This is a genomic window from Cupriavidus alkaliphilus (genome assembly GCF_900094595.1).
Classification (GTDB): Bacteria; Pseudomonadota; Gammaproteobacteria; order Burkholderiales; family Burkholderiaceae; genus Cupriavidus; species Cupriavidus alkaliphilus.
On sequence record NZ_FMAD01000003.1, the window covers coordinates 114372 to 169719 of the forward strand.

The following is a 55348-nucleotide window of genomic DNA, read 5'->3' on the forward strand; positions in this document are numbered from 1 at the left end:
GCCATGCGCGCAAGGCAGCGTCCGGACGGCGCCGGCGGCATCACCGTGGCGTGATGCCCGCCATCCGCGGCGGCCCAACCCTTGCCAAAGACCGCCTGGCGGGCCGGGCCGGCGCACGGAAACCCGCGCCGTTCCTCTATAATGCGTCGTTTTAACCGGCCCCGACTGACACTGTGAATCCGCGCCTCGACCTGCTCCAGCCCTACCCGTTCGAGAAACTGCGGGTGCTCTTTGCGCAAGTAAAGGCTGCCGACAAGCCGGCCATCAGCTTCGGCATCGGTGAACCCAAGCATCCGACGCCTGCGTTCATCAAGCAAGCGCTGGCAGAGTCGCTTGCGGGGCTGGCGAATTATCCCACAACGGCCGGTTCCGATGCACTACGGCAGTGCATTGCCGGCTGGCTAGAGCGCCGCTACGGCCTGCCCAAGGTCAATGCCGCCACCGAAGTGCTGCCCGTAACCGGCTCGCGCGAGGCGCTGTTCGCCTTTGCCCAGACCGTGGTCGACGGCACCCGGCCGGGCGCGCTGGTGCTGTGCCCCAACCCGTTCTACCAGATCTACGAAGGCGCGGCGCTGCTGGCCGGCGCCACCCCGGTATTCGCCAACAGCGATCCGGCCCGCAATTTCGCCCCGGCGTTCGACCGCATTGCCGACGAGGTCTGGCAGCATGTGCAGCTGCTCTTTGTCTGCACGCCCGGCAACCCGACCGGCGCGGTGCTGTCGCTGGAGGACTGGAAGCAGCTGTTCGCACTGTCCGACCGCTACGGCTTCGTGATTGCCTCCGACGAGTGCTATTCCGAGATCTATTTCGACGAGGGCCGCGCGCCGCTGGGTGCGCTCGAAGCCGCGCGCAAGCTCGGCCGCGCGGATGGCGCCAACCGTTTCGAGCGCCTGGTGGTGTTCTCGAGCCTGTCCAAGCGCTCCAACGTGCCGGGCCTGCGCTCGGGCTTCGTCGCCGGCGACGCCGCGCTGCTGAAGCAGTTCCTGCTGTACCGCACCTACCACGGCGGCGCCATGAACCCGGCGGTGCAGAGCGCCAGCATCGCCGCGTGGAACGATGAAGCGCACGTGCGCGAAAACCGCGCCGCCTACGTGCGCAAGTTCAGCGAAGTCACGCCGATGCTGGCGGAAGTCCTCGACGTGGCGCTGCCTGATGCCGGCTTCTACCTGTGGGCCGACGTCTCGCGCACCGGCCTGTCCGATACCGAATTCGCCGCGCGACTGCTGGCCGAGCAGAACGTGACGGTGCTGCCGGGCAGCTACCTGGCGCGCGAGGCCGACGGCATCAACCCCGGCGCCAACCGCGTGCGCATGGCGCTGGTGGCAACGCCGGAGGAATGCGTGGAGGGGGCGCGGCGAATCGTGGCATTCTGCAAATCGCTGGCCTGAGGCCTGATTGTCCAATTGTGTTCTCCCTCTCCCCTCAAGGGGAGAGGGTCGGGGTGAGGGGTGGTTTAGCGAGGGACCACGCCCGTAGAACCGCCCACCCTCACCCCTGCCCCTCTCCCGCAAGCGGGAGAGGGGACCAAACAAGAGGTCGAGGCTGAGACTCGACGACCGAACATCAACATCAACCCTGAGAATCCAACCATGACGCAAGCTCTGCAAGCCCTGATCGACCAGGCCTGGGAAGACCGCACCAGCCTGTCGCCGAAGTCCGCCCCCAACGACATCCGCGAGGCCGTCGCCAACGTCATCGGCCAGCTCGATGCCGGCACCCTGCGCGTGGCCGAGAAGCAAGGCAAGGACTGGATCGTCAACCAGTGGGTCAAGAAGGCCGTGCTGCTGTCGTTCCGCCTGGAAGACAACGCGCCGATGAGCGCCGGCGGCTTTGCCCAGTTCTACGACAAGGTGCCGACCAAGTTCGCCAACTGGAGCGGCGACGACTTCGCAAAGGCCGGCTTCCGCGTGGTGCCGCCCGCCGTGGCGCGTCGCGGTTCGTTCATTGCGAAGAACGCCGTGCTGATGCCGTCGTACGTCAACATCGGCGCCTATGTCGATGAAGGCACCATGGTCGACACCTGGGCCACGGTCGGTTCGTGCGCGCAGATCGGCAAGAACGTGCACCTGTCGGGCGGCGTGGGCATCGGCGGCGTGCTGGAGCCGCTGCAGGCCAACCCGGTGATCATCGAAGACAACTGCTTTATCGGCGCGCGCTCGGAAGTGGTCGAAGGCGTGATCGTCGAGGAAAACTCGGTGATCTCGATGGGCGTGTACCTGGGCCAGTCGACCAAGATCTACGACCGCGAGACCGGCGAGATCCACTATGGCCGCGTGCCGGCCGGCTCGGTGGTGGTGGCGGGCAACCTGCCGTCCAAGGACGGCAAGTACAGCCTGTACTGCGCCGTGATCGTGAAGAAGGTCGACGCGCAGACCCGCGCCAAGACCAGCTTGAACGACCTGCTGCGCGGCGACTGATCGCCGCTCGCGGCCCGCATGGGCCGCGACGCCCCGGGGCCCGGCTCCGGGGCTGATTTACCGTCGTCACCCGCCTGGCCAGGCTGAACATGCCCTCCCTCCGCAAGCGACTCATGGCCCTGGATCCCACCACCGTCAGTACCGTGCTTTCCCTGCTGCCCACCATTCTCGAGCAGGCCAACAAGACCCTCGAGAAGCTGAAGAAGAACAAGCGCAAGGACGGCACGCCCGATGCCGCGGTGGCCGACGCGCGCGATCCCGCGACGCGCATCGCCGAACTCGAAGCCGCAGTCGTACAGCAGGCTGAGGCCGTCAAGCTGCTGGCCGAGCAGCACGCCATCACCATCGACGCGCTGCGCAAGGAAGCGGCCCGGCTGGACCGGCGCCTGCGCCTGATGACGGCGGTGGCGATGGGCGGCGTGGCGCTGGGCCTGGGCGCCCTGGTGATCGCGCTGAACCTGCTGTTGCGCTGAACCCGCGGGATTCCCGACCGGATTCCGCATCGACTTACCCCGAGACCTGCCATGACCGTCCTGCTCTACGGCATTCCCAACTGCGATACCGTCAAGAAGGCCCGCACCTGGCTGGATGCCAACGACGTGGCCTACACCTTCCACGACTTCAAGAAGCAGGGCGTGGACGAGGCCATGCTGCGCGGCTGGCTGCGTCACGTGCCGCTGGCCACGCTGCTCAACCGCAAGGGCACCACCTGGCGCGCGCTGTCCGACGCCGACAAGGCCCGCGCCGACGAAGAAGCCGGCGCGATCGCGCTGATGCAGCAAAGCCCGTCGCTGATCAAGCGCCCGGTGCTGGCCCACGATGGCAAGGTGATGGTCGGCTTCTCCGCCGACCAGTACGCCAGCCAGTTCTGATTTCCCATTCCGCCGTCCGATGAACCCCACCCTCGCCCTTACCGAAGACCTGATCCGCCGCCGCTCCGTCACGCCCGCCGACGAAGGCTGCCAGGCCATCCTGGAAACCCGCCTGAAGGCGCTCGGCTTCGACTGCGAAGCGCTGGTCAGCGGGCCCGACGATTTCCGCGTGACCAACCTGTGGGCGGTCAAGCGCGGCACGCAGGGCAAGGACGGCAAGCTGCTGGTGTTCGCCGGCCATACCGACGTGGTGCCGACCGGCCCGCTGGAGCAGTGGCATTCGGACCCGTTCGCGCCGACCCACCGCGACGGCAAGCTGTACGGCCGCGGCGCCGCCGACATGAAGACCTCGATCGCCGGCTTCGTGGTGGCGGTGGAAGAGTTCGTCAAGGCCCATCCCGCGCACGCCGGCTCGATCGGCTTCCTGATCACCAGCGACGAGGAAGGCCCGGCGCACGACGGCACCGTCAAGGTGGTCGAGGCCCTGTCCGCGCGCGGCGAGCGCCTGGACTACTGCGTGATCGGCGAGCCGACCTCGGTCAACGCGCTCGGCGACATGGTCAAGAACGGCCGCCGCGGCTCGCTCTCGGGCAAGCTCACGGTCAAGGGCATCCAGTGCCATATCGCGTATCCGCACCTGGGCCGCAACCCGATCCATGACGCCGCGCCGGCGCTGGCCGAACTGGCCGCCGAAGTGTGGGACCAGGGCAACGAGTACTTCCCGCCCACCAGCTGGCAGATGTCGAACATCCACGGCGGCACCGGCGCCACCAACGTGATCCCGGGCCACGTCACCATCGACTTCAATTTCCGCTTCTCGACGGCCAGCACGCCCGAGGGCCTGAAGGCGCGCGTGCACGCCATCCTGGACCGCCACAGCCTTGACTACACACTCGACTGGACCCTGGGCGGCGAGCCCTTCCTGACGCCGCGCGGCGAGCTGTCCGAGGCGCTGTCGTCGGCGATCAAGGCCGAGACCGGCTTCGACACCGAGCTGTCGACCACCGGTGGCACCTCCGACGGCCGCTTTATCGCCAGGATCTGCCCGCAGGTGATCGAGTTCGGCCCGCCCAACGCCAGCATCCACAAGATCGACGAGCACGTCGAAGTGCGCTTTATCGAGCCGCTGAAGAACGTGTACCGCGGCGTGCTGGAACGCCTGATCGCCTGAACTTTTCGCAAAGACATACCATCCATGGCAACGCCCTCTCCCCTGCGCACCGTGCGCGACCTGCTGCGCCTGGCCGTGTCGCGCTTTACCGCCGCGCGCCTGTCCTTCGGCCACGGCAGCGCCAACGCCTATGACGAGGCGGCCTACCTGGTGCTGCATACGCTCAACCTGCCGCTCGACACGCTCGATCCCTTCCTCGATGCGCGGCTGCTGCCCGAGGAAGTCGAGGCCGTGCTCAAGGTGATCGACCGCCGCGTCAACGAGCGCGTGCCGGCGGCCTACATCACGCACGAAGCCTTTATGCATGGCCTGCGCTTCTACGTCGATTCGCGCGTGATCGTGCCGCGCAGCTTTATCGGCGAACTGCTGCAGGAAGGGCTGGAGCCATGGGTCGGCGAGAGCGACAGCATCGGCCCGGTGCTGGAGCTGTGCACCGGCTCCGGCTGCCTGCCCATCGTGGCCGCGCACGTCTGGCCGAACGCCCGCATCGACGCGGTCGACATCTCGCCCGACGCGCTCGCGGTGGCGCACCGCAATGTGGCCGACTACAAGATGGAAGACCGCATCCGGCTGTACCAGGGCGACCTGTACGCGCCGCTGCCGCACGGCGCCACCTACGACGTGATCCTGACCAACCCGCCCTACGTCAACGAAAGCTCGATGCAGGCGCTGCCGCCCGAATACCTGGCCGAGCCGCGCATCGCGCTGGCCGGCGGCGACGACGGCATGGACGTGGTGCGGCGGATCATCGCCGGGGCCAAGGCGCGGCTGAACCCCGGAGGCGTGCTGGTGGTGGAAATCGGCAACGAGCACGCCAATGTGGAGGCTGCCTTCCCGGAACTGGAAATCGTGTGGCTGCCGGTCAGCGCGGGCGATGAGCAGGTGTTTTTGCTGACGTACGACGCGTTGCCGGGCTGACCAAGGCAGTGAACCGCTGGATTGCCTCCCTCCCGCAAGCGGGAGAGGGAGCAAACCAGCGGCACAGCATCGACGCCCGCGCAATCTGGGCGAACACCGGCCAACCGTTGATCCGGCAACGCGCGCAGGCTCTACACTCGCTGCAGAGAAAGCGCCACTGACGCCGTGACCCCCAGCAATATCCCTCCTCCCGGATCGCCGCCCGGCGCCGGCGCCCTGCCCGCCCGCAACGCGGCGACGTATGCCGTGCGCGGCATCGCCATCCTGACCTTCGCGTTCGCGCTCAGCCAGTTTTTCCGCTCTTGCCTGGCGGTGATGGCGCCGGAGCTGCAGCACGATTTCGGCTTGTCGCCGGCGGGTTTCGGCGCGCTGTCCTCTTCGTTCTTCCTGGCCTTTGCCGTGGCGCAGATCCCGGTGGGCATCGCCTTCGACCGCTATGGCGTGGGCCGCCCGACCACGCTGCTGCTGGCGGTGGGCGCGCTGTCGTCGATCCTGTTCGTGCTGGCGCCCAACGGCGCCGCGGCCACGCTGGCGCAGGTGGGCCTGGGGCTGGCGTGCGCGCCGGTGTTCATGGGGCTGCTGCATTTCGCCTCGGAGCAACTGTCCGAGCGCGACTACACCCGCGTGGTCAGCCGCTCCAACGCCACCGGCATGATCGGCTCGCTGTGCGCGACCGCGCCGCTGGGCTGGGCCATCTCGCTGGTGGGCTGGCGGCCGTCAATGGCGGTGTCGGCGCTGGGCATGGTGGCGGCCTGCTATGGCGTGTGGCGCTGCGTGCGCGACCAGGGCCATGCCGAGGCCCGCAGCGCGTCGTGGCCGGCGATGCTGTCGCAAAGCCTGCAGTTGCTGAAACTGGCGCCGCTGTGGACGCTGATCCCGGTGTGCGTGGCGATGGCCGCCGGCACCGCCTTCCGCAATGCGTGGAGCGGTCCCTACCTGGCCGACGTGTTCAGCCTGGGCTCGGCGCCGCGCGGCGTGGCGCTGACGCTGCTGAGCCTGGCCGGCTTCCTGACCGCCTTCCTGCTGCCAGTGCTGGTGCGGCGCAGCACGCTCAAGGCCACCATCGCCGGCTGGTCGTGCTTTGCCATGGCCGGGGGTGTGCTGCTGTCGCTGTGGCCGGACCGCGGCATCGGCTATGGCGTGGCCATGATGGCGCTGCTGTCGACCATCGGCATGCTGCATCCGCTGGTGATGGCGCAGGGCCGCGGGCTGATCCCGCCGTCGCAGCGCGGGCGCGGGCTGGGGCTGCTCAATACCTTCGTGTTCCTGGGCTCGGCGCTGGCCTCCTGGGCCTTCGGGCTGATCGCCAATGCCGGCCATGTGCGCGGCTGGCCGCCGCCATCCACCTATGCGGCCATCTTCCTGTCGGCGGCGGTGCTGATCGCCGCGGCGCTGGTGCCCTACTGGTTCAGCCCGGCGCATCCGACCAGCCATTAGTCGGAACCGGCTGCTGGCCGCGGATTCCCCGGTACCGCTTCGCCTGCAAAAAGCCAGACTTATCGATTTAAGAATTCCGCTGGCAGCCTGACGCCATTACCGTTGGGACATCCACTTCCCCGCCGAAACCGGCGCAGGGACCCCGGCTGCGTGCGCGGCCGGCACAACGAGGAGACACCCGATGGCATCCACCCCCCGTCCCGCCCGGGGCCGCCGCGCATGGCTGGCCGCCATGCTGGCCACCGCAGCCGCGGCCGCCCTGCCCGCCAGCGCCGCCGCCGAGACCTGGCCGGCGCGTCCGATCCAGCTGCTGATCCCCTACCCGCCCGGCGGCAGCGCCGACCTGCTGGCGCGTCCCGTCGCCGCGAAGCTGCAGGAACGGCTGGGCCAGCCGGTGGTGCTGGAATACCGCCCGGGCGCCGGCGGCACCATCGCCAGCCAGGCACTGGCGCGCGCCAAACCCGACGGCTACACGCTGATCATGGTGCTGGCCGCCCATGCCATCAACACCAGCCTGTATCCCCGCCTGCCCTACGACACGCGCAAGGATTTCGCGCCGGTATCGCTGGTGGCCAACCTGCCGATGATCCTGGCGGGCAGCCCATCGCTGCAGGCCACCAATGTGAAAGAGCTGATCGCCGAGGCCAAGGCCGCGCCCGGCAAGCTGACCTTTGCCTCGGCGGGCAACGGCAATACCGGCCACCTGGCGGGCGAACTGTTCGACTCCGTGGCGGGCATCAAGATGACCCATGTGCCGTACAAGGGCAGCGCGCAGGTCGTCACGGCGATGCTGTCCGGCGAAGTCCAGCTCACCTTCGACAGCATCTCGACCACGCTGCCGCATGTGAAGAGCGGCAAGCTGCGCGCGCTCGCCGTCACCGGCAGCCAGCGCGCCGCCGTCGCCCCCGAAGTCCCGACGCTGGCCGAGGCCGGCGTGCCCGGCATCAGCATTACCGGCTGGTACGCGATGCTGGCGCCGGCCGGCACGCCGCAGCCCGTGATCGACCGGCTCAGCACCGAGATTGCCACCGTGCTGCGCCAGCCGGAGCTGAAGGCCACGCTGGCGGCCAACGGCTATGAGCCGGTAGGCTCGACGCCCGCCGCGCTGCGCACCCATATCGACGCCGAGATCGACCGCTGGAGCAAGGTGGTGAAGGACTCCGGCGCGCAGATCCAGTAACGCTTGCCGCATCCACCAACACTGCCCGACATGACCCAGCCGACTCCGCTCCAACGTCCTTTCACCACCATGTCCGTGCTCGTGCGCGAGCATGCCGCGCAGCGCCCGGCGCAACCCGCCCTGATGCATGGCGAGCGCGTGCTCGACTACGCCGGGCTCGACGCCGCCATGGACCGCATTGCCGCGGCGCTGGCGCGCGACGGCGTGCGGCCCGGCGAAGCCATCGCCATCTGCGCCGCGTCGTCGATCGAATACGCCGCGGTGTACCTGGGCGCGGTGCGCGCCGGCGTGGTGGTCGCGCCGCTGGCGCCGTCGTCCACGCCCGACAGCCTGGCCGGCATGATTGCCGACGCGGGCGCGCGCATCGTGTTCACCGACGCCAGCGTCGCCGACGTGCTGGCGCCGGTGCGTGCCAGGCTGGCCGGCACCCCCGTGATCGCGCTGGACGGCAGCGACGCGGGCGCGCCGTACGCGGACTGGCTGGCGCCCGCCGGCACGCCGGTGACGGAACCCGAGATCCGCCCGGAGCTGCCGCTCAACATCATCTATTCCTCCGGCACCACCGGCGCGCCCAAGGGCATCGTGCAGTCGCACGGCATGCGCTGGGCCCACGTGTCGCGCGGTGCCGCCACCGGCTATGGCACGCACGCGGTCACGCTGCTGTCGACGCCGCTGTATTCCAACACCACGCTGGCCAGCTTCTTCCCCACCATCGGGCTGGGCGGCACGGCCATCCTGATGGCGAAGTTCGATGCGGGCCAGTACCTGGCGCTGGCGCAGCGGCATCGCGTCACGCACACCATGCTGGTGCCGGTGCAATACCAGCGCCTGCTGGCGCATCCGGCGTTCGACCAGCACGATCTGTCCGCCTTCCGGCACAAGTTCTGCACCAGCGCGCCGTGCAGCCCGGCGCTGAAGGCCGAGATCCTGCGGCGCTGGCCCGGCGCGCTGACCGAGCTCTACGGCATGACCGAAGGTGGCGGCGGCTGCCTGCTGTTCGCCGACCAGTTCCCGCACAAGCTGCACACCGTCGGGCGCCCCGCCACCGGCGCCGACGTGCGCATCATCGACGAGGCCGGCCGCGAGCTGCCGCCCGGCAGCACCGGCGAAGTGGTGGGCCGCTCGGCGGCGATGATGAACGGCTACCACAACCAACCCGAAAAGACCGCCGAGACCGAATGGCATGACGCGCAGGGCCAGCGCTTTATCCGCACCGGCGACATCGGCCGCTTCGACGAGGACGGCTTCCTGGTGCTGCTGGACCGCAAGAAGGACATGATCATCTCGGGCGGCTTCAACATCTACCCGAGCGACCTCGAGGCGGTGGTGCGCGAGCATCCGGCAGTGTCCGAAGTCTCGGTGGTCGGCGTGCCGTCGGAGCGCTGGGGCGAGACCCCGGTGGCCTTTGTCGCCCTGCGCGCAGACGGCGGCGCCAGCGCGCAGCAGGTGCTGGCGTGGGCCAATGAGCGGCTGGGCAAGACCCAGCGGCTGGCCGCGATCCACGAGGTGGAGCGCCTGCCGCGCAGCGCCATCGGCAAGGTGCTCAAGCGCGAACTGCGCGACCGTATCGGCACTGCCTGACGCGCCCTGGCAAGCACCCACGCAAAAAGTCGCGCCGGGTGCTTGCGCAATCGTAAAGGGCTCTCTATAATTCGCGCCTTCGCTAGGCTCGTAGCTCAGCTGGTTAGAGCACCACCTTGACATGGTGGGGGTCGTTGGTTCGAGTCCAATCGAGCCTACCAACGCACAAGGGAACACGGACGGTACGCAATCGCGCACCGTCCGTTTTTCTTTTGCGGGTCCGCTTCAGGCGCCGATGCCGAACTCCGCCAGCACCGCCTCGGTATGCTGGCCAAGCCCCGGCGCATTCCCTGCCGGCCCGTCTCGTCCAGCCATGCCGGGCAGGTTGGCCCATGGCACCTCGCCTATCCCTGCCAGCGGCAGCCGGCCGAACACGCCCGCCTGCGCGCACTGCGCACTCTGCAGCAGATCGCGCGCATGGCCGACGCGCGCGAACAGCACATCGTGCTCGGTCAGCAGCGCCTCCCAGTGCGCCAGCGGCTGCGCGGCCAGCGCCTGCGCCACGCGCCGGCCCAGTTCCGCCGCGCGCGGCAGCCTGCCGGCACTGGTATGCAGCGAGGCATCGGCAAGCCAGTCGTCGCACCCCAGCAGCGCGGCCAGCCGCAGGAACATCGCGTCGTTGAGCATGCTCAGGTACAGCGCGCCATCGGCCGCCTCGAACAGCCCGGTCGGCGCGTTGGCCGCCGCCAGCTCGGCGTCGGGGAACATGGCATCGTCGACCATCAGGTAGGACTGCAGCGCGGCGCTGGTCTCGAGCAGCGACAGCCGCACATGGCGGCCGCGGCCGCTGCGCGCGGCCTTGTACAACGCCGCCGACGCCTGCTGCGACGCGTACAGCCCGGTGGCCAGGTCGACCATGAAGAAGGCGATGCGGCGCGGCTGGCCAGCGGCGTCGCGATTCAGGTGCATCAGCCCGCTGTAGGCCTGCATGGTGGTATCCACCGCGGGCCGGTTCGCCATCGGCCCCGCATGGCCGTAGCCCGAGATCGAGATATAGACCAGCGCCGGGTTGTGCGCGGCCAGGGCCTCGTAGCCGACGCCCATGCGCTCGGCCACGCCGGGACGAAAGTTCTGGATCACCACATCGGCGCGCTGCGCCAGCCGGCCGATGGCGGCCCGGCCGTCGGCGCTGCGCGCGTCCAGCACCACGCTTTCCTTGCCCGCGTTGCACGCGACCGCGATCGCGGTCTGGCCGGCGCGGATGCGCCCCATCTGCCGCGACCAGTCGCCGCCCGGCGGCTCCACCTTGATCACGCGCGCGCCCTGCTGGCGCAGTATCAGCCCACAGTACGGGCCGGCGATGCCCTGGCTCAGGTCGAGCACGGTCAGGCCATCGAACATGGCATCGTCCGCGCTCGCCGCGGTTGCATCGTGCATAAGTTCGCTCCGTTCAGATATCCAGCATGACCTTGCCGATGGCGCGGCGCGACATGGTGGTGTCGACCGCGTCCAGCCAGTCGCGCAGCGCAAAGTGCTGCAGCACCGGTGGCGGCAGCCGGCCGCTGGCCGCTGCCTGCATGATCTCGCCGACCATGGCCTGCACGCGCGGCGCAAAGCGCCGGCGCTCGTCGGTCAGGCCCCAGCCGATGTAGTAGCCATAGTTGAAGCCGACCAGCGTCAGGTTCTTCACCAGCAGCAGGTTGGCCGGCACCGCCGGGATGCGGCCGCTGGCATAGCCGATCGACAGCAGCCGCGCGCCGGGCGCCGCGCAGCGCAGCGAGGCATCGAACAGGTCGCCGCCGACCGGGTCGAACACCACGTCGGCGCCGCCGGCCGGGCACAGCGCCTTGACCGCCGCCGCCAGCGTGGCCGGGTCCGGCTCCAGCGCGTGCGCGGCGCCGTTGCGCAGCGCCGCCTCGCGCTTGGCCAGAGTGCTGGCGGTGGCGATCACGCGCGCGCCCATCAGCCTGCCCACCTGTACCGCTGCGGTGCCGAGCGCGCCGCTGGCGCCGTGGACCAGCATGGTGTCGCCCGGCTGCAGCGCCGCGCGCCACGCCAGCGCGGCCCACACCGTGCCGCAGGTGATGGGCAGCGCGGCGGCGTGCGCCAGCGGCAGCCCGTCGGGGACGGGATAAACGGTGTCGGCGGTGGCCACCGCTTCCTCGGCGATGCCGCCCCAGTCCAGCGCCGCGGCCACGCGCTGGCCCGGGCGCAGCTGCGTGACGTCGGGCGCCACTTCGATGATCTCGCCCGCGACCTCGGTGCCCGGCGTGAACGGCAGCGGCGGCTTGCGCTGGTACTTGCCGGACACGAACAGGCTCAGCGCGAAGCCCACCCCGGCGTGCCGCACGCGGATGCGCACCTGGCCGGCCGCCAGCGGCCGGCGCGCGATGCGTTGCAGCGCCAGCTCGCTCCAGTGGCACCAGCGCGAACAGACCAATCCCTGGTAATCGTCGGCTTGCATCGGCGTCTGCGTCATTCGAGCGTGATGCCGACATCGCGGATGATGCGGCTCCATTTGTCGCGGTCGTTCTTCATCACCGTGGCGAACGCCTCCGGCGTGCTGCCCACCGGCACCAGGTTCAGGTCCTGCATCTTCCTGGCGACTTCCGGCAGGCGCACGATGCGCGCGACCTCGCGCGACAGGGCGTCGACCCGCGCCCTGGGCACGCCGGCCGGGAACAGCAGGCCCATCCACGCATCCGGCTCGAAGCCCTGGTAGCCGGCCTCGCGGAAGGTCGGCACCTTGGGCAGCAAGGCCGAGCGCTCGGCGCCGGCAAGCGCCACCGGCACCAGCTTGCCGCCCTGCAGCAGCGGCATCGCCGTGCCCACGGCGATAAAGCCCAGCTTCACATGCCCCGCCGCGAGGTCGGTCGCCAGCGGCGCACCGCCCTTGTAGGCCACGTGCTCCATCTGCAGGCCGGCCTCGCGCCTGAGCAGCTCGCCCAGGATATGCCCGGTGGTGCCGGCGCCGTAAGAGCCATATGGGTACTTGCCTGGATTGGCCTTGAGCAGCGCCACCACCTCCGGCAGCGTCCGCGCGGGAAAGTCCGGCGACACCGCCAGGATGGTGGACGAGATCGCCACCTCGCTGACCGGCGTGAAATCCGCGATCGGGTCATAGCCGATGCCGCGGTACAGCGACGGGTTCTGCACGTGCGCGGTGAAGGTCAGCAGCGCGGTGTAGCCATCCTTGGCCGCCCTGGCGACATACTTGGTGCCGGTCGTGGTGCCCGCGCCGGGCTTGTTGTCGACGATCACGGGCTGGCCCCAGCTCTTGGTCAGCTCCTGGCCGATCAGCCGCGCCACGGCGTCGTTGACGTTGCCCGCCACCGACGGCACCACGATGGTCAGCGGCCGCGACGGATAGGGTTCGGCAGGGGCGGGATCGGCGGCCGCGGCCGCGGCCGGCATCACGGCGGGAACGGTGGCCAGCAATATGGCGGCCATGGCTGTGCGCAGCCACGCTGAACGGTATGGCATCGATGGGTCTCCTGTCTGGCTCCCTTCTGTAGTGCCCGCCGCAGTGTCCACTGCAGTGCGATGCGCGAGGGATGCCACGCAGTCTAGGCCAGCGTCCGGGCCGGCGCGATTCCCGCGCGGCGCGAGCCAAGTCCTGCCAGGCATGGCGCTACAATGGCCCGCACCCCCAGCGCCATCCCGCCCATGCGATTCGAGGATCTAGAAGCCTTCCTGGTCGTGATCGACCAGGGCAACCTGCACCGCGCCGCCGAGACCCTGGGCATGACCCAGTCCGGGCTGTCCAAGACCCTGGCGCGGCTGGAAGGCGAAGCCGGCATGCCCTTGTTCGAGCGCACCCCGCGCGGGCTGGTGCCGACCGGCGCGGGCCGCACCCTGGCCGCCCATGCGCGCCGGATCTCGCTGGCCGCCGGCGACATGCGCAGCGAACTGGCCGAGCAGCGCGCGGCGCGCGCAGGCACGGTGCGCCTGGGCGCGATCCCCTACCTGCTGCCGTCGCTGCTGTCGCCGCTGCTGGCGCGCTTCTTCCTGAGCCGGCCGCTGGCCACGTTCTCGATCGAGACCCACCTGAGCGCGCGCCTGATGGCGATGCTGCAGAACGGCGAGGCCGACCTGATCCTCGCTGCGCGCCCCGCCAGCGTGCCGGCGGAGGTTGCCTGGCTGCCGCTCGGGCCGCTCAGCATGCAGATCGTGTGCCGCAGCGCCCATCCGCGCCGCGACGGCTTTCGCACCCTGGCCGACCTTGCCGGCGAACGCTGGGTGGTGCCGGCCAGTTCGCTGTACCTGCGCCAATGGCTGGAACAACGGTTTACCGCGGTCGGGCTGCCGCCGCCGCGCGTGGCGGTGGAAAGCACGGCGTCGCCGGTCGCCTTCGGCGAGTTGCTGCGGCACTCGGACCTGCTCGGGATCATGCCGCCGCGCATGCTGCGCCAGGCCGAGGGCCAAGGACTGGCCGCGATCGACGCCCCGGGCACGTCGTGGCAGCACGAACTGGCGGTGCTGTGGCGCGCCGACGGCTACCTGTCGCCGATCTGCCAGGACTTCCGCGATGCCGTGGTGACGTGGTGCGAAGAGATGGCGTTGTAAGCCGCCGAGCGGATCAGGGCACCCACCAGTAACGCGTGACGTGGAAGAACACCGGCGCGGCGAACACCACCGAGTCGAGCCGGTCGAGCATGCCGCCGTGGCCCTGGATCATGTGGCCCCAGTCCTTGATGCCGCGGTCGCGCTTGATCGCCGACATCACCAGGCCGCCGAGGAAGCCCATCAGCGCGATCACCAGCGCGATCGCGCCGGCCTGCCACGGCGAGAACGGCGTGATCCACCACAGCGCCGCGCCCAGCGCGGTGGCGCTGGCGACGCCGCCGAGAAAGCCCTCGACGGTCTTGGACGGCGACAGCAGCGGCGCGATCTTGCGCTTGCCGCACAGCTTGCCCCACACGTACTGCAGCACGTCGCTGCCCTGCACCACGATCACCAGGAAGGCGATCAGCAGCAGGTTGCGCCCGTCGAAGCCCGGGATCGGCAGCGTCAGCAGCGCCGGCACGTGCGAAATGCAGAACACGCACACCATCACCGCCCACTGCACCCCGGCGCAGCGCTCCAGGAAGCGCGTGGTCTCGGACGACAGCGCCGCCAGGATCGGCAGCACCAGGAAGGCATAGACCGGAATCAGGATCGAGAACATGCCGTACCAGCCGATATAGACCAGCACGTACTGCAGCGGCAGGAACACGAAGAACGCGGCGACGATGGCGCGATGGTCACCGCGCCGCGTGGTGGTGATGGTGACGAACTCGCGCAGCGCAAAGAACGACAGCAGGTAGAACAGCACGATCACCGCGGTGCGCCCCAGCGCAAACGCCACGCCCATGATGCCGATCATCCACCACCAGGCCCAGACGCGCTGCGCCAGGTTGTCGATCACCGCGTGCTGGCCGCCGCCCGCGACGCGCCAGCGCAGCAGCGCGGTCACGGTGGAAGCGAGCAGCAGCACGCCGAACAGGCCGCCGAACAGCAGCCAGGTCTCGCGGCTCCAATGCAGGGTGGGCATGGCGTTCATTCCAGTTCCGGGGCAAGCGCGAGCAGGCCCGCGCGGCAGCGCGCAAGGAACGCATCCTTGCTGTCGTCGGCGGCCAGCCGCAACGGCTGGCCGAAGGTCACGGTGCACAGCAGCGGCACCGGCACCACTTCGCCCTTGGGCATCACGCGGTTCAGGTTGTCGATCCACACCGGCACGAACTCGAGCGCCGGGCAGGCCCGCGCCAGGTGGTAGATGCCGCTCTTGAACGGCAGCAGGCGCGCGTCGGTGGTATTGCGTGTGCCTTCGGGAAACAGGATCAGCGAATCGCCCGCCGCCAGCGCGGCGTGCATCAGCGCCACCGGGTCGCTGCCGGGCTCGCTGCGGGTACGGTCGATCAGCAGCGCGCGGAACACGTCGCGGCCGATAAAGCGGCGCAGCGGCGACTTCTGCCAGTAATCGGCGCCCGCCACCGGCCGCGTCACCGTGCGCAGGGCGGGCGGCAGGCAACCCCAGATCAGCACGAAATCGCCGTGGCTGCTGTGGTTGGCAAAGTAGACGCGCTGCACCGCGGCCGGGATGCAGCCCTGCCAGTTGGCGCGCATGCCCGTCAGCAGCCGGGCGAAGACGATGATGGCGCGCGCGGTGGCGCGGGCAAGCCACATGGTTGGTTACCTCAGGATCAGCGATAGCAAGGCCAGCAGCAGCTGGCACACGGTCAGCACGGCGCTGGCGCGCACCAGGCGCAGCGCGCCGCGGGCACGTTCGGTCAAGGGGCGCGCGGCACGCCCGGCGGGCATCCAGCCCAGTTCGAGCAGCGCGGCATCGAGTCTGGCCAGGCCGGGCTGGTCCGACGCGCCGGCGGCGAGCGCACCGAACAGGCGATGGTCGATCGCGACGCGCAGCAGCAGCCAGAGCTGGGGCAGCGCTAGCAGCAACGCCAGCGCCGCCGGCCAGCGCGAGATCGCGTTGCCCGCGCCCAGCCACGCCGCCAGCATGCCGAACGCCACTCCGGCCGCGCCGATCCACGCGGCCCCCGCGAGCGCGCCCGTCACCGCGTGCGCAATCCAGGCGTCGGTACCTTGTACGAACTCAGCGGCCCGGTCAGCGGCCATCGCCAGGCTCCTCGGCAGCGGCACGATCCAGGCAACGCTGCAGCGCTTCGACATGCTCGGAGCCGAGCACCACCGCCGGCCGATGCTGGCGCAGTGCCGCCAGCGCGGCGCCGGCATCGCGCAGCCCCTGCCGCCGCGCCAGCCACGCCGCCGCCGCCAGCGCGCTGCGCGAATAGCCCAGCGCACAGCTGACCAGCACGCCGCGTCCCTGCCGCTGCCAGGCGTCGAGCTGCGCCACCGCCTGCGCCAGCTGCTGCGGCGTCGGCACGGTCAGGTCCAGCACGGGTATGCAGCGATAGGCGAGTCCGGGCGCCGCGGCCGCGCGCGGCAGCTCGGCGCTGAGGTCAAGCACGGCATCCGCACCGAGCGCGCGCAGCTCGGAGCGCGTCGGAAAGCGGCCCACCCAGACACCCGGCGCGATCGCGCTGGCCTGCGGCGCGCGCCGCGTCCACCAGCGTGAGTTGAGGAAGGCGCCCAGCAGGTAAGGCGCGAGCACCCAGCGCGCGGCCGGCGCCATCTTGCCGTCGGCATCCTTCTGGAACCACGCCGGCGCCGCCAGCGCGTAGATGCGCGCCACGCAGGCCAGCGCCAGCGCGGCCCACAACAGCAGGAACGCCAGCGTCACCGATGCCCCCACCGCCAGCACCGCGCACAGCAGCGCCACCAGCGCGCCCACGCCGTAGCGGCGCGACAGCTGCCGCGAGCGCGCATCGGGCGCTCCGGCCGCGGCTGAGGGCAGCTGCATCGGCAACAGGTAAACGCACAGCCAGCCCACCAGCGCGCCGGTGGGCACGTCGATCAGGTGATGCTGCCAGGTGGTCAGCACCGAGATCCCGATCAGCGCAAACCAGCCGTGCAGCAGCCAGCGCCAGCCGCCGCGCAGGTGCGCCGCGAAGGCGACCCACAGGATTACCAGCAGGCTGATATGCAGCGACGGCGCCTGGTTGAACGGCAGGTCGAAGCCGCCCAGCAGCGTGAACAGCTGGCCCGGCAGGCCGTCGGCAGCGGGCCGCGCAAAGCTGAAGCGCAGCGGGAAAGCGATAAAGCACGCCACCGACACCAGTTGCGCCAGCACCAGCCGCTTCACGTGCGTCAGCAGCGTCGCGCGGCTGCGCCACAGGAAGAACGAGATGCCATACAGCAGGTCGATCGACCAGTACGGCACGATGGTCCAGGGCAGGAACGGAATGCCCCGCTCCCATTCGAAGTGAAACGACGGCACGTCGGCGCGCTGGCTCGCCAGCCAGTTGGCGAAGCCATAGCTGGAAAAGAAGAACGCGCCGGCCAGCGCCAGCAGCAGGCACGCCAGGCCCCACGGCCGCCGCGCATGCACCGCGGCGCCGGCCTGCGTCGGCACCGTGCTCATGCGCCGCGCCTGCGCGCCAGGCTGACGGTGAAGATGCCCCACGGGTCGATGCGCTGGGTTACCTTGTCGAAGCCGGCGGCCCGCACCAGTTCATCCATCTCGGCCTGCGAGCGGCGCCGCATCACCCAGGCGGCGCCGGCGCGATGGCTGGTCAGCGCGCGCGCGATGAATTCCAGCTGCGGATGCCAGGGCTGGCCGGTGTAGACCAGGTAGCCGCCCGGCGGCAGCGCGCGCGCCAGGCCGTCGAGCGAGCGCCGCACCATGGCGTTGTCCGGGAACAGCTCGTACAGGCCGGACACCACCGCCAGCGTCGGCGCCGGCGCCAGCGCGGCCAGGCTGTCGCCGTCGAAGGCATCGCCCTGTTCGAAGCGGGCCACGCCCTGCAGGCCCTTGGCGGCAATCAGCGCGCGGCCCTGCTCCACGTTCAGCGCGCTGTAGTCGCGCAGCAGGATCGACTCGACCGCGCCCGCGCCGCCCTCCAGCGCGCCCAGCGCTTCCAGCACGTAGCGGCCATGGCCGGCGGCGATATCGACCATGCGCACCGGCATGCCGGCCGCGCGCAGGCGCCGCACCGCCTCGGCGATCAGCGCCTCGGCGTGGACCTTGCGCTGGCGGATGCCGCGCCAGCCGATCGCGTCCAGGTATTGCCGGTCGGCCAGCCGGCCCGGCGCGCCGCGGCCGGACGGCGTGTTGCGGTAAACGTAGTCGAGCGTCGAGCCCGAGTCGAAGCCGGTCTGATGGCCCAGCCGCACCCCGTCCGACAGCATCCCGCCCAGCTTCAGGTTGGCCCGCGCCGCGCGCCAGTACCAGGCGGCCAGCGCGCCCGGCGCCGATGCCAGCCGGTCCGCCTCCTCCCGGAACGGGCCGATCTGGTCGGCATCGAGCAGCGAGCGCGGCGCCGACGGCGTGTCGAATTCGCGCAGGATAAAGCGGCGCGCGGCATCCACCGCCAGCTTGCGGTCGCGCTCGCCGAGGGTGTCGTGGTAGAAGCCGTCCAGCACGATGCGCTCCTTGGTGCGCGAGCCCAGGCGCTCATAGAAGCGGTCCTGCGGCCCGCGGTGCACGACCCAGTCGGCGCCGGAGATCAGCAACTGCGTCGGCACCGTGATCGCGGCCGCATCGGCGACGATGCGCTCGGCGGTCTGGTACAGGTCGAGCAGGATATTGACCGCGATCGGGCGCGTGATCAGCGGATCGCTGTCATAGCTGGCGATGCGCTCGGGATCGTGCGTCAGGAACCTTGCCTTGACGTAGCTGTTGACGAAGAACTTGCCGCGCAGGCGCTGCATCAGCTTCAGGCCCGGCCGCGCGAACGGCACGTACAGCTTGACCTTGAACGCCGGCGACGCCAGCACCAGCGCGCGGATCGGCGGCGCGTAGTCGTGCACCCAGGTCGCGGCCAGCACCGCGCCCACGCTCTGCGCGACCACCGCGGTGCGTTCCAGCGGGATGCCATGGACTTCGGCGATATGCGCGGTAAAGGTCTGGATGTCGCGCACCGAATCGGCCAGGCTGGGGCTGTAGCCGCGTTCGCCGGGCGAATTGCCATGGCCGCGCGCATCCCAGGCAAAGATGTCATGGCCGGGCAGGTTGAGCTCGTCGGCGAGGTGGGCGACCCGGCCGGAATGCTCGTGGCCGCGGTGGAACAGCACCACGGCGCCGCGCGCCGGGCCCTCCACTGCCGGCCAGTGGCGGTAGAACAGCGCCTGGCCGTCGTGGGTCTCGAATTGCCGCTGCAGCGGCTGGCGGGAAGACGGTCGGTCCATCGCGCTACTCCGCCAGGCGGGAGTGTGCCTCGGCAATGCCGCGGCGCACCCGGTTGGCCATCGTGAACAACGACAACAGCGACAGCAGCAGCCACAGCCAGCTGGCGGCCGTGCCGAAGCCCAGCCCCAGTCCGGCCCACAGCGCGATCGCGCCGACCGCGAAGGCCCGGTCGCTCTTGCCGAGCGGGCCATCATAGCGCCGACTGGCGCCGGCCAGCGGCCCGATCAGTCCGGCCGCCTCGACCAGCAGCGCCAGCAGCGCGAAGGTGCCCACCTGCCCCAGGCTGAAGCCGGGCAGCGCGGCCAGCGGCAGGATCAGCGCCAGGTCCGAGACCATGTCGCCGAGCTCGTTCAGGTAGGCGCCCAGCACGCTCTGCTGGCCATGCTCGCGCGCCAGCATGCCGTCGATGGCATTGAGCGCCATGCGCCCGAACAACCACAGCGGGAACAGCAGGAACAGCGCCGGGGTCTCGGCCACCAGCATGCCCAGCGTGGCCAGCACGCCCACCGCCAGCGATCCCGCGGCAGCGGCCAGCGTGACCTGATTGGCGGTCACGCCTCGATGCGCCAGGTCTTGCACCATGGGGCGCAGCCAGGCCTGGAACCTGGGTTTCAGTTCATAGAGCGTCATCGCGCCGGCCTCCCTGCCGAGCAGATGCCGGAGGCGCACCGCGCGGCGGCCGCTTCCGTCTTGTTCTTGGTGTTGGTCTGGCTCCTGGCCCGGCCGCGGCACACCCTGGCCAGGGCATCGCGGCAGTGCCTGGCTCGGCACTCTACCGCCAAGCCCGGACAATACCAGATGACGCCTGCGGCCTGAACCCCACTCGCTAGGCGGACGCGATCGTGCTGCGCACGGCGTCGGTCACCTGCGCCACCACGCCGTCGCGCCAGTCGTCGGCATCGCCGTAGAAGGCGCGCCACATCGCCTGGCGCACCAGCGCGCGCTGGTTTTCGTCGGCCTCGGGATGCCGGTGCAGCCAGTGGTCGCCGCGCAGGGCGTCGAGCACCTCGCCCACCGGCAGCGTGCCGAACTCTAGCGCGATGCCGGCGTAGTCCACCGCCGGCAGGGTCTGCGGCACGGCATGCCAGGCCAGACCGGTCAGGTTGGCCGAGGTCGACGAGCCATCGTAGATCGAGGTCACGCGCTCGCCCCAGATCGCGCGCGTGCGCCGGATCGATTCCGGCGTGTCCGGGCCCATGTGGATGGGCTCGCCGTAGCCCCACGGGCCCAGGCCGGTATGGATGTCGATCCAGCGCAGCGCCGCGCGGCCGGCGCCGAAGCGCGCGAGGACGCGGCACAGCGTGTAGTTGCTCCAGGTAGCCTTGTCGCCGCCGTAGAACATGCCGCCCGGATCCTGGTACTGGCCGCTGCTGACCGCGGCCTGGTACCACGCCATGCCGCGCTCGGCCACTGCCTTCATCAGCTGTGCCTGGTCGGCCTCCGACGGCGGCCATTGCGCCGGCAGCAGCAGCGGCGCGATTTCGGCATAGGCGGCGTTATGCGGCAGCGGCTGCGAAAAATCCATGAAGTTGCGGTTCAGGTCGACGTTGTCCTCGTTGACCCGGCGCAGGTGCGAGAAGCCATAGGGATTGACCGCGTGCACCAGCAGCAGGCAGGCATCGGCGGCGGCGCAATCGGCAAGCAGCGCGGCGTCGTGCAGCAGCGCCGCCTGCGCCCCGGAGCCGGCAAAGCCCTCGGCACCGTGCGTGCCCGAAGTCACCATGATGCAGCGCCCGGCCTCGGGCGCGCCGGCCAGCGCCACGTCGATCGCCAGGTCTTCGCCGGCGCTGCCGCGCCTGGTGGGATGCGGAAATTGCGCCAGGGCGGCGCCCGCGGCGCGGGCGGCGTCCAGGAAGGTCTGGCGCGCTTCGGCGTAGCTGCGAGAAAAATGGCTCATGGCGTCACCCGCGGATGCGATGCAGGCATTAGACGCCAATTCGGCGGGACTCGCCAGTCGCGGCTAGAACAGCGAACCGGACTGGGATCTGCCCGCCGCGGGGGGCGGCTCGGCCTCGGGCCCCCAGATGCCGGCCGACGTGAACGCCTGCGGATGCATGGCGATCCCGGCCGCCGCCAGCTGCCCGGCGGTCAGCACCAGGTGCCGCGCCAGCCAGTCATGCAGGCTGCGCAGGAAGCGGATGTTGTCGACGCTGGTCGACGCCGCGATCAGCCGTTCGAGCTTCACGTGGGCGGTATAGACGTCGAGCAGGTTGGTCGCGCGCAGGCGCGGCGGCGTCGACCGGCTGCGCTCGATCGCCAGGATGCGGCGCACCTGCGCCAGGGCGAGGTCGCCGCTGCGCTGGTATTGCGCGTAGACGTCCTCCAGCGCCGGGAAGCGCACGGTGGGCTGCACGCGCGGCACCGCGGCCACCTTCTCCATGCGCAGCACCAGGTAGCGGATCGCCGCGGCGCGTTCGGCCGCACGGGCCTGCGCGGGGTCGCGCCGGCGCGGGCCGGCGGGCAGCTCCGGCAAGGCCGTGCGCGGCACCACGTCGCGCTCGGTGTAGTCGGGCACCTGCCGCAGCAGGGCCGGCTGCGCCAGCGCGGCGCGCGCGCAGTCCTCGCCGAACGGGTATTCGTGCCCGGCGGCGTCGCGCAGGATATAAGCCTGGCCTTCGGGAAAGCCGTGATGGCGGCGGCTGGCGCCGCGCGCGTGGCAGCGTGTGGCCGGATCGACGAAATCCTTGCGTACGGGGATCCAGCCGCCGTCGTGTGCCTGGGTCATGCGTTGCGGTGATGCGTGGAGATGGCTCGACCCGCCATTGTCGCCGATCTGCGCAACGTGGCCGGACCGCCACGCTGCGCCGGCCTACTTCAGCATGAACGACATCGCCGACAGGCAGTTCAGCATGCGCACCGCGGCCTGCACCGAATCGGCCTGGAACGACAGCGTCACGCCGTCGCGCCGCTCCAGCGTGGGCCACTGGCAGAACAGGTCGGCATGCGCCGGCGTCTGGGTCTGCAGGGTGCAGGCCACCGGCGCCGCGATGCGCAGGCATTGCGCCTGCGCGCGCTCGCGCACCGCGGCCGCTGCCGCCGCGGCGATGGCTGCGCGCGCGGCCGCCGGCGACAGCGAGGCGCCGCTGCCGAAGCCGCCCGCGGTCTTGGTCTCGACATAGCGCACCCACGGCATCAGCGCGTGGGTTTCCTGCACGAACACGTCGTCGCCGCTGGCCATCAGCACCGGCGCACCGAATTCGCCGGCGAGCGCGGCGTACAGCCCGGCTTCGCCGAGCTCCTTGCCATTGAGCCAGACCCGCGCAAAGGCGCCGCTGTTGATGGTGTGCGCGAGCACGCCGCGGCTCTGCGCGCGGCCGTGGTAGCCGATCAGCAGCACGCCGTCGACGCCGGCCTCGACGCCCGCCATCATGCCCAGGTAGCGCGGCTTGCCCAGCACCACCCGCGCGCGCGGATCGAGCTGGTCGGGCAGCAGGTTGCGGAAACCGCCGTGCGAATCGTTGACCAGCACTTCGGCCGCGCCGCCGGCAAAGGCGCCTTCGATGGCCGCGTTGGCCTCGCCCGTCATCCAGGCGCGGGCGCGTTCGTATTCGCCGTTGCCGGCGCGGGTCTGCTCGGCGTGGAAGACGCCGGCCACGCCTTCGATATCGGTGGAAACAAGGATCTTCATCAGCAGCTCTGGCGCAGTTCGGGCATCACGTCGGGCAGCGCGGCGCGGCCGTGGCCGTCGCGGCCCTGCACCGGCACGGCATGCCACAGGGCATGCAGGATGGCCTGCTCGACGCTGTCGGCCGCGGCCCGGAACAGCGGGTCAAGCAGGGTTTCATGCAGCAGCGCAACGGCCGGCATCGGCCGCGCCGCGTCGTCTGGCACGGTGTACGCCGTCGAGAACGCCAGCGCGATATCGCCGGAGCCATGCCCGAACACCGAACCGGTGCGCGCCAGCCCGGCGCCGGCGCGCAGCGACAGCCGGCGCAGCTGGCGCGCGTCCAGCGGCGCATCGGTGGCAACGACCATGATGATCGATCCCTTCTCCGATTCCGGCGCGCCAGCGGGCAGCGCCAGCCGGCGTGCCAGTTCGGGGCCGACCGGCCGGCCGCTCACGGTCAGCGATTCCGGCGTGCCGAAATTGGCCAGCACCAGCGCGCCGACGCGATGGCCGCCGGCCACGCGCGAAGCCGAGCCGATGCCGCCCTTGACGCCGAACGCCGACATGCCGCGGCCGGCGCCCACGGCACCCTGTGCGAATCCGGCTCCCGCGTCGGCCAGCGCTGCATCGTAGTGCGAGCCGGCCACCGCCATGCGCTGGATATCGTTCAGGTAGCCGTCATTGCATTCGAACACCAGCGGATTGACGGTCGGCAGCGCGCGGCCGATTTCCGGGTTGGCCGCCACCGCCGCGCGGATCTGCGCCTGCGCCACGGCACCGACGGCAAAGGTATTGGTCAGCGCCACCGGCGTTTCCAGCACGCCCAGCTCGTCCACCTGCACCAGCCCGACGCTCTTGCCGAAGCCGTTGAGTACGGTGGCCGCGGCGGGCACCTTGTCGCGGTACGGATCGCCGCCATGCGGGCGGATCACGGTCACGCCGGTCTGCACCCCGGCCTCGGCCAGCGTGCAGTGGCCGACGGTGACGCCGGCGACGTCGGCAATGCTGTCCAGCGGCCCCGCGGGCAGGCTGCCGACGCGCGGCACGCCAGGGTTGGAGACACGCATCTTCAGCGTCGGTCGATCTTGGGGTCGAGCGCGTCGCGCAGCCCGTCGCCCAGCAGGTTGAAGGCCAGCACGGTCAGGAAGATCGCCAGGCTGGGGAAGATCGCCACATGCGGCGCGGTGACCATGTCGGCGCGCGCCTCGTTGAGCATCGCGCCCCATTCCGGCGTGGGCGGCTGCGCACCCAGCCCGAGGAACGAGAGGCTGGCCGCGGTGATGATCGAGGTGCCGATCCGCATCGAGAAATACACCACGATCGACGACACCGTGCCCGGCAGGATATGGCGCATCAGGATGGTCCAGTCCGACGCGCCGATGCTGCGCGCGGCCTCGACGTAGGTCAGCCGCTTGAGCATCAGCGTATTGCCGCGCACCAGCCGCGCGAACGCGGGGATGCTGAAGATGGCGACGGCGAAGATCACGTTGGTCATGCCGTTGCCGAGAATGGCGACGATGCCGATCGCCAGCAGGATGCCGGGGAAGGCAAACAGCACGTCGGAGATGCGCATCACGATGCGGTCCCACCAGCCTTCGTAGTAGCCGGCCAGCAGGCCCAGCACGGTGCCGATCACCGCGCCGATGATCACCGACAGGAAGCCCGCCGCCAGCGAGATGCGCGTGCCGGCCAGGATGCGGCTGAAGATATCGCGCCCGAGCGAATCGACGCCCATCCAGTGCGCGGCCGACGGGCCGGCGTTGAGCGCGTCGTAGTCGAAGAAGTTTTCGGGGTCGTACGGCACGATATGCGGGGCCAGGATCGCGACCAGCACCAGCAGCAGCACGAACGCGCCGGCGCCGAGCGCCAGGTGCTGCTTGCGGAATTTGCGCCAGAACTCGGTCCAGGGCGTGCGCACGGCTTCCGGCGCGGAGGCGGTGGCGGATGCCGCTTGCGCCGCGGCGGGCGTGGAAAGCTCAGTCATGCCGGCCTCACTTGTAGCGGATGGTGGGATTGATCACGGTGTAGAGCATGTCCACCACCAGGTTGATCAGGATGAATTCGAGCGAGAACAGCAGCACCTCGGCCTGGATTACCGGGTAGTCGCGCATCTCGACGGCATCGACCAGCAGCCGTCCCAGGCCCGGCCAGTTGAACACCTTCTCGACCACGATCGAGCCGCCCAGCAGGAAGCCGAACTGCAGGCCCATCATGGTCACCACCGGGATCATGGCGTTGCGCAGGCCATGCTTGGCCACCACCAGCGTCTCGCGCACGCCCTTGGCGCGGGCGGTGCGGATAAAGTCTTCCTGCAGCACCTCGACGAACGAAGCCCGGGTAAAGCGCGCCATCACCGCCGCCACCGCGGCGCCCAGCGTGACCGAGGGCAACACGTAGTGCTGCCAGCTGTCGGCGCCGATCGAGGGCAGCCAGCCCAGCTGCACCGAGAACACCTCCATCAGCAGCATGCCCAGCGCGAAGGCCGGGAAGGAAATCCCGGAAACCGCCAGCGTCATGCCGAAGCGGTCCGGCCAGCGGTTGCGCCACACCGCCGAGCCGATGCCGATGGCCATGCCGAACACTACCGCCCACGCCATCGACGCCACCGTCAGCAGCAGCGTCGGCATGAAGCGGTCGCCGATCTCCTCGCTCACCGGGCGCTTGGTGCGCAGCGAATTGCCGAACTCGCCGCGCAACGCATTGGAGAAGAAATTGACGAACTGCTCGTGCAAGGGCCGGTCCAGGCCCAGGTCCTTGCGCACCAGTTCGACCGTGGCCGAGTCAGCCTCCGGACCCGCCGCCAGGCGCGCCGGATCGCCCGGCAGCAGGTGGACGAACAGGAACACCAGCACCGCCACGATCAGCAGCGTGGGGATCACGCCCAGCACACGTTTGAGGAAGTAATTCAGCATCACACACCATGAAGAAAGGCCGCGGGCCGCCCGCCTGCGAACCCCGCGTCGCGAGGCAGGCGGCCGCTCTCGGCTTACTGCTCTACTGCTCTGTTGGACGGCTTGTCGCGGCGCGGAGGAAGCTGGTGCTGCAAGCGCCGGCCCGCACATTCCCGATCACTGCTTGATATCGATCTCGTCAAAATTGAACGACCCGTCCGGCATCACGTACGCGCCGCTCATGCGCTTGCTGCGCGCGAACAGCACCTTCTCGGTCACCAGGAAGGCCCAGGGCGCGTCCTTCCAGATGCGTTCCTGCGCGTCCTTGTACAGCCGCGCCTTCTCGCCGCGGTCAGTGGTGCGCAGCGCGCCGGCGATATCCGCGTCGACCTGCTCGTTCTTGTAGTAGGCGGTGTTCAGCAGCTTGGGCGGCATCGACTCCGAGGCCAGCAGCGGACGCAGGGCCCAGTCGGATTCACCGGTCGACGACGACCAGCCCACGTAGTAGATGCGCACGCCGGCGTCCTCGGGCTTGGGCACGCTCTCGACCTTCTCCACGCGCTGGCCGGCTTCCAGCGCCTGCACCTGCGCCTTGATGCCGACCTGCTGCAGCTGCTGCTGCACGAACTGGATCACCTTCTGCGCGGTGGTGTGGTTGTACGCCGACCACAGCGTGGTCTCGAAGCCGTTGGGGTAGCCGGCTTCCTTCAGCAGCGCGCGCGCCTTGGCCGGGTCATACGGCCACGGGCCCAGCTTCTCGGCATAGTCCACGCCGTGCGGCACCACGCCCTCGGCCGGCACCGCGTAGCCGGCAAAGGCCACCTTGGCCAGCGCCTCCTTGTTGATGGCGTAGTTGATGGCCTGGCGCACCTTGGGGTCGTTGAACGGCTTGACCATGGTGTTCATGGTCAGGTAGCGCTGGATGATCGACGGCGCCGCGATCAGGTCGACCTTGGGGCTGCTCTTCAGCACCGCTGCCTGCTCGAACGGAATGCTGAAGGCAAAGTCCGCCTCGCCGGTCTGCATGATGGCGGCGCGGGTGTTGTTGTCGACCACCGGCTTCCAGGTGATGGTGTCGATCTTCGGATAGCCGGTCTTCCAGTAGCCGGCAAACTTCTTGCCCTTCAGGTGGTCGGGCTGCTTCCACTCCACGAACTCGAACGGACCGGTGCCCACCGGATGGAAGGCAATGTCCTTGCCGTACTTCTGCAGCGCGGCCGGCGAGATCATCACCGCCGACGGATGCGCCAGCACGTTGATGAACGGCGAGAACGGCTCCTTCAGCGTGACCTTGACGGTATTAGCGTCGACCACGTCGGTCTTCGCCACGCGGTTGAACAGCGTGTAGCGCTTGAGCTTGTTGGCCGGGTTGGTGACGCGGTCCAGGTTGGCCTTGACGGCGGCGGCATCGAAGGTGGTGCCGTCGTGGAACTTGATGCCCTTCTTCAGCTTGATGGTGTAGGTCAGGCCGTCCTTGCTGGCCTCGTAGCTGTCGGCCAGCACGTTAACCAGTTTCATGTCCTTATCCAGCCCGAACAGGCCCTGGTAGAACGACTTGCTCGCGGCTTGCGATAGCGTGTCGTTGGAATCGTACGGATCGAGAGTGGTGAAAGTCGAGTACACCGCCATCACGGCATCCTTGGCGGCAAAGGCCGGGGTCGCGGACAGCATGCCCAGGACACTGCCGACAAAGGCGCCGGCGATCCATCGTGGCGCAACCCGTGGCGAAACCATACGTGCAGACATTGTCGATTCTCCTTGGTAATTTGGTGACTTCCAGAACTTCAATAAGCGCCGCCAACGGCGTGCCGCGCAACAAAATGGCCGAGCGCCCCGCTGCCCGCGACCGGCACCAGCGGCTGCACCACCGGCTCGTCGCCGACCGCGCGGATCGGGCTGGGGATCTCGTCGTTCAGCGGCTCGCGCCGCAGGTGGCGCCGCGCCGGGTCGGCGATCGGCACCGCCGACATCAGCTTCTTCGTGTACGGGTGCTGCGGGTTCTCGAAGATCGCGCGGCGCGGGCCGATCTCGACGATCTGGCCCAGGTACATCACCGCGACCCGGTGGCTGACGCGCTCCACCACCGCCATGTCGTGCGAGATGAACAGGAAGGCGATGCCGAGCTCGCGCTGCAGGTCCAGCATCAGGTTGACGATCTGGGCCTGGATCGACACGTCCAGCGCCGACACCGATTCATCCGCCACCACCACCTTGGGGTTCAGCGCCAGCGCGCGCGCAATGCAGATCCGCTGGCGCTGGCCGCCGGAAAACTCGTGCGGATAGCGCGCCGCGTGCGACGGGTCCAGCCCTACCTTGTCGAGCAGCCAGGCCACGCGCTGCTCGGCCTCCTTGCCGCTGGCAACCTTGTGCACCAGCAGCGGCTCCATGATCGAATAGCCGACCGGCACGCGCGGATCGAGCGACGCGAACGGGTCCTGGAAGATGAACTGGATATTGCGGCGCAGGGTCTGCAGCGCCGGTCCTTCCATCTTGCTGATGTTCTGCCCGTTGAATTCGATGGTGCCGCTCTGGCTTTCCACCAGGCGCAGCAGCGAGCGGCCGGTGGTGGATTTGCCGCAGCCGGATTCCCCCACCAGCGCCAGCGTCTCGCCCGGATAGAGGTCGAAGCTGACCTGTTCCACCGCATGCACGCGCCGCGTCACGCGGCCGAACAGGCCGCCGGGCACGTCGAAGCGCGTGACCAGGTCCCGCACCCGCAGGATCGGCGCCACGCCGGGCGCCACCGTATCCTGCGGCACGGCCGGCTCGGGGCTGGCGCGGTCGAGCCGCAGCAGCGGGAACTTGGCCGGCAGGTCGGTGCCGCGCATGGCGCCCAGGCGCGGCACCGCCGACAGCAGCGCGCGCGTATAGGGGTGGGCCGGGGCGCGGAACACGTCGTCCGAGGTGCCCTCTTCCACCTTCTCGCCGCGGTACATCACCAGCACTCGGTCGGCCACCTCGGCCACCACGCCCATGTCGTGGGTGATGAAGACCACCCCCATCTGCATCTCGGCCTGCAGGCCGCGGATCAGCTGCAGGATCTCGGCCTGGATGGTCACGTCCAGCGCCGTGGTGGGCTCGTCGGCAATCAGCAGCGCCGGCTTGCACGACAGCGCCATGGCGATCATCACGCGCTGGCGCATGCCGCCGGACAGCTGGTGCGGATAGCGCTCGAGCACGCGCCGCGCTTCGGGGATGCGCACCAGCTCCAGCATGCGCAGCGCCTCGGCCCGTGCCGCCGCGCGGCTCTTGCCCTGGTGCAGGCGGATCGATTCCGCGATCTGCTCGCCCACCGGGAACACCGGGTTGAGCGAGGTCATCGGCTCCTGGAAGATCATCGCCACGTCGGCGCCGCGCACGCTGCGCAGCGTGGCGTTGTCGGTGCGCGCCAGGTCGATCACCTCGCCGCCGCGCCGGCGCAGCGCCATGCTGCCCGACGCGATCTTGCCGCCGCCATGCTCGACCAGCCGCATCAGCGCCAGCGAGGTCACCGACTTGCCCGAGCCCGACTCGCCCACCACCGCGAGCGTTTCGCCGCGGTCGACATGGAAGGACAGGTTGCGCACGGCCTCGACGGTGCGCTCGGAGGTGGCGAAGCGCACGGTGAGCCCGTCGACCTGGACCACGCGCTCGGGCGGCAGGACCAGGCCGGATACGGGAACGCGCGCGGGGGCTGCGGTAGTGACCACGGGTACTCCTTGTATGGCGGGATGCGGGACAGGCTGGTGCGCGGCGCTTCAGCCGTAGATCGACACGTCGACGGCCTCGCCCACCCGGGCGAAACCGCGGTACATGCCTTCGGTGTTGAACGGCAGCGTGACGTTGCCGGCGCGGTCCACCGCGATCAGGCCGCCGCGGCCCTGGATCGCGGGCAGCTTCTCCATCACCACGCGCCGCGCCGCCTCTTCGAGCGACACGCCGGCATAGCGCATCTGCGCCGCGACATCGTGCGCGGCCACGGTGCGGATAAACATCTCGCCGGTGCCGGTGGCGGACACCGCCGCGACGTCGTCGGCATAGCAGCCCGCGCCGATCAGGGGCGTATCGCCGACGCGGCCCACCTGCTTGTTGGTGACGCCGCCGGTGGACGTGGCCGCCGCGAGGTTGCCGCGGCTGTCGCAGGCGACCGCGCCCACGGTGCCGAACTTGCTGTCGGGATCGATCGGTTCCGTGCCGCGCGCCTGCTGCGCGGCGAGCGCGGCGGCGTCGTGGTCGAGCAGGGCCATGCCGGCGTTGGCGCGCGCACGCTGCCACTGGTCGTGGCGGGCCTGGGTGAAGTAGTACTCCGGCTCTACCAGTTCCAGCCCCCGCGCCTGCGCGAAGGCCTCGGCCCCGGCGCCGGCAAACAGCACGTGTTCGCTGTGCTCCAGCACCGCGCGCGCCGCCAGCACCGGGTTGCGCAGGCGCGTGACGCAGGCCACCGCGCCGGCATCGAGAGTGGCACCATCCATTACCGCCGCATCCAGTTCATAGGTGCCGGCATGGGTCAGCACCGCGCCCTTGCCGGCGTTGAACAGCGGGCACTCTTCGAGCAGGCGCACCGCCTCGGTGACGGCATCGAGCGCGCTGCCGCCATCGGCCAGGATGCGCTGGCCGGCTTGCAGCACGTGTTGCAGCGCTTCGATGTATTCGCGTTCGCGGGCCGCATCCATCGCCGCGCGGGTGATGGTGCCGGCGCCGCCGTGGATGGCAATGACAGCTGCTTGCATAAGGAGACTCAGGAATTCAGGACTTGCGGGTGTTGGACGACCGCGCGCGGCGCGCGCCGGTCTTGGCTTCGGTGGGTGGCACTGGCATCGGCGCGGAGCGGCGCGCGGGCTCGGCCTCGGGCGTGCCATGCAGCCACGGCAGCAGGAATTCGGTCATTTCGGCGGCGGCCTTGACCGGTCGTTCGGCCCGGTGCGCCACCGCGCCGCACAGCGCCTCGATCAGCGCCAGCACGGTGGCGTCGGAGTTGGCCGAGAGGCGGTTGCCGGCCTGCGCATACAGCGCGATATCGGCCAGCGGCGCCAGCGGCGAGGTCGGGCCATCGGTCAGCGCCAGCACCTGCCCGCCACGCAGCTTTGCGCGCTGGGCCAGCTCGATGGTGTCGGTGACGTAGCGCGGGAAGGCAATCACGATCAGCAGGTCGCTCGGCTGCAGCTTGAACAGCTGCCGCGCCGCATGCGAGGCGCCGCCCGCGCCCGCCACCGAGGTCACCATGCGGCAATGCATTTCCAACCCGTGCTGCAGCAGGCCCGCAAGGAAACCGCTGGCGCCGAAGCCCGCCACGTAGACGCGCTGCGCGGCGAGGATCGCCGCCACCGCGCGCTCGCACGCGGTCGGGTCGATATTGCGCCGGGTGGCTTCCGCATTGGCCGCCGCATCTTCCAGCGAGGCCGCGAAGACTTCGGCGGCGGTGGCGGGCCGCTCGAGCTCGCTGCGCAGCCGCTCCACCGGCGCCAGCGTGGCTTCGAAACCGCGCACCAGCTCGGCCCGGAACTGCGGATAGCCGTCGAATCCCAGCGCGCGCGCAAAGCGGTTGGCCGTCGCCACCGAGACCTCCACGGCCGCGGCAAATTCATCGATGCGCATGGTCGCCGCGCGAAACAGGTTGGCCAGCACGTATTCCGCCATGCGGCGGTGCGCCGGCGTCAGCGCCGGCAGGCTGCGTGCAATGCGGTCCGAGATCGAATGGCCAATGGGCATGGTGAAAGCGGCTGGTCTGGGCGGCGCGTCAGGGTGCGCCTCGTTGTGAAAATGAATTTACACGCAACCGACTTTCAAGAAAATAGAGTTTTGCCAGACCGAGGGTAATCCCTAGATTCGCCGGCGTTGCCGGCACTTTCGCGGTGCACGCGCTGACCCGCTTTGGCGCGGCACCTGCACCGGTACGGCGTGCCGCGCACCGGAAACGCTACAATGCGGCCCAGCGCCACAGCGCCGGCCGCGGCCCGCGTTCACGGCGCTTTTTCTGTTTTTCACTCAGGCATTTCCCCTCTCGTGATCCGAATCGACCAGCTAGTCCTTCAGCGCGGCACCAAGGTGCTGTTCGACCACACCAGCGTGACGCTCAACCCGGGCGAGCACGTGGGCCTCGTCGGCGCCAACGGCAGCGGCAAGTCGACGCTGTTCGCGCTGCTGCGCGGCGAACTGCATCCGGACGGAGGCGATGTCAGCGTGCCGGCGCAGTGGCGGGTTGCCCACGTGGCGCAGGAAACACCGGCGGTCAGCCGCACCGCGGTCGACTACGTGATCGATGGCGACACCCGCCTGCGCGAGATCGAGGCCGCCATTGCCGCGGCCCAGGCTAGCGGCGACGGCAGCGCCGAAGGCGAAGCCCATGCCGCCTATGCCGATGCCGACGGCTACACCGCGCCGGCGCGCGCCGAGGCCCTGCTGCTGGGGCTGGGCTTCACGCTGGCGCAGGTGTCGCAGCCGGTGGCGTCGTTCTCGGGCGGCTGGCGCATGCGCCTGAACCTGGCGCAGGCTCTGATGTGCCCGTCGGACCTGCTGCTGCTCGACGAACCGACCAACCACCTGGACCTCGACGCCATCGTCTGGCTGGAAGACTGGCTGGCGCGCTATCCCGGCACGCTGGTGATGATTTCACACGACCGCGAATTCCTCGACGCGATCTGCAATGTCACGGTGCATATCGAGAACCAGCAGCTGCGTCGCTACGGCGGCAACTACACGCTGTTCGAGACCCTGCGGCTGCAGCAGATGGCGCAGCAGCAGGCAGCCTACGTGCGCCAGCAGAAGGAAATCGCACACCTGGAATCGTTCATCACCCGCTTCAAGGCCAAGGCGACCAAGGCGCGCCAGGCGCAGAGCCGGGTCAAGGCGCTGGAGAAGATGGAGCGGCTGGCGCCGGTGCACGTCGCCGCCGGCTTCGCCTTCGAGTTCCGCGAACCGGATGCCGCGCCCAACCCGATGATGGTGCTCGACGGCGTCGATTGCGGCTATGCCGAAGCCCATCCGCCCGTCACCATCCTGCACAACCTGGCGCTGTCGATCCAGAACGGCCAGCGCATCGGCCTGCTGGGCGCGAACGGCCAGGGCAAGTCGACGCTGGTCAAGACCCTGGCCGGCACCCAGGATCCGCTCAAGGGCAATCTGCGCCTGGGCAAGGGGCTGCAGATCGGCTACTTCGCCCAGCACCAGCTGGAAACGCTGCGCGACCACGACTCCGCGCTGCAGCACCTCGCGCGCCTGGCGCCCGACGTGCGCGAGCAGGAGCTGCGCGACTTCCTCGGCAGCTTCAACTTCCGCGGCGACATGGCGACCACGCCGATCGAGCCCTTCTCCGGCGGTGAAAAGGCCCGGCTGGCGCTGGCGCTGATCGTCTGGCAGAAGCCTAACCTGCTGCTGCTCGACGAGCCGACCAACCACCTCGACCTCGATACGCGCGAGGCGCTGACCATGGCGCTGGCGCAGTTCGAAGGCACGCTGATCCTGGTCTCGCACGACCGGCACCTGCTGCGCGCCACCGCCGACCAGTTCATGCTGGTGGCCGACGGCACCATCCGGCCATTCGACGGCGACCTCGACGACTACCGCGACTGGCTGCTGCAGCAGGCCGCCGCCAAGCGCAACGCCGCGGTCGCGGCGCACCAGTCCGAAACCGCCGCGGATGGCGCGGCAACGGTCAACCGCAAGGACCAGCGCCGCGCCGAAGCGGACGAGCGCCAGCGGCTGTCGGCGCTGCGCAAGCCCCTGACGAAGGAACTGGAAAAGGTGGAAAAGCGCATGGCGGTGCTGCAGGCCGCCAAGGTGGAGATCGACCGGTTCATGGCCGATGAAAGCAGCTATGCCGAGGCCAACAAGACGAAGCTGATGGAGATGCTGAAACGCCAGGGCGAGGTCAACGGCGAACTCGAGACGCTGGAAGAAAAATGGCTGGAACTGCAGGAGCAGATCGAGCAGATTGCCTGATCGGATTCGGCTTCGAGTCCCCTCCCTTGCACCACCGCAAAAGCGAAACGGCGCCGATGGCGCCGTTTCGCTTTATATCGTTCGCTTGTCCCGAGCTCAGCGGAAATTCTTCTCCCTCCGGATCAGCCCCACCGCCAGCGTCAGCGTCAGGATAAACAGCCAGATCAGCGACCATGCCGGCACCGACAGCCCCAGCACCGGCGGCAGCGGCGCGGTGCACAGGCCATCGGAGTAGAACAGCTGCGGCAGCACCTTGGCGGTGGGCAGCGCATTGACCCAGTTCTCGAGGGGGTCGATGCCGCACGAGGCCTTGGGATTGAGCAGCAGCGACACGTGATAGACCGCCACCGCGATGCCGGCGATGCCGGACAGCATGCCCAGCCCTTGCCACAGCGAGCGCGTGTTCTGCGCCACCGCGGCCAGCAGCGAGAACACGCCGATGCCGATGAAGGCGAAGCGCTGCATCACGCAGAGCGGACAAGGCTGGTAGCCCTTTTCGAACTGCAGGTAGAGCGCAACGCCGACCAGGGCGAATGAGACGATGGCAATCAGCAGGAAATAGGGGCGGGAATTGGCTTGCATCATTGGAGCTCAGGTGATCCGGTAAATCGTTGCCGTCAGTGCGAGGCGCGGCTGTGCTGCGCATTATTACCGATTTTGCCGCGCCTGCCGTCGGCGCCACATGCGGCGCCGGCCTGCTGCCCCCTGGCGGACTGACGCATCGGCCTCATGCGCCCGCTGCCTGCCAGGCCGCGCGCGGCAAGCGGTACAGGCAATGCGGCCGCAACGGGTGCCGCGGCGGCAAGGCGGGATGATCGAAGCCCACCGCGTCCTGGCGCATGCCAAGCCGCTCCATCACTGCGCGCGAGCGGGCATTGGCGAGGGTGGTGAAGGCGACGATTTCGTCCAGCCCCAGGCGGCCGAAGCCATAGGCAAGCGCACCACGCGCCGCCTCGGTGGCGTAGCCCTGGCCCCAGGCGTGCCGCGCCAGCCGCCAGGCGATCTCCACGCACGGCGCGAATGGCAGCGTGGCGGCCGGCTCATGCAGTCCGACAAAGCCCAGGAAGGTATCGTCCGCCCTGCGTTCGGCGACCCAGACGCCCCATCCCTTCTGCGCGATCAGGCTGCGGCAGCGCCCGGCCATCGCATCGCTTTCGGCGCGCGACAGTGGGGCCGGGAAATAGCGCATCACCTGCGCATCGGCATTGAGCGCGGCAAACGGCGCAAGGTCTTCATCGCGCCACTGGCGCAGCCGCAAGCGGCCGGTCTCGAAGGCGATGCCGGTGTCCATGGCTCAGTCCAGGTGGCGAACGCGGTCGATGGCCTGCTCGATGCGCTCCACCGCGATCACTTCGAGCCCGTCGATCTTCTGCTTGGGCGCATTGGCCTTGGGGATCACGGCCAGCGTAAAACCCAGCTTGGCCGCTTCCTTCAGGCGCTCCTGCCCGCGCGGGCTGGGGCGGATCTCGCCGGCCAGCCCCACTTCGCCGAACACCACCAGGCCGCGCGGCAGCGGCTTGTTGCGCATCGACGAGTGGATCGACAGCAGCACCGCCAGGTCCGCCGCGGGTTCGGTGATCTTGACCCCGCCTACCGCGTTCAGGAACACATCCTGGTCGAAGCAGGCGATGCCCGCGTGCCGGTGCAGCACGGCCAGCAGCAACGCCAGCCGGTTCTGCTCCAGCCCCACCGCCAGGCGGCGCGGGTTGGGCACATGCGCGGTATCGACCAGCGCCTGGATTTCCACCAGCAGCGGCCGCGTGCCTTCCTGCGTCACCAGCACGCACGAGCCCGGCACGGTCTCTTCGTGCTGCGACAGGAACAGCGCCGACGGATTGCTGATGCCGCGCAGGCCGCGCTCGGTCATCGCGAACACGCCCAGCTCGTTGACCGCGCCGAAGCGGTTCTTGAAGGCGCGGATCAGCCGGTGCGACGAATGGGTATCGCCTTCGAAATACAGCACCGTATCGACGATATGCTCGAGCACACGCGGTCCCGCCAGGCTGCCTTCCTTGGTCACGTGGCCGACCAGGATGATGGTGGTGCCGCTGCTCTTGGCAATGCGCGTGAGCTGCGCCGCGCATTCGCGCACCTGCGCCACCGACCCCGGCGCCGAGGTCAGCGCCTCGGAATACAGCGTCTGGATCGAATCGATCACCGCGACCTCGGGCTTTTCGGCTTCCAGCGTGGCCTGGATCTTCTCCAGCTGGATTTCGGCGAGCAGCCCCAGCGACGGGCTTTCCACGCCCAGGCGCTGCGCGCGCAGCGCGATCTGCGCGCCCGATTCCTCACCGCTGACATAGAGCACGCGGCGCTGCCCGGCCAGGTTGGCCAGCGCCTGCAGCAACAGCGTCGACTTGCCGATACCGGGATCGCCGCCGATCAGCACCACGCCGCCCGACACCAGGCCGCCGCCCAGCACCCGGTCGAATTCGTCGATGCCACTGGAAAAGCGCGGCACGTCGGCGGCGTCGATCTCGGCCAGCCTGCGTACCGTCGCCGATGCCGCCAGCGGCTGGAAGCGCTTGTTCGCGGCGGATTCCGCCACGGTTTCCACCAACGTGTTCCACTGTTGGCAATGCGGGCACTGGCCGGCCCAGCGCGGCGTGGTGCCGCCGCATTCGGTACAGGTATAGACAGTCTTGCTCTTGGCCAACGGAGGTCCTTGCAGAAAGAATCGAGCCGGGCGTGAAGCGACCCGGCCCGCGGAGGTAGCGTAGTGGGCGCAGCGGCCTGAGGCAGCCAACGCGTGCAGAGCGTAACCGTGCGGCGCTGCGCCCGCATCCGCCCCGCTTGTCAGCGCAAATCAGGCGACCGCGGGCGCGGCGCTGTCCGATGCCGTGATGGTCGCCACCGTGGTCGGCACCCGCGGCGCCAGCGCGCACATCAGCTCGTAGCCGACCGTGCCGCTGGCCTGCGCCACTTCGTCGATTGGCAGGCCCTGCCCCCACAGCGTGACCGGGCTGCCGACGCGGGCCTTGGGGCACGGCGTCAGGTCGACGCACAGCATGTCCATCGACACGCGCCCGACCAGTTCGGTGCGCACGCCGTCGACCAGCACCGGCGCGCGCCGCTCGCCCCAGCCCGACGCGTGGCGCGGGTAGCCGTCGGCATAGCCGCAGGCGACCACGCCGATGCGCATCGGCCGCTCCGCGGTGAAGAGCGAGCCATAGCCGACGGTATCGCCCGGCTGCAGGTCCTGCACCGCGATCAGTTCGCTCTGCAGCGACATCGCCGGCTGCAGCCCGGTGCCCGCGATATCGGCATCGCGCCCGGTGGGCGACGCGCCGTACACGATGATGCCGGGGCGCACCCAGGCGCGATGCGCCTGCGGGTGCCACAGCACCGCGGCGGAATTCGACAGGCTGGCCTCGCCCGGCAGGTTGGCGGTGGCGGCGTCGAAGGCCTCGATCTGGTGGGCGATGCCGCGCGGGCCGTCGGCATCGGAGAAATGCGTCATATGGACGATGCTGCCCACGCACGGCATGGCTCGCGCGCGCTCCCAGGCGGTGCGGTATTCCGCCGGATGGAAGCCGAGCCGGTTCATGCCGGTGTTGAGTTTGAGCTGGATTGCCAGCGGGCCCCTGGGGCGCGCGCTTTCCAGCATGCGCAGCTGTTCGTCGCAGTGGATCGCGGTGGTCAGCCGGTATTGCTCGATCAGGGCGATGTCCTGCGGCTGGAAGAAGCCCTCCAGCAGCAGGATCGGGCCCTGCCAGCCGAGGTCGCGCAGCAGCACGGCCTCATTCAGGTCCAGCAGGCCGAAGCCGTCGGCACCACGCAGTGCAGCAAAGACGCGGCGGATGCCATGGCCGTAGGCGTTGGCCTTGACTACCGCCCAGACGCGCGAATCGGGCGCCTTGCGGCGGATCACGTCGAGATTGTTGGCCAGGGCGGGTTGGTGGATGACGGCTTGGATCGGTCTTGGCATTGGAAGTCACATCAGGGTAGCGGACAAAGCCGGCAGCGGCGCGGGCGGCGCATGCGCACCCAGCGGGCTGGAGGGACGGCTCTGTCTCAGTATCGATGGCGCAAACGTCACCTGTCGGTGTGCCGCAGCACGTACCGGCGACGGCTGTGGTGACGGATATGCGGGATGCCCGCAATTGGCAGGCCCGGGTATCCCAGTCACCATATCTCGCCGGGCGCACACCAGAACAGGGAAAGACCGGTCCGGCGGGCCGCGGTGGCAGCCGTTATTTGAACACATTCGGATGCTGTTGCCGGGGGTCATCAGGGAATCGGCAAGGCAATTTGCTGTCAAAAAGAGCCGTTGCCGGGGTTCGGGAATGTCATGTTTTCGTGATATAAAGCCGGACGCTCCGGCCATGTTCTAAAAGCGAAGCATTATGTCAATGACTGTCAGGCAGGCCTCACGGCGCCGCAGCGCAGCACCTACGACACAATTCGACACGGCCGCGGCACAAGGTTCCCTGCAAACCATGGCCTCTGCGGCCGGCACCAGCCTGGTCCCCCTGAATGGAGCGCGCGATGGAGAGAAAGTCGACAGCATGAAGAAGGGTTTTTACACCATCATGGCCGCGCAGTTTTTTTCCTCGCTGGCCGACAATGCCTTACTGATCGCCGCCATCGCCCTTCTCACCGAATTGCACTCCCCGCAGTGGATGACCCCGCTGCTCAAGCTGTTCTTCGTTCTTTCCTACGTCATTCTTGCCGCCTTCGTCGGCGCCTTCGCCGACTCGATGCCCAAGGGGCGGGTGATGCTCATCACCAACGCCATCAAGGTGGTCGGCTGCGCCATCATGATGTTCGGGCTGCACCCGCTGCTGGCCTACGGCGTGGTCGGCTTCGGCGCGGCGGCGTATTCGCCGGCCAAGTACGGCATCCTGACCGAGTTGCTGCCCCCCGAAAAACTGGTGCTGGCCAACGGCTGGATCGAGGGCCTGACGGTGGGTTCGATCATCCTCGGCACGGTGGTGGGCGGTGCGCTGATTTCCGTGCATGTCTCCGGCCTGCTGCTGCGCCTGGACGTGCCCTTCATCAATACCGGCATCGACACCCCGGCCGAGGCCGCGATGGTGGTGATCATGCTGTTCTATGTGATCGCTTCGCTGTTCAACCTGTTCATCCCGGACACCGGCGCCCGCTATCCGGCGCAGGAAAAGAACCCGATCAAGCTGATCGCCGAGTTCGGCGACTGCTTCCTGGCGCTGTGGCGCGACAAGCTGGGCCAGATCTCGCTGGCGGTGACCACGCTGTTCTGGGGCGTGGGCGCGACGCTGCAGTTCATCGTGCTGAAGTGGGCCGAGAAATCGCTGGGCCTGAACCTGTCCCAGGGCGCTCTGCTGCAGGCCGTGGTGGCCGTGGGCGTGGCCGTCGGCGCGATCCTGGCGGCGGCGCGCATTCCGCTGCGCAAATCGCTGTCGGTGCTGCCGTTCGGCGTGGCGATGGGCGCCACGGTGATGGTGATGGCGTTCTACACCAAGGACGCGATGCCGCAGGTCACGCTCGACGTGCTGGGCCTGCACATGCCGCTCTACATGGCCATCGCCTACGTGTTCCTGATGCTGGTGGGCGCGATGTCGGGCTATTTCGTGGTGCCGATGAACGCGCTGCTGCAGCACCGCGGCCATGTGCTGCTGTCGGCCGGGCACTCGATCGCGGTGCAGAACTTCAATGAGAACGTCTCGGTGCTGCTGATGCTGTGCCTGTACGCGCTGCTGATCAAGCTCAACGTGCCGATCGGCGTGGTCATCATCGCGCTGGGGCTGTTTATCTGCGTGACCATGGCGCTGGTGCTCAAGCTGCACAAGTACAACGTGCGCACCTTCAACTCGCTGGCGATGATCGGCGAGGACAAGCACCACTAGCCCCATCGCGGCGCGGCCGCGCCCGCGGCCGGCCAGGCGGCATCAGGCGTCGGCCTGCCCCGCCTGCGCGCCTGCCCGCGGCGGCTCTTCGGTGCGCGCCAGCGCCCGCTCCTGCCATCCCGGCGGCACCACGAACCCGCGCGAGCATTCGCGCCACCAGCCCGGCGCCTGCGGCCCGGCCGGTTCCAGCTCGCACAGCATCACCGGCGACTCGCGGCGCCAGCCGTGGTCATGGCGCGGATCGGCAAAGCGCTGCGCCAGCAGCGCGTGCAGCGTGCCGGCGTCGGCCGTGCCGGCTTCCGGCACCAGCGCGCCGGACAGCCACCCGGTACGCGGCAGGCGACACCAGCGCAGGCCCGGGCGCGCCCTGGCGCGCCCGGCCCAGGCATCGAGCGTCGACCACCAGCCGTGCAGGTGGTCCGGCGCGATCCCCAGCGTCTCCAGACCGGCCGGCACCTGGCCGTCGCGATAGAACAGCCAGCCCAGCAGGTAGACCTCGCTGCGGTCCACGGTATGGCCCAGCGCGGCCCGCGCTTCGGCGGTATGCCCGAGCGGCAGCTGGCGGTGCACGATATGGCCGAGCTTGTCGCCAAGGCGGTCGACCAGGTTCGGGCCGACGAAATCCTGCGCCCGCGGCGGCTGGTGGCCGCCCGCCGCCATCAGGTAGAACTTGGCCGCCATCTCCCAGTGCACCACCGCACCCGAGTCCAGCTCGCGCCAGACGAAATCCAGCTCGCCCAGCGTGCGCACGCCGTGCCGGCCGGCGCGCCGCACCGGCACGTTGGCGGCCAGCAGCGACAGCCCCTGCATATGGCGCAAGGCAAACTGCAGCAGCCGTTCGGCATGCCGCCCCAGTCGCAGGCTGCGGTTGGCGGGATCGGGGTCGGCATCGGCGCAGGGCACGGCGTGGCCGTCGGCCAGTTCGTCGATGGTGGCTGGCAGCGCGGCGGGATCCGCGCCTTCGAGCCAGCGCTGCCAGGCCTCGAGGGTGCCGGCCGGCCAGCGCGCCAGCGCGGCCCCCGGCACCGCGTCCAGCAGCGGCGGCGACAGCGTGGTCCAGGCCAGGTCACGCGCGCGTGCCGACGCAGCGCGGCGCCACAACGGCGCGTGCGACGGCCCATGGCCGTCGCCGCCGCGGGTCAGCGAGAGGTCAGGCCCCAGCTCCCGCACGGTCATGGACCTCACGGGCCAGGCACAGGTCTTCCCAGGCGCGCGCCTTGTCGGTCAGCGTGCGCAGCAGGTAGGCGGGATGGTAGGTCACCACCACGGGGATGCCCTCATACGCATGCACGGTGCCGCGCAGCTTGCCGATGGGCGTGGTGGTGCGCAGCAGCGATTGCGCGGCGAAGCGGCCCAGCACCACGATTACGCGGGGCCTGACCAGCGCGATCTGCCGGCGCAGGAAGGGCTCGCACTGCGCCACCTCTTCCGGTTCCGGATTGCGGTTGCCGGGCGGGCGGCACTTGAGCACGTTGGCGATGAACACATTGCGCCCGCGCGCCAGCCCAAGCGCGCCAAGCATGTTGTCGAGCAGCTTGCCGGCCTGACCGACGAAGGGCTCGCCCTGCAGGTCTTCGTTCTCGCCGGGGGCTTCGCCCACCAGCATCCATTCCGCCTGGCGGTCACCCACGCCGAAGACGGTATTGGTGCGGTTCTGGCACAGCCCGCAGGCGGTGCAGCCGGCCACGGCCGCATCCAGTGCCGGCCAGTCCATTGCGGCAATGGCAGCTTCGCGCTCCGCCTGCGCCGAGCCCGGCGCCGGCCCGGCGGGAACCAGCGCAGGAATGACGGGCGCCCGGGCTGCCGGCTGCACCGCCGGCGCCGACAGGGGCTGTACAGCCTCGGCTGCCACCGCAGCGGCGGGAGCAGCCTGAGCCGCCGTCGCGGCCACGGGCGCCTGCGCGACCGGCATCGCGGCCGGCGCGGGCGCCAGGGCGGGCACCGCTTCTGCCAGGGCGTCGTTGCGCGCGCGCGGCACCCATTCGGTGGCGATCCCCAGCACCTCGAGGAACTGTGCCCGGCGGCTCATGCCTTGCCCTCCGTGCCCTCGTTGGCGGCATCCTGCGCCGCCCAGGCGCGGCGCAGCACCAGCGCGTCTTCGCGCTTGCCGCCGGGCGCCGGGTAATAGCCCTTGCGGCGGCCGATCTCGGCAAACCCGGCCGCCTGGTACAGCGCGATCGCTCCGGCATTGGAGGGCCGCACCTCCAGCAGCATGGTGTGGATGCGGTGCGCGTGCGAGGTCGCCAGCACCACCGCGAGCATCAGGCGCCCGAGCCCCTGGCGCTGGCGCTGCGGCTCGACCGTGATGTTGAGCAGGTGCATTTCATCGACCACCGGCATCAGCACGGCGTAGGCCACCAGCGTGCCCGCCGGATCGCGCAGCGTCAGCCCGAGATGCCCGGACTTGACCGAGTTCTCGAAATTGCCGCGCGTCCACGGATGGCTGTAGGCGCGCGCCTCGATGCCCGCCACCGCCTGCAGGTCCAGCGCGCTCATGCGGCCCAGCGACCAGCCCTCGGGCAACACCGGCATAGCCGGCACCTCGGGCCAGTCGTGGCGGTCCGCGAGGGGATACGCGGCGCTCACGATGCGCTCCCGGGCCGGGCCGCCGCGCGCGCCTCCGCAACGGCCTCGCGTTCGGCGATGGTCTGGGCGACCTTGTCGCGCAGGTAGACCGGCATGGCCTGGTCGGCGTCGATGGCCTCGCCGCGCGCCAGCGCGCGCAGCGCGAGGGCAACCGCCGGCTGCGCATGGGGCATCGCCTCGGGCAGCACGCGGGCGGCGCGGCCGAGGCCCGCCAGGCGTTCGCCAAACACGGTGGAGGCGTTGCCGGCCAGCCAGAATTCGCCGGCGGGCACGGCCACGGTTTCCGGCGCGCCGACCTGCATCGGCGTGAGTTCCGCCCACTCCTGCGCGGCCGCGTCCCAGCCGAAGGCCGCCGCATAGGCCTCGTCCATGCGCGCATCCAGCGCCACCAGCACCGCGGTGCCGTCCGGCAGCGCCGGCGTGGCGGCGCGGGCGCGTTCGGCGCAGGCCATCAGCGTATTGACCGGCACCACCGGCAGGCCGGCGCCGAACGCCAGCCCCTGCGCCACGCCGCAGGCGGTGCGCAGGCCGGTGAACGAGCCCGGGCCGGCGCCAAAGGCGATGGCCGCGCAATCGGCCAGCGCAATGCCGGCTTCGGCCAGCAATTCGCCGGCAGCCGGCAGCACGCGCGCCGACGAGCGTGCGCCGGTGTGCTCATGGCGCACCAGGCACTCGAGGCCGGCGCCTGCCGCGCGTCCGAGCGCGACCGAGCACCACTCCGTAGAAGTTTCGACAGCAAGAATCCAGGACATGGCGCGATTGTAGCCGTTGGGCCCGGAATCGAGGGCTTCTTCGGTTTTATACGGACGGCGCGGCCGCGCCGGGCGGCTATCATCGGACTGCATTTTCGCAACTCAAGACAGTCCACACGGAGGAACCCCATGAGCGACCTGCAGGCACGCTTCGAACAGGCCCAGATCGACGTCAAGCAACTGAGCGAGCGCCCCAGCAATATGTCCCTGCTGCGCCTGTACGCGCTGTTCAAGCAAGGCAGCGAGGGCGATGCGCACGGCGACAAGCCCGGCATGACCGACTTCGTCGGCCGCTACAAGTTCGAGGCGTGGGAAGCGCTGCGCGGCACCGCGCGCGAACAGGCGATGGAGCAGTACATCGCGCTGGTGGAAGAACTGCGCAGCGGCGCCGCCAGCTGAATGTTTCCGGCGCGGCGGCCTCAGGCCGCCGGCGCCGGACGCGGCCGGATGCGCCAGGCCGCCAGCATCGCACTGGCGATCACCACGCCCACCGCGAGGAAGGTCTCGTCGAAGGCGCGGATGCGCGCGGCCTGGAGCGCGCTGTCGCCGGCCTGGCCCAGCAACGCGCCATGCTCGGCCAGGCGCCATTGCAGCCCCACCCCCGCCAGGCTCACGCCAATGGCGCCGCCGAGCTGGCGCAGGAAGTTGATGCAGCTCGAACCCTGCGCGATCAGCGTGAAGTCCACGCCGCGCATCGCGCCCAGCGTCAGCGACGGCAGGATGCAGCCCAGGCCGATCCGTCCCAGCACCGCCAGCGCCACCAGCACCAGGTACGGGGTCGCGCGCGAGCCCAGCGCCATCAGCAGGAACGACAACGACAGCAGCGCCAGCCCGAACGACACCTGCACATGCGGCGGGATCCGGTGCGTGAAGCGACCCGCCACCGCAATCGTCAGCGCCAGCACCACGCCCGCCGGGAACAGCACCAGGCCCGCGCGCGACGGCGTGTACTCCAGCGCCATCTGCATATAGACCGGCAACAGGTAGGTCGAACCGAACAGGCCCGCGCCATAGATGAAGGCCACCACCGCCCCGGCCGCGAACTGCCGGTAGCTGTAGAGCCGCATATTCATCAGCGGGTACGCCGCGCGCAGCTGCCACATCACGAAGGCCGCCAGCATCAGCACGCCAAAGCCCGACAGCGCCAGTCCCGCGGGCACGCTCTCGCGCATCTCGACCACGCCGTTGAGCAGGCTGACGGTGGCGATGCCGGCCAGGCCCAGCCCGCGCCAGTCCAGCGGCTGGCGCTCGCCCATCATGATTGAGTCCACCGCCATGAAGCGGCGCGCCATCAGCACCGCCAGCAGCGTCAGCGGCACCACCACGAAGAAGATCGAGCGCCAGCCGAAGGCCTCGACCAGGAAGCCGCCCAGGCTGGGCCCCAGCGCCGGCGCCAGCACCACGCCAAAGCCGAACATGCTGATCGCCTTGCCCTGCTCGCGCTCTTCAAAGACGCGCAGGATCAGGATATTGGGTAGCGGCTGCATGATGCCCGCGGCGATGCCCTCGGCCACGCGCATGGCGATCATCACGCCGTAGGTCGGCGAGAATCCGCCCACCAGCCCGCCCGCGCCCAGCAGCAGCGACGCGCCCAGGAACGTGCGCCGCAGCCCGTAGCGGTTCAGCAGCCAGGGCGTCAGCAGCATCGACAGCGTCATCGCGATCATGAAGCTGGCCGCGACCCATTGCGCGCGCTCCTGACCCAGCGCGAAATGCCGGCTCAGGTCGGGAATGGCCACATTGACGATGGTGGACGAGACGATCGACGAGATCGTGCCCAGCATCAGCGTCGTCAGCACCAGCCAGCGCAGCCGTTCGCCGTAGCGCTCGCGCAGCGCCTGCCGGGTCGGCAGAGCCGGCCGCTGGCCGGAACCCTCCGGCGTGGCGGGGCCCTCGCTCACCCCAGCCGCCCGGTATCGGCGATCTCGCGGATCTTGCGGACGGTGTCGATGTCGGCGGCGTGGTAGGCGGACTTGACGATCTCGGCGTAGCGGTCGTCGCCGCTGGCGTCGACGGCCGGCATGGTGGTGTCGTAGATAAAGCGCAGCAGCAGCGCGCCCGGCGCCGGGGTCTCGATGGCCATGGTCAGCGTGCCGCCGGCATGCTCGGCCGTGGCCGCGGTCTCATAGCGCACCAGCCGGCGCGGCTCGTAGACCACGTGATCTTCGATCGAAGCCTCGCCGAAATGCAGCACGCGGTCGATCCAGTTGTCGCCGCGGCCCACCACTTCGGCGCGGTCCAGGCCCAGCACGAAAAGCTCGGGAGATTCGGCGCGCAGCACCAGGCCCTGCCACACCTGCTCGGCCGTCAGCGGTTCCAGCTGCGGGTTGCCCGGATCATTGATCTCAACCAAGTGCTCAAAACGCAACTTCACTCTCCCATTTGCAATAAGTCGATATTATGAAGTCTCCGCGTATTCGCGAGACCTTTTTGTCTGCGCACTGCAACATGGGCCGACCCGGCCCTTTGGGATATCGGCCAGACTTGCGCCAACTGCAGCTCCCGGACGTCGCGCCCGGCTGAAACATCACTCCTGACAGCAGCTGTCAGGAGACCCGGCGCACAATGCGGCCGCTTTCACACGGAACGCTGCAGGAGGCTGTGATGGAGTTGCTGATCAATATCGATGTCGACGACCTGGCGCGCGGCATCGATTTCTACGCGCAAGGGTTGGGACTGCGGCTGGGCCGCAAGCTGTTCGACGGCTCCGTCGCCGAAATGCTGGGCGGCAATGCCCCGATCTACCTGCTCGCCAAGCCCGCGGGCACGCGCCCGACCACGCGCGCCGCGACCCGGCGCGACTATCGCCGCCACTGGACCCCGGTTCACCTCGATTTCGTCGTCGCCGACCTTGAGCAGGCCATCGAGCGCGCGCTCGAGGCCGGCGCCGAGATCGAAGACTGGCCCCAGGAATTTGCCTGGGGCCGGCAGGCCACGCTGGCGGACCCGTTCGGGCATGGGCTGTGTTTTATCCAATGGAAGGGCCAGGGCTACGGGACTGTCGCCGACTGAGCGGCCTCTCCGCGCGGCGCGGGCGTTTTCGGACAATTCGCCTGTTGCCCGCTGCGCCGGGATGTCACATTTCCATCCAGCGTCGTGCCTGCCTGTTTCCTTGATGCCCGCGGTGTAATAACATTGTGCTGACGCCACGACTGGCCACACCATGAGCAACAAGACATGAAGGCAACGATCCGCAAGATGGGCAACTCGCAAGGTGTCCTGATTCCCAAGGCCATCCTGGCACAGCTGGGTCTGGAGAATGAAGTGGAAATGGAAATCGTGAATGACACGCTGGTGCTGCGCCGGCCCCGGCAGGCACCGCGGCAAGGCTGGGCCGAAGCCAGCCAGCAGATCGCCGCGGCCAGCGACGACACCCTGGTGCTGGGCGAGCTGCCCAACGCCGACGACGCGGAGTTGAAATGGTAGCGCGCGGCGATGTCTGGCTGGTCGCGCTCGATCCCACCGTCGGCAGCGAGATCGAGAAGACGCGTCCCTGCGTCGTCCTGTCGCCGCCCGAGATGCACGACTACCTGCGCACGGTGACGGTGGCGCCGATGACCACCGGAAGCCGGCCGGCACCGTTTCGCATCCCGGTGACCTTCCAGCGCAAGACCGGCCTGATCCTGCTGGACCAGCTGCGCACCGTCGACAAGTCCCGGCTGGTGAAGCGGGCGGGCGGCCTGAGTGACCGAACCGTGGCAGACACCTTGCGGACCTTGCGCGAAGTGTTTGCGGACTGAGTTGCGGCGCCGGGGCATTTAATGCCGGCGGACGGGCGCCGCCTGGCTTCATAAGCTTATGAAAAAGAAATAGACGCCAGAATCGTCCGCGCCGCGCCGTCCGGACGCAATTGCGTTAATCTGTGCGCTCGCTCCGGACAGGCGATCCCTGCTCCGCGATTGCCTCTCACTCGCCACATCACAACAAGATCTTCACCACTCCTATGCGCACGTCTTTCATCAAGCGTTTGGCGGCAGCTGTGTCCGCCGTAGGTTTTATCGCCGCCGGCAGTGCCTCGGCCCAGGAACAGACCATCCGTGTCGGCACGGTCAGCGGACCGGACGCCGAAGTCTGGCAAGTGGTCCAGAAGGTGGCCAAGCGCAATGGCCTGAATGTGAAGGTCGTCGAGTTCAACGACTACGTCCAGCCCAACGCCGCGCTCGACGCCGGCGACCTCGACGCCAACAGCTTCCAGCACCAGCCGTACCTGGACAGCCAGGTGAAGCAGCGCGGCTACAAGATGCAGAGCGTGGGCTACACCTATATCTCGCCGCTGGGCATCTACTCGAAGAACCTGAAGTCGCCGAAGGACCTGCCTCAGGGCGCCAAGGTGGCGGTGCCCAACGACCCTTCCAATGAAAACCGCGCGCTGCTGTTGCTGCAGGCGCAAGGCGTGATCAAGCTCAAGGCCGGCGCCGGCACCAACGGTTCCAATGCCACGCCGCTGGACGTGGCCGAGAACCCCAGGAAGCTGAAGATCGTGGAACTGGACGCGGCCCAGCTGGCGCGCGCGCTGCCCGATGTCGGCGCCGCCGTGATCAACACCAACTACGCGCTCGCCGCCGGCATGCAGCCGACCAGGGACGCGATCGCGCTGGAAGACATCCACAGCCCGTACGCCAACATCATCGTGGTGCGCACCCAGGACAAGGACAAGCCGTGGGTCAAGAAGCTGGTGGCCGCGTACCAGTCGGAAGACGTGCGCCAGTTCATGAAGGCACAGTACAAGGGCGCGATGGTGCCGTCGTTCTGATCGCCGGCGGGCGCCCCGACCGCTGCTTAGCGCGGTCGCCAAAGTTTTTTTCGCACGGCGCCCGCGCAAGGGCTTGCAAATTCCGCCGCCTTCGGTAGAATTCGCGGCTCACCACCTGCCCAGGTGGCGGAATTGGTAGACGCACTAGGTTCAGGTCCTAGCGGTGGCAACACTGTGGAGGTTCGAGTCCTCTCCTGGGCACCAAGTTTCAGGCAGAAGGCCCGCGCGAAAGTGCGGGCCTTCTGCTTTGCAGCGCCGACCATCATTCGCCGCCCGGCGATCGATCGCATACAGTAGTTCTACCTGGCCCCGACACTGCCGTGCCATGGCCTGTTCCGCCTCACAACGGAGAACTACCGTGGGCAAACTGCAAGAGCGTCGCCGTTTCCTGGGAGCCGCGCTGGGCGGCCTGCTGGTCCCCGCGCTGCCGGCGTGCGGCGGCGACGACGACGAGCCGCCGCCCGCGCCCCCGCCGCCCGAGCCGGTCCCCGCGGCACAGATCACTCAGGCCATCGCCCAGCTTGACCAGCTGGTCGCGGACCTGATGACCAGCTCACGCGTGCCCGGGATGGCGGTGGCGGTGGTGCGCGGCAACCAGACTGTTTACGCCAAGGGCTTCGGTCGCCGGCTGGTGACCGATCCTGCGCCGGTCGATGCCGACACGGTATTCCAGCTGGCCTCGGTGTCGAAGTCCATCGGCGCCACGGTGGTGGCGCGCCAGGTAGGCCGTGGCGGCATCGACTGGGATACGCCGGTGCGCACGCACCTGCCCTGGTTCACGCTGGCCGATGCCGAGGTGTCGGCGGCCGTCACCATCGGCGACCTCTACGCCCACCGTTCAGGCCTGCCGGACCACGCCGGCGACCGTCTCGAAGACATGGGCTACGACCGCCAGCAAGTGCTGACGCGCCTGCGCTTCCTGCCGCTGCATCCGTTCCGCGCGGTCTACGCGTACACCAACTTCGGCATGACCGCGGCCGCCGAAGCCGTTGCCGTCGCCGCCGGCACCGACTGGGCCACGCTGTCGGAACAGGCGCTCTACCGGCCGCTGGGCATGACGCGCACCAGCTCGCGCTTTGCAGACTATGCCGGGCGCGACAACCGCGCGATCGGCCACGTGCGGGTCAACGGCAACTGGGTTCAGGGCACGGCGCGGATGCCCGATGCGCAATCGGCTGCGGGCGGCGTCAGTGCGTCGGTCAACGACATGGCGAAATGGCTGGCGATGCTGCTCGCCAAAGGCGAGTTCGGCGGGCAGCGGGTGGTCGACGCCGCCGCGCTGGCGCCCGCGGTGAGTCCGCAGATGCAGAGCAACCCGCCCGCCGGCGAGCGCCCTGCCGGCTACTATGGCTATGGCTTCAATGTCGGCACGACCGAACTGGGCCTGACCTCGCTCAACCACTCCGGCGCCTTCGCCCTGGGCGCCGCGACCAGCTTCATGGCGGTGCCTGAGCTCGACCTGGCGATCGTGACCCTGACCAACGCGCAGCCCATCGGCGTGCCCGAAACCCTGAGCGCCCAGTTCTTCGACCTGGCGCAATATGGCGCCATCCGCCGCGACTGGGGCAAGCTCTATGGCGATGCGCTGGCACCGCTGCTGGAGCCGGAAGGCCGGCTGGTGGGGCAGCCGCGCCCGGCCAATCCGCTGCCGGCGCGCGCGCTGTCGGTCTACACCGGCACCTACCGCAACGACTACTACGGCCCGCTGCAGGTCGCCGACCAGGGCGGCACGCTGGTGATGACGCTCGGCGCGACGCCGCTGGTGCTGCCGCTGAGCCACTGGGACGGCGATATCTTCACCTTCACGCTCGACAATGAGAACGCCATGCCGGGGACGATCTCGCAGGCCGCGTTTTCCAGCGACCGCGTCTGGCTGGAGTTTTACGACCACGAAGGCCTGGGCATGTTTGCGCGCTAGCGGCCCGGGCTGCGTTGCGTATCGATCCGGCATCGATCCACTCACGGAGGCAGGACATGCTCAGACACCTTGCGAGGATGCTAACCACCCTCTGCGCCCTGCTCGGCGCCTGTGCCGCGCCGACGCCCCCGGCGGACGCGCCGCGCCCGGTAGCGCCCGGCCAGCCCACCGCGGGCAAGACCGAAGTGCTGTGGCTGGGCCAGGCCGCCACGCGCATCACCACGCCGGGCGGCAAGGTCATCGTGATCGACCCGTGGCTGACCAGCAATCCGAAAACCCCGCCCGGTTTCAGGCAGCTGCCCGCGCTCGGCAAGGTCGACCTGATCCTGGTCACGCATGCCCACAATGACCATCTGGGCGATACCCCCGCGCTGGCCCGGCTGACCAATGCACCGGTGTACAACGGCGGCGGCCTGGGCCGGGCGCTGGTCAGCCTGGGCCTGGTGCCGGAGGCGCAGGTGCAGCGCTTCGGCAAGAGCGGCACGGTCATGCCGTTTGGCCCGGCGGGCCCGAAAATTACAGCGGTGCACGCGGAACACTCGTCCGAACTGGCGCTGAAGAACCCGGCCACGGGCAAGGACGAAACCCACTACGGCGGCGAGCCGGTGGGCTACATCATTGAAATGGAGAACGGCTTCCGCATCTGGCACATGGGCGATACCGGACTGTTCGGCGACATGCGCCTGATCGGCGAGATCTACAAGCCGGATCTGGTGCTGATCCCGATCGGCGGTTATTCCACCATGGGACCGCAGGATGCCGCGATCGCCGTGCGCGACCTGATCCGGCCCCGCTTCGCGATCCCGATCCACTACCAGACCTCGCCGCAAGCGAGCGGCACGCCGGAGGCATTCAGGACGGCGCTGGGCGCCGGTGCCGCGGCGAGCGTGATCGTGCCGCAGCCGGGAGAAAAGGTCGACTTCTGAGCGCCGGCGTCAGCCGACGCGGTAGCGCCGGATCACTTCCGGATCGGGGTCGAGGCCGAGGCCCGGGCCCGTGGGTAGCGCGATCATGCCGTCGCGCGGCACCACGGCATTGCCAAGCACCTGTGCGGCCATGTCGAAGTACCGCCATTCGATCATGGCGTCGGCATCGCCCAGCGCCGCGGTGGCATGCATGGCGGCCAGCAGCCCGGGGCCGTCGTAGAAGGTATGGACCATCACCTGCGCCTTGTGCGCCCGGGCCAGGGCAAAGACATCGCGCAGGGCGCTGATGCCGCCCATCTTGGCCGGGCTGGGCTGCACCACATCGACGGCACCGAGGCTCAGTAGCTGCTCGAATTCCATCAGCGTGGTGGCATTCTCGCCGGCGGCGAGCGGGATCGCGCAGCGCCGGCGCAGCGCCGCCAGTCCGGCGTAGTTCTCGGGGGGCCACAGCGGCTCTTCCAGCCACCTCAGCGACAAGGGCTGCAGCGCGTGGGCCATGTCGATGGCCTGATGCAGCGTCCATGGGCAGTTCGTATCCAGCGTGATCTCGATATCCGGGCCCGCGGCCGCGCGCGCGGCGCGGATCACGGCCAGGTCGACTTCGTGCAGCTTCAGGCTGCGATAGCCATCGGCGATGGCGCGCCTGACGTTGACCGCGATCGCTTCGGCGTCGGCATAGCGGATCAGGCTGGCGTAGGCCGGCAGCTGCTCGCGCCGGGCCCCGCCTAGCAGCCGGCAGACGGGCAGCCCCGCCGCCTTGCCGCAGAGGTCCCACAGCGCGATATCGAGCGCCGACAGCCCATAGAACAAGGGCCCGCTGCGCCCGAACACATGGAAGCGGCGCTGCAGCTCGAGGCCGATCGCGTCGATCTGACTCGCGTCACGGCCGATGCAGGCCGGCGCCAGCATCTGCTCGATCGCCGCCCTGGCCGCCGGAACACCGACAAAGCCGAAGGTTTCGCCCCAGCCGACCAGGCCGTCATCGGTGCTCACCTTGAGCAGCAGCGAGTCGGCGGCCTGCATGCCGGCCCCGCCCCAGACGCCCGCGGCCGACACGCCGCCGACCGTGAACGGAATGCGCAGGGCGATGGCTTCGATGCTGGCGATCTTCATGGCGCGCTCCTTCCTGCCGCGGCGGGCCCGGCGACGCCGGTGGCCATGCCGCAGGACTTCAATATAGGCCAGAAGCCGGGTGGCCCGGCATGAGCGCGCGCCACCGCCGCGCGTTGCGGCCACCCTGTGGAATCCCACAGGGTTGGCGCGCCACCCTGCCCGCCTTTCACTATTCTCGCCCGTGGCAATTCGCGCCAGCTGCAGGCGCCGCGTCCACTGCGGCCTCCACGGCGCCGTCATGCCGGCCCGGGCGCGAATTGATCGTTGAAGAACAAGATCCGAAAGGGAAGACTCAATGCGTAAGACAATTTTGCTGATGGCGGTTTGCGCGGCGCTGTCCGCGTGCGGCGGGGACGATAACAGCACGACACCCAACCCCGGCAACCCTGGCACCCCGGGCACCCCCGGAACGCCTGGCAACCCCGGCAACCCTGGCCCCGGCAACCCCGGCACGCCCACGCCTGCGGGCTGGACCGATCCGGCGCCCTTCAGCGAGGCCGGCGCGGGCAATGTCAACGTCGCCATCGATGCCGCGGGCAACGCCATCGCGGTCTGGATGCAGCTCGATGCGGGCACCGCCAACGAAAGCGTGCTGGCAAGCCGCTACGTGCCGGGATCCGGCTGGAGCGCGCCGGTGGCGCTGGAGAACGACGCCGCCGGCGCCACCGACGGTCCGCAGATCGCGATAGACCGCGCCAGCGGCCGCGCCATGGTGGTGTGGGCTCAGCTGACCAGCGCGGGCGCCTATGACATCTGGGCCAGGCCCTTCGATCCGGCCGCCGGCTGGGGCACGCTGGCGCGCATCGAGGCCGGCGCTGGCCTGGCCGCGCAGCCGCAGGTCGGCATGGACAGCAGCGGCAACGCGATCGCGGTGTGGAGCCAGCGCGACGGTCAGTTCGGCCCGTTCAAGATCGTCGCGAACCGCTACACCGCCGCCAGCGGCTGGGGCACGGAATCGATGTTCGCGACCCCCAATGACACCGGCATCCAGAACCTGCGCCCGCAGGTTGCCGTGGCGCCCTCGGGCGAGGCGATTGCCGTGTGGGAACTGACCGACCTGGCCAGCAACGGCATCTGGACCAGCCGCTTCAGCGGCGGCAGCTGGGACGCGCCCAGCGAACTGGTGCGCGACGACAGCATCGACCGCTCGCTCGGCTATCCCGCCATCGCCATGGACGGCAGCGGCAACGCCACGCTGGTATGGGGCCAATCCGATGTCGCCAACGGCACCGCGGCAAGCACGCTCTACGCCAGGCGCTTTACCTCGGCCTGGCAGAACCCCGTCGCGGTGGCGCCGCCGGCGGCCGAAGCCTTTATCAGCAAGGCGCGGCTGTCGGTCAATGCGCGCGGCGACGCCATGGTGGCCTGGGGCCGCAGCGACAACACGCTGGTGGCCAGCGTCGCGCCGGCCAACGGCGCCTGGGGCACCGCGACCGTGCTGCTCGGCGCCAGCACGCGCACGCCCAGCCTGCCGACGGTCGGCCTGGACGGCGCCGGCAACGGCTTTGTCGCCTGGACCCAGGAGCCCGACGGCAGCAGCGTGGCCGACCTGTGGACCAACCGCTATGTCGCCGGCACCGGCTGGGGCACCCCTGCGCTGGGCGAGAGCTACGGCGACAGCGCCGCGATCCCCGCCCTGGCGGTAAACGAAAAAGGCAATGCGGCGCTGGTCTGGAACCAGTGGAGCGACGCCGGCACCCGTATCGCCGGCCGCTATTACACGCCGGCCAACTGACGCGCGCTTGTCGCGCTGGCTCGAGCCCCGGGGGAGGTGTTGCCCCCGGGGCTTGTGCGCGTGAGCGGCAGACCGCCCGGTCAACGCCGCGGCGGTGTCAGATGGAAAGCAGCCCCAGCGCCACCGCGCGCGCGCAGGTGGCCTGGCGCCCGCGCGTATTGAGCTTGTCGGCGGCAACGTTCAGGTGGAAGTAGACGGTGCTCTCGCTGATGCCGAGGATGGTGGAGATCTCCCATGTGGTCTTGCCGATCGCCGCCCAGTGCAGGATCTCGCGCTGGCGCCGGCTCAGCGCCGGGCGCGCGGCGTCGCCTTGCAGCCGCCGCAGCGCCGAATGCAGGCAGTGCGCAAAATAGCTCATCGGTGCCAGCGTGGTGCGCAGCGCGCGCAGGTCGGAGGTAGCATCGGTGGTCAGCGTCATGAAGGCCCAGTCTATTCCCGGCGTCCATAGCGGAATGGTCAGGCCCGCGTTGAGCCCGTGCTCGCCCGCGCTGCGCAGCAGCTTGCGCGCGCTCTGTCCGATATCGCGGCGCGTGTGGTCGACCTCGCCCAGCGCATTCCACGACGTCGCCGGCATGCCCGCGCGCACGTGCGCCACGCGCGCGTCGCCATCCTCGTGCCGCTTCGCGCGCAGCGGCTCGTAGCGCGCACGGGCCCAGTCCGCCGGAAAATCGTGGAAGCAGACGAAGTCGTTGTCGTCCTGCGGACCGAGCGCGGGCTGCTTCATGACGTAGGCATGGTGGTTGAAGCCCATGGCCCGGGCCGCGCGCAGCGCGACCTGTGCGACTTCCTGCGGCGTGCGCGCATTCAGCACGGTCTCGGCGTATTGCCAGTCACGGAGTGGATCTACCTTCATGCACTCTCCGGCAGGATGCGCGCCCGTCGCGGGTGCGATCGTGAAGACGCAGCCGCGCGGCAACTGGCCGCCGGCCGATGAAGCTTGCAAGGGTAGGCAAATTCCGGCGCCGATGGAACGCCCCGTTCGGGGGAAGCGCTTCGGCTCGCGCGGGCCGCGCGCCGCCTGGCTAAGGCTTCCACCCCGGCAGCGCCGCGGCCTGCCGGATCCAGTGCGCCAGCAGCGCCTCGTCGAAGTCCTCGCCTTCGTGGATATGGAAATAGCGCGTGTCCTTGTCCCTGGATTCGACCGGCGGCACGGGATCCAGCGACATGCCGCGAAAAAACGTCACCTTGATGTAGCGGGTCATGCAATGGAAGCTGAGAAACCAGCCCTGCCCCGCCCTGCCATAGAACGGCGAATTCCAGCGCACCGCCTTGTTCACATCGGGCACGTTGCGCTCGACCAGTGCATCCAGGCGCCGGCCCGCGTGCTGCTTCCAGCCCGGCATCGCCGCGAGATAGGCTTGCACCGGCGCATCGCCATCGCCTTTCGGAATCTGCGGATTGCCGCCTGCCAGCAGCACCGGCTTGCCGGTGGCGGGCCGGGTGGCGGCTTTCCGCTGAGGCTTGCGCGCACCCCCTGCCGGGGTCCGGGACGTGCTGTTGGCCATGGCTGAACTCCCCCGATTGACGTTGGTCGGCGAGACCGCACTGAGCGGCTATGATAAGCCGGTCAGCCAGAACCTTGAGGAACGAGCATCGATGAATCCGTCTGAACAGATCGACCAGCTGATCGCGGGCCTGGCCGACTGGCGCGGCCAGACCCTGGCCAGCCTGCGCAAGGCCATCCTCGCCGCCGACAGCGGCATCGTCGAGGAATGGAAATGGATGGGCAGCCCGGTATGGTCGCGCGACGGCATGATCGCGGTCGCCAACGCCCACAAGGCCAAGGTGAAGATTACCTTTACCAACGGCGCCAGCCTGCCCGACCCGGACCATCTTTTCAACGCCGGCCTGGGCGGCAACAAATGGCGCGCGATCGACCTGGCCGAGGGCGACAAGATCGACGCACGCGCGCTCAAGGCCCTGGTCCGCGCCGCGATCGCTTTCAACCAGGGCAAGGCGAAGAAAAAAGCGCCGGCGCGCAGCCGGGCAAAGGCCAGCCAGCAAGACGACGCGTGAAGCGCCGGAGGTTCAGCTTCCCTCGATCTTGAACCCGATATC

54 protein-coding genes and 2 tRNA genes (1 of these 56 running past the window's edge) are annotated in these 55348 nt (G+C 69.5%); 23 read left to right on the forward strand and 33 right to left on the reverse strand.

Features of this window, described 5'->3' with window-relative positions; genetic code table 11:
- The first annotated feature begins 173 nt into the window (after window positions 1-173).
- From dapC to GA0116996_RS07170, 10 genes are all read left to right on the forward strand, one after another.
- Window positions 174-1388 (forward strand): succinyldiaminopimelate transaminase, encoded by a 1215-nt coding sequence (gene dapC / locus GA0116996_RS07125; protein ID WP_092308674.1) that lies wholly within the window; start codon window positions 174-176, stop codon window positions 1386-1388.
- Window positions 1389-1589: 201 nt separating this feature from the next.
- A complete protein-coding gene (gene dapD, locus GA0116996_RS07130) occupies window positions 1590-2417 on the forward strand; it encodes a 2,3,4,5-tetrahydropyridine-2,6-dicarboxylate N-succinyltransferase (protein ID WP_012352965.1) in 828 nt (275 codons plus the stop codon).
- Window positions 2418-2506: 89 nt separating this feature from the next.
- Window positions 2507-2890, forward strand: a complete 384-nt coding sequence (locus GA0116996_RS07135) for a hypothetical protein (RefSeq protein WP_092308676.1) — start codon at window positions 2507-2509, stop codon at window positions 2888-2890.
- Between the two features lie 51 nt (window positions 2891-2941).
- On the forward strand, window positions 2942-3289 hold the full coding sequence (locus tag GA0116996_RS07140) for an ArsC family reductase (RefSeq protein ID WP_092308678.1): 348 nt from the start codon (window positions 2942-2944) through the stop codon (window positions 3287-3289).
- A 19-nt stretch (window positions 3290-3308) separates the two neighbouring features.
- The gene (dapE, locus tag GA0116996_RS07145; protein WP_092308680.1) at window positions 3309-4460 is read left to right on the forward strand and encodes a succinyl-diaminopimelate desuccinylase; all 1152 of its coding nucleotides are present in this window, start codon (window positions 3309-3311) and stop codon (window positions 4458-4460) included.
- Window positions 4461-4484: 24 nt separating this feature from the next.
- Complete coding sequence (gene prmB, locus GA0116996_RS07150) at window positions 4485-5378, forward strand: 50S ribosomal protein L3 N(5)-glutamine methyltransferase (protein ID WP_092308683.1); 894 nt, start codon at window positions 4485-4487, stop codon at window positions 5376-5378.
- Between the two features lie 165 nt (window positions 5379-5543).
- Complete coding sequence (locus GA0116996_RS07155; protein WP_092308686.1) at window positions 5544-6815, forward strand: MFS transporter; 1272 nt, start codon at window positions 5544-5546, stop codon at window positions 6813-6815.
- 181 nt (window positions 6816-6996) lie between these two features.
- Window positions 6997-7995 carry a tripartite tricarboxylate transporter substrate binding protein gene (locus tag GA0116996_RS07160; protein ID WP_092308696.1) on the forward strand — a complete coding sequence of 333 codons (999 nt, stop codon included), beginning with the start codon at window positions 6997-6999 and terminating at the stop codon, window positions 7993-7995.
- Window positions 7996-8025: 30 nt separating this feature from the next.
- Window positions 8026-9576: a class I adenylate-forming enzyme family protein gene (locus GA0116996_RS07165; RefSeq protein WP_092308698.1), complete on the forward strand. Its 1551-nt coding sequence runs from the start codon at window positions 8026-8028 to the stop codon at window positions 9574-9576.
- Between the two features lie 84 nt (window positions 9577-9660).
- Window positions 9661-9737, forward strand: a tRNA-Val gene (locus tag GA0116996_RS07170).
- A gap of 64 nt (window positions 9738-9801) precedes the next feature.
- Here GA0116996_RS07170 and GA0116996_RS07175 read toward each other — a convergent pair.
- From GA0116996_RS07175 to GA0116996_RS07185, 3 genes are read right to left on the reverse strand one after another with little or no spacing between them, the layout of a single operon-like run.
- On the reverse strand, window positions 9802-10953 hold the full coding sequence (locus tag GA0116996_RS07175) for a CaiB/BaiF CoA transferase family protein (protein WP_092308700.1): 1152 nt from the start codon (window positions 10951-10953) through the stop codon (window positions 9802-9804).
- A gap of 13 nt (window positions 10954-10966) precedes the next feature.
- Window positions 10967-11980, reverse strand: coding sequence for an NADPH:quinone oxidoreductase family protein (locus tag GA0116996_RS07180; RefSeq protein WP_092309766.1), 1014 nt, complete (start codon window positions 11978-11980; stop codon window positions 10967-10969).
- A gap of 11 nt (window positions 11981-11991) precedes the next feature.
- On the reverse strand, window positions 11992-12999 hold the full coding sequence (locus GA0116996_RS07185) for a tripartite tricarboxylate transporter substrate binding protein (protein ID WP_092308703.1): 1008 nt from the start codon (window positions 12997-12999) through the stop codon (window positions 11992-11994).
- A gap of 183 nt (window positions 13000-13182) precedes the next feature.
- Here GA0116996_RS07185 and GA0116996_RS07190 point away from each other — a divergent pair, with 183 nt between their 5' ends.
- Window positions 13183-14082 carry a LysR family transcriptional regulator gene (locus GA0116996_RS07190; protein WP_092309769.1) on the forward strand — a complete coding sequence of 300 codons (900 nt, stop codon included), beginning with the start codon at window positions 13183-13185 and terminating at the stop codon, window positions 14080-14082.
- A gap of 13 nt (window positions 14083-14095) precedes the next feature.
- On the opposite strand, the gene GA0116996_RS07195 is transcribed toward GA0116996_RS07190, so the two are convergent.
- The 16 genes from GA0116996_RS07195 to GA0116996_RS07270 all read right to left on the reverse strand — a co-directional run bounded on the left by GA0116996_RS07195 (window position 14096) and on the right by GA0116996_RS07270 (window position 31450).
- Window positions 14096-15058: a phosphatidate cytidylyltransferase gene (locus GA0116996_RS07195; protein WP_092308706.1), complete on the reverse strand. Its 963-nt coding sequence runs from the start codon at window positions 15056-15058 to the stop codon at window positions 14096-14098.
- Entirely contained in the window at window positions 15055-15681 is a 627-nt protein-coding gene (locus tag GA0116996_RS07200) for a lysophospholipid acyltransferase family protein (RefSeq protein ID WP_092308709.1), read from the reverse strand. The genes GA0116996_RS07195 and GA0116996_RS07200 overlap by 4 nt, the downstream gene beginning before the upstream one ends.
- A gap of 6 nt (window positions 15682-15687) precedes the next feature.
- Window positions 15688-16131 (reverse strand): hypothetical protein, encoded by a 444-nt coding sequence (locus GA0116996_RS07205; protein WP_092308712.1) that lies wholly within the window; start codon window positions 16129-16131, stop codon window positions 15688-15690.
- Window positions 16121-17497, reverse strand: coding sequence for a phosphatase PAP2/dual specificity phosphatase family protein (locus tag GA0116996_RS07210; RefSeq protein WP_092308716.1), 1377 nt, complete (start codon window positions 17495-17497; stop codon window positions 16121-16123). Before GA0116996_RS07210 ends, GA0116996_RS07205 begins: the two co-directional genes overlap by 11 nt.
- Window positions 17494-19263: a bifunctional alpha/beta hydrolase/class I SAM-dependent methyltransferase gene (locus tag GA0116996_RS07215; protein ID WP_092308719.1), complete on the reverse strand. Its 1770-nt coding sequence runs from the start codon at window positions 19261-19263 to the stop codon at window positions 17494-17496. Before GA0116996_RS07215 ends, GA0116996_RS07210 begins: the two co-directional genes overlap by 4 nt.
- 4 nt (window positions 19264-19267) lie before the next feature.
- Window positions 19268-19894 carry a CDP-alcohol phosphatidyltransferase family protein gene (locus GA0116996_RS07220; protein WP_092308722.1) on the reverse strand — a complete coding sequence of 209 codons (627 nt, stop codon included), beginning with the start codon at window positions 19892-19894 and terminating at the stop codon, window positions 19268-19270.
- 196 nt (window positions 19895-20090) lie between these two features.
- Window positions 20091-21161: a M14 family metallopeptidase gene (locus GA0116996_RS07225; RefSeq protein WP_092308725.1), complete on the reverse strand. Its 1071-nt coding sequence runs from the start codon at window positions 21159-21161 to the stop codon at window positions 20091-20093.
- A gap of 63 nt (window positions 21162-21224) precedes the next feature.
- Entirely contained in the window at window positions 21225-21989 is a 765-nt protein-coding gene (locus GA0116996_RS07230) for a hypothetical protein (protein ID WP_092308728.1), read from the reverse strand.
- Window positions 21990-22073: 84 nt separating this feature from the next.
- The gene (locus GA0116996_RS07235) at window positions 22074-22892 is read right to left on the reverse strand and encodes a M55 family metallopeptidase (RefSeq protein ID WP_092308731.1); all 819 of its coding nucleotides are present in this window, start codon (window positions 22890-22892) and stop codon (window positions 22074-22076) included.
- Window positions 22892-23938 (reverse strand): DmpA family aminopeptidase, encoded by a 1047-nt coding sequence (locus GA0116996_RS07240; protein ID WP_092308734.1) that lies wholly within the window; start codon window positions 23936-23938, stop codon window positions 22892-22894. Before GA0116996_RS07240 ends, GA0116996_RS07235 begins: the two co-directional genes overlap by 1 nt.
- 2 nt (window positions 23939-23940) lie before the next feature.
- Window positions 23941-24855, reverse strand: a complete 915-nt coding sequence (gene gsiD, locus GA0116996_RS07245; RefSeq protein ID WP_092308737.1) for a glutathione ABC transporter permease GsiD — start codon at window positions 24853-24855, stop codon at window positions 23941-23943.
- Between the two features lie 7 nt (window positions 24856-24862).
- Window positions 24863-25783: a glutathione ABC transporter permease GsiC gene (gene gsiC, locus GA0116996_RS07250; protein WP_092308740.1), complete on the reverse strand. Its 921-nt coding sequence runs from the start codon at window positions 25781-25783 to the stop codon at window positions 24863-24865.
- A gap of 156 nt (window positions 25784-25939) precedes the next feature.
- A complete protein-coding gene (gsiB, locus tag GA0116996_RS07255) occupies window positions 25940-27508 on the reverse strand; it encodes a glutathione ABC transporter substrate-binding protein GsiB (RefSeq protein WP_183298727.1) in 1569 nt (522 codons plus the stop codon).
- 38 nt (window positions 27509-27546) lie between these two features.
- Window positions 27547-29451, reverse strand: coding sequence for a dipeptide ABC transporter ATP-binding protein (locus GA0116996_RS07260; protein WP_092308746.1), 1905 nt, complete (start codon window positions 29449-29451; stop codon window positions 27547-27549).
- Between the two features lie 48 nt (window positions 29452-29499).
- Entirely contained in the window at window positions 29500-30471 is a 972-nt protein-coding gene (locus tag GA0116996_RS07265; RefSeq protein ID WP_092308749.1) for an isoaspartyl peptidase/L-asparaginase family protein, read from the reverse strand.
- A 16-nt stretch (window positions 30472-30487) separates the two neighbouring features.
- Entirely contained in the window at window positions 30488-31450 is a 963-nt protein-coding gene (locus tag GA0116996_RS07270; RefSeq protein ID WP_092308752.1) for a MurR/RpiR family transcriptional regulator, read from the reverse strand.
- Window positions 31451-31744: 294 nt separating this feature from the next.
- Here GA0116996_RS07270 and GA0116996_RS07275 point away from each other — a divergent pair, with 294 nt between their 5' ends.
- Entirely contained in the window at window positions 31745-33679 is a 1935-nt protein-coding gene (locus GA0116996_RS07275; protein ID WP_092308755.1) for an ATP-binding cassette domain-containing protein, read from the forward strand.
- Window positions 33680-33775: 96 nt separating this feature from the next.
- Here GA0116996_RS07275 and GA0116996_RS07280 read toward each other — a convergent pair whose 3' ends face one another.
- The 4 genes from GA0116996_RS07280 to alr form a co-directional block, all read right to left on the reverse strand.
- Window positions 33776-34261, reverse strand: a complete 486-nt coding sequence (locus GA0116996_RS07280; RefSeq protein WP_092309772.1) for a disulfide bond formation protein B — start codon at window positions 34259-34261, stop codon at window positions 33776-33778.
- 145 nt (window positions 34262-34406) lie between these two features.
- Window positions 34407-34970, reverse strand: a complete 564-nt coding sequence (locus GA0116996_RS07285; protein ID WP_092308757.1) for a GNAT family N-acetyltransferase — start codon at window positions 34968-34970, stop codon at window positions 34407-34409.
- 3 nt (window positions 34971-34973) lie between these two features.
- A complete protein-coding gene (gene radA / locus GA0116996_RS07290) occupies window positions 34974-36335 on the reverse strand; it encodes a DNA repair protein RadA (RefSeq protein ID WP_092308760.1) in 1362 nt (453 codons plus the stop codon).
- 150 nt (window positions 36336-36485) lie between these two features.
- Window positions 36486-37607 (reverse strand): alanine racemase, encoded by a 1122-nt coding sequence (alr, locus tag GA0116996_RS07295; protein WP_092308762.1) that lies wholly within the window; start codon window positions 37605-37607, stop codon window positions 36486-36488.
- Between the two features lie 580 nt (window positions 37608-38187).
- Between alr and lplT the strand changes: the two genes are divergently transcribed.
- Window positions 38188-39507, forward strand: a complete 1320-nt coding sequence (lplT, locus tag GA0116996_RS07300) for a lysophospholipid transporter LplT (RefSeq protein WP_092308765.1) — start codon at window positions 38188-38190, stop codon at window positions 39505-39507.
- Window positions 39508-39549: 42 nt separating this feature from the next.
- On the opposite strand, the gene GA0116996_RS07305 is transcribed toward lplT, so the two are convergent.
- The 4 genes from GA0116996_RS07305 to tsaB are packed head-to-tail and all read right to left on the reverse strand — an operon-like array spanning window position 39550 to window position 42845.
- Window positions 39550-40683 carry a DUF1853 family protein gene (locus tag GA0116996_RS07305; protein WP_092308768.1) on the reverse strand — a complete coding sequence of 378 codons (1134 nt, stop codon included), beginning with the start codon at window positions 40681-40683 and terminating at the stop codon, window positions 39550-39552.
- The gene (locus tag GA0116996_RS07310) at window positions 40658-41536 is read right to left on the reverse strand and encodes a uracil-DNA glycosylase (RefSeq protein ID WP_092308771.1); all 879 of its coding nucleotides are present in this window, start codon (window positions 41534-41536) and stop codon (window positions 40658-40660) included. The genes GA0116996_RS07305 and GA0116996_RS07310 overlap by 26 nt, the downstream gene beginning before the upstream one ends.
- Window positions 41533-42093: a ribosomal protein S18-alanine N-acetyltransferase gene (gene rimI, locus GA0116996_RS07315; RefSeq protein WP_092308774.1), complete on the reverse strand. Its 561-nt coding sequence runs from the start codon at window positions 42091-42093 to the stop codon at window positions 41533-41535. The genes GA0116996_RS07310 and rimI overlap by 4 nt, the downstream gene beginning before the upstream one ends.
- Window positions 42090-42845 (reverse strand): tRNA (adenosine(37)-N6)-threonylcarbamoyltransferase complex dimerization subunit type 1 TsaB, encoded by a 756-nt coding sequence (gene tsaB, locus GA0116996_RS07320; RefSeq protein WP_092309775.1) that lies wholly within the window; start codon window positions 42843-42845, stop codon window positions 42090-42092. The genes rimI and tsaB overlap by 4 nt, the downstream gene beginning before the upstream one ends.
- A 129-nt stretch (window positions 42846-42974) precedes the next feature.
- Between tsaB and GA0116996_RS07325 the strand changes: the two genes are divergently transcribed.
- The gene (locus GA0116996_RS07325) at window positions 42975-43244 is read left to right on the forward strand and encodes an acyl-CoA-binding protein (protein ID WP_012353003.1); all 270 of its coding nucleotides are present in this window, start codon (window positions 42975-42977) and stop codon (window positions 43242-43244) included.
- A gap of 20 nt (window positions 43245-43264) precedes the next feature.
- On the opposite strand, the gene GA0116996_RS07330 is transcribed toward GA0116996_RS07325, so the two are convergent.
- Together GA0116996_RS07330 and GA0116996_RS07335 are read right to left on the reverse strand one after the other, a co-directional pair.
- Window positions 43265-44746 (reverse strand): DHA2 family efflux MFS transporter permease subunit, encoded by a 1482-nt coding sequence (locus GA0116996_RS07330; protein ID WP_092308777.1) that lies wholly within the window; start codon window positions 44744-44746, stop codon window positions 43265-43267.
- A complete protein-coding gene (locus tag GA0116996_RS07335; RefSeq protein WP_165835128.1) occupies window positions 44743-45213 on the reverse strand; it encodes an SRPBCC family protein in 471 nt (156 codons plus the stop codon). Before GA0116996_RS07335 ends, GA0116996_RS07330 begins: the two co-directional genes overlap by 4 nt.
- Window positions 45214-45449: 236 nt before the next feature.
- Here GA0116996_RS07335 and GA0116996_RS07340 point away from each other — a divergent pair, with 236 nt between their 5' ends.
- The 7 genes from GA0116996_RS07340 to GA0116996_RS07370 all read left to right on the forward strand — a co-directional run bounded on the left by GA0116996_RS07340 (window position 45450) and on the right by GA0116996_RS07370 (window position 50442).
- A complete protein-coding gene (locus tag GA0116996_RS07340; protein WP_092308783.1) occupies window positions 45450-45857 on the forward strand; it encodes a VOC family protein in 408 nt (135 codons plus the stop codon).
- Window positions 45858-46022: 165 nt separating this feature from the next.
- Window positions 46023-46271, forward strand: coding sequence for an AbrB/MazE/SpoVT family DNA-binding domain-containing protein (locus tag GA0116996_RS07345; protein ID WP_092308786.1), 249 nt, complete (start codon window positions 46023-46025; stop codon window positions 46269-46271).
- Window positions 46265-46585 (forward strand): type II toxin-antitoxin system PemK/MazF family toxin, encoded by a 321-nt coding sequence (locus GA0116996_RS07350; protein WP_092308789.1) that lies wholly within the window; start codon window positions 46265-46267, stop codon window positions 46583-46585. The genes GA0116996_RS07345 and GA0116996_RS07350 overlap by 7 nt, the downstream gene beginning before the upstream one ends.
- Window positions 46586-46788: 203 nt before the next feature.
- Complete coding sequence (locus GA0116996_RS07355; protein ID WP_092308792.1) at window positions 46789-47598, forward strand: MetQ/NlpA family ABC transporter substrate-binding protein; 810 nt, start codon at window positions 46789-46791, stop codon at window positions 47596-47598.
- 117 nt (window positions 47599-47715) lie between these two features.
- Window positions 47716-47802 (forward strand) — tRNA-Leu (locus GA0116996_RS07360).
- Between the two features lie 154 nt (window positions 47803-47956).
- Entirely contained in the window at window positions 47957-49516 is a 1560-nt protein-coding gene (locus GA0116996_RS07365; RefSeq protein WP_092308795.1) for a serine hydrolase, read from the forward strand.
- A gap of 56 nt (window positions 49517-49572) precedes the next feature.
- Complete coding sequence (locus GA0116996_RS07370) at window positions 49573-50442, forward strand: metal-dependent hydrolase (RefSeq protein WP_092308798.1); 870 nt, start codon at window positions 49573-49575, stop codon at window positions 50440-50442.
- 9 nt (window positions 50443-50451) lie between these two features.
- On the opposite strand, the gene GA0116996_RS07375 is transcribed toward GA0116996_RS07370, so the two are convergent.
- Window positions 50452-51555 (reverse strand): mandelate racemase/muconate lactonizing enzyme family protein, encoded by a 1104-nt coding sequence (locus GA0116996_RS07375; RefSeq protein WP_092308801.1) that lies wholly within the window; start codon window positions 51553-51555, stop codon window positions 50452-50454.
- Window positions 51556-51850: 295 nt separating this feature from the next.
- On the opposite strand from GA0116996_RS07375, the gene GA0116996_RS07380 reads away from it, so the two are divergent.
- Window positions 51851-53290 (forward strand): hypothetical protein, encoded by a 1440-nt coding sequence (locus GA0116996_RS07380; RefSeq protein ID WP_141693718.1) that lies wholly within the window; start codon window positions 51851-51853, stop codon window positions 53288-53290.
- A 97-nt stretch (window positions 53291-53387) separates the two neighbouring features.
- On the opposite strand, the gene GA0116996_RS28430 is transcribed toward GA0116996_RS07380, so the two are convergent.
- Window positions 53388-54143 (reverse strand): helix-turn-helix transcriptional regulator, encoded by a 756-nt coding sequence (locus GA0116996_RS28430; RefSeq protein WP_092308807.1) that lies wholly within the window; start codon window positions 54141-54143, stop codon window positions 53388-53390.
- A gap of 169 nt (window positions 54144-54312) precedes the next feature.
- On the reverse strand, window positions 54313-54795 hold the full coding sequence (locus tag GA0116996_RS07390; RefSeq protein WP_208601237.1) for a DUF1801 domain-containing protein: 483 nt from the start codon (window positions 54793-54795) through the stop codon (window positions 54313-54315).
- 91 nt (window positions 54796-54886) lie between these two features.
- Here GA0116996_RS07390 and GA0116996_RS07395 point away from each other — a divergent pair, with 91 nt between their 5' ends.
- Window positions 54887-55306, forward strand: a complete 420-nt coding sequence (locus GA0116996_RS07395; protein ID WP_092308813.1) for a DUF1801 domain-containing protein — start codon at window positions 54887-54889, stop codon at window positions 55304-55306.
- A gap of 12 nt (window positions 55307-55318) precedes the next feature.
- On the opposite strand, the gene GA0116996_RS07400 is transcribed toward GA0116996_RS07395, so the two are convergent.
- Window positions 55319-55348, reverse strand: the final stretch of a protein-coding gene (locus tag GA0116996_RS07400) for a Bug family tripartite tricarboxylate transporter substrate binding protein (RefSeq protein ID WP_092308816.1). It continues 957 nt past the right edge of the window; 30 of the gene's 987 nt are visible here — the last part of the coding sequence; the start codon falls outside the window, past its right edge; the stop codon is at window positions 55319-55321.

Excerpts from the sequence above, each read along its gene's own strand:
- dapD (WP_012352965.1), top strand. The coding sequence starts at position 1,590 with ATGACGCAAGCTCTGCAAGCCCTGATCGACCAGGCCTGGGAAGACCGC.
- GA0116996_RS07135 (WP_092308676.1), top strand. The coding sequence starts at position 2,507 with ATGCCCTCCCTCCGCAAGCGACTCATGGCCCTGGATCCCACCACCGTC.
- GA0116996_RS07140 (WP_092308678.1), top strand. The coding sequence starts at position 2,942 with ATGACCGTCCTGCTCTACGGCATTCCCAACTGCGATACCGTCAAGAAG.
- dapE (WP_092308680.1), top strand. The coding sequence starts at position 3,309 with ATGAACCCCACCCTCGCCCTTACCGAAGACCTGATCCGCCGCCGCTCC.
- prmB (WP_092308683.1), top strand. The coding sequence starts at position 4,485 with ATGGCAACGCCCTCTCCCCTGCGCACCGTGCGCGACCTGCTGCGCCTG.
- GA0116996_RS07160 (WP_092308696.1), top strand. The coding sequence starts at position 6,997 with ATGGCATCCACCCCCCGTCCCGCCCGGGGCCGCCGCGCATGGCTGGCC.
- GA0116996_RS07165 (WP_092308698.1), top strand. The coding sequence starts at position 8,026 with ATGACCCAGCCGACTCCGCTCCAACGTCCTTTCACCACCATGTCCGTG.
- GA0116996_RS07175 (WP_092308700.1), bottom strand. The coding sequence starts at position 10,953 with ATGCACGATGCAACCGCGGCGAGCGCGGACGATGCCATGTTCGATGGC.
- GA0116996_RS07180 (WP_092309766.1), bottom strand. The coding sequence starts at position 11,980 with ATGCAAGCCGACGATTACCAGGGATTGGTCTGTTCGCGCTGGTGCCAC.
- GA0116996_RS07185 (WP_092308703.1), bottom strand. The coding sequence starts at position 12,999 with ATGCCATACCGTTCAGCGTGGCTGCGCACAGCCATGGCCGCCATATTG.
- GA0116996_RS07190 (WP_092309769.1), top strand. The coding sequence starts at position 13,183 with ATGCGATTCGAGGATCTAGAAGCCTTCCTGGTCGTGATCGACCAGGGC.
- GA0116996_RS07195 (WP_092308706.1), bottom strand. The coding sequence starts at position 15,058 with ATGAACGCCATGCCCACCCTGCATTGGAGCCGCGAGACCTGGCTGCTG.
- GA0116996_RS07200 (WP_092308709.1), bottom strand. The coding sequence starts at position 15,681 with ATGTGGCTTGCCCGCGCCACCGCGCGCGCCATCATCGTCTTCGCCCGG.
- GA0116996_RS07205 (WP_092308712.1), bottom strand. The coding sequence starts at position 16,131 with ATGGCCGCTGACCGGGCCGCTGAGTTCGTACAAGGTACCGACGCCTGG.
- GA0116996_RS07210 (WP_092308716.1), bottom strand. The coding sequence starts at position 17,497 with ATGAGCACGGTGCCGACGCAGGCCGGCGCCGCGGTGCATGCGCGGCGG.
- GA0116996_RS07215 (WP_092308719.1), bottom strand. The coding sequence starts at position 19,263 with ATGGACCGACCGTCTTCCCGCCAGCCGCTGCAGCGGCAATTCGAGACC.
- GA0116996_RS07220 (WP_092308722.1), bottom strand. The coding sequence starts at position 19,894 with ATGACGCTCTATGAACTGAAACCCAGGTTCCAGGCCTGGCTGCGCCCC.
- GA0116996_RS07225 (WP_092308725.1), bottom strand. The coding sequence starts at position 21,161 with ATGAGCCATTTTTCTCGCAGCTACGCCGAAGCGCGCCAGACCTTCCTG.
- GA0116996_RS07230 (WP_092308728.1), bottom strand. The coding sequence starts at position 21,989 with ATGACCCAGGCACACGACGGCGGCTGGATCCCCGTACGCAAGGATTTC.
- GA0116996_RS07235 (WP_092308731.1), bottom strand. The coding sequence starts at position 22,892 with ATGAAGATCCTTGTTTCCACCGATATCGAAGGCGTGGCCGGCGTCTTC.
- GA0116996_RS07240 (WP_092308734.1), bottom strand. The coding sequence starts at position 23,938 with ATGCGTGTCTCCAACCCTGGCGTGCCGCGCGTCGGCAGCCTGCCCGCG.
- gsiD (WP_092308737.1), bottom strand. The coding sequence starts at position 24,855 with ATGACTGAGCTTTCCACGCCCGCCGCGGCGCAAGCGGCATCCGCCACC.
- gsiC (WP_092308740.1), bottom strand. The coding sequence starts at position 25,783 with ATGCTGAATTACTTCCTCAAACGTGTGCTGGGCGTGATCCCCACGCTG.
- gsiB (WP_183298727.1), bottom strand. The coding sequence starts at position 27,508 with ATGTCTGCACGTATGGTTTCGCCACGGGTTGCGCCACGATGGATCGCC.
- GA0116996_RS07265 (WP_092308749.1), bottom strand. The coding sequence starts at position 30,471 with ATGCAAGCAGCTGTCATTGCCATCCACGGCGGCGCCGGCACCATCACC.
- GA0116996_RS07270 (WP_092308752.1), bottom strand. The coding sequence starts at position 31,450 with ATGCCCATTGGCCATTCGATCTCGGACCGCATTGCACGCAGCCTGCCG.
- GA0116996_RS07280 (WP_092309772.1), bottom strand. The coding sequence starts at position 34,261 with ATGCAAGCCAATTCCCGCCCCTATTTCCTGCTGATTGCCATCGTCTCA.
- GA0116996_RS07285 (WP_092308757.1), bottom strand. The coding sequence starts at position 34,970 with ATGGACACCGGCATCGCCTTCGAGACCGGCCGCTTGCGGCTGCGCCAG.
- alr (WP_092308762.1), bottom strand. The coding sequence starts at position 37,607 with ATGCCAAGACCGATCCAAGCCGTCATCCACCAACCCGCCCTGGCCAAC.
- lplT (WP_092308765.1), top strand. The coding sequence starts at position 38,188 with ATGAAGAAGGGTTTTTACACCATCATGGCCGCGCAGTTTTTTTCCTCG.
- GA0116996_RS07305 (WP_092308768.1), bottom strand. The coding sequence starts at position 40,683 with ATGACCGTGCGGGAGCTGGGGCCTGACCTCTCGCTGACCCGCGGCGGC.
- GA0116996_RS07310 (WP_092308771.1), bottom strand. The coding sequence starts at position 41,536 with ATGAGCCGCCGGGCACAGTTCCTCGAGGTGCTGGGGATCGCCACCGAA.
- tsaB (WP_092309775.1), bottom strand. The coding sequence starts at position 42,845 with ATGTCCTGGATTCTTGCTGTCGAAACTTCTACGGAGTGGTGCTCGGTC.
- GA0116996_RS07325 (WP_012353003.1), top strand. The coding sequence starts at position 42,975 with ATGAGCGACCTGCAGGCACGCTTCGAACAGGCCCAGATCGACGTCAAG.
- GA0116996_RS07340 (WP_092308783.1), top strand. The coding sequence starts at position 45,450 with ATGGAGTTGCTGATCAATATCGATGTCGACGACCTGGCGCGCGGCATC.
- GA0116996_RS07345 (WP_092308786.1), top strand. The coding sequence starts at position 46,023 with ATGAAGGCAACGATCCGCAAGATGGGCAACTCGCAAGGTGTCCTGATT.
- GA0116996_RS07350 (WP_092308789.1), top strand. The coding sequence starts at position 46,265 with ATGGTAGCGCGCGGCGATGTCTGGCTGGTCGCGCTCGATCCCACCGTC.
- GA0116996_RS07355 (WP_092308792.1), top strand. The coding sequence starts at position 46,789 with ATGCGCACGTCTTTCATCAAGCGTTTGGCGGCAGCTGTGTCCGCCGTA.
- GA0116996_RS07370 (WP_092308798.1), top strand. The coding sequence starts at position 49,573 with ATGCTCAGACACCTTGCGAGGATGCTAACCACCCTCTGCGCCCTGCTC.
- GA0116996_RS07375 (WP_092308801.1), bottom strand. The coding sequence starts at position 51,555 with ATGAAGATCGCCAGCATCGAAGCCATCGCCCTGCGCATTCCGTTCACG.
- GA0116996_RS07380 (WP_141693718.1), top strand. The coding sequence starts at position 51,851 with ATGCGTAAGACAATTTTGCTGATGGCGGTTTGCGCGGCGCTGTCCGCG.
- GA0116996_RS28430 (WP_092308807.1), bottom strand. The coding sequence starts at position 54,143 with ATGAAGGTAGATCCACTCCGTGACTGGCAATACGCCGAGACCGTGCTG.
- GA0116996_RS07390 (WP_208601237.1), bottom strand. The coding sequence starts at position 54,795 with ATGGCCAACAGCACGTCCCGGACCCCGGCAGGGGGTGCGCGCAAGCCT.
- GA0116996_RS07395 (WP_092308813.1), top strand. The coding sequence starts at position 54,887 with ATGAATCCGTCTGAACAGATCGACCAGCTGATCGCGGGCCTGGCCGAC.